The sequence below is a fragment of the Paenibacillus sp. p3-SID867 genome (assembly GCF_025142895.1).
GTDB lineage: Bacteria > Bacillota > Bacilli > Paenibacillales > Paenibacillaceae > Paenibacillus_AQ.
This window is the reverse complement of record NZ_JAMBDM010000012.1, coordinates 1-57,671: the sequence shown is the minus strand read 5'-3', so window position 1 is coordinate 57,671 and position 57,671 is coordinate 1. Positions and strand designations below refer to the sequence as shown.

Genomic DNA, 57,671 nt, shown 5'->3' with positions numbered 1-57,671 from the left:
CTGTAAACTTCGGGCTTCCGCCTGATATACCGACAGCTCTTCTGGACCAAAGAAGTCTTCCAGAAATAAATATCCGTTGCGCTCATAGAAGTCGGATTGCTCCTGCGTTAACGCAGCATCCGGCGTCCATTCCGAATGTACGACAGGATCCTGTCTCTTTAGGATCCTGGGTTCCGAATGCACTCTTGAAGGATAAACGTCCAGTTCTTTTTCCTGAAGGGCCGACACATGATTATTACTCATCGCATATCATCTCCTTAGTCTGAAATTGGGGCAAACAGCGGGTAGGTTCCTTCCTTATCGTGAACTTCCGCGCCGGTAAGCGGCGGATTGAATACGCAGACCATCCGCATCTGCGAACGAGCTCTCAAATAATGCTTCTCGTGACCGTCCAGCGCATACATCATGCCTGGGGAAATAGGGTACGTTTCCCCCCCGACAATCTCGATTTCCCCCTCGCCTTCGATGCAGTACACGGCTTCGACGTGGTTTTTGTACCAGATCAGCGTCTCCGTTCCCGCCTTGATGAGGGTATCATTGAGAGAGAAGCCCATGCCGTCTTTTGTAAGCAGAAGCCTTCTCGAGTTCCATGTCGTTGTATCAATGTCATCCTTGGTATCCACGATCTCTTCCAAATGTTTAACAATCATGACAACCTCTCCTCTGCTGCTAATTGTTTGATACTGCTCTCAAGTATCCCCAATCCCTCTGCCAATGTGTTCATTTCAATCGTAAGCGGCGGCATTAGCTTTGCCACTTCGCTGTACGGACCGGACGTTTCCATAATCAGTCCATGCTCGAAGGCCAACTCGGACAGCCTGCCTGCGAGCTCCGGCTTATCAAAAGCAACCCCCTGAATCATGCCTCTGCCGCGGATTTCGCCGCCGAGCTGAGGATAATCCTTCACAACGCCTTCCAATGATTGGCGAATCCGATTTTCCCTGATGCCGATATCAAGCTGAAAATCTTTCGTTTTCCAATAATTCAGCGCTTCGGCTGCTGCAACGAATCCGAGATTATTGCCCCGGAAGGTACCGTTATGCTCCCCCGGCTCCCATATATCAATCTCCGGTTTGATCAGCGTAATCGCCATCGGCAAGCCAAAGCCGCCAATCGATTTCGAGAGGCATATGATATCCGGTTCAATACCGGCATCATCAAAACTAAAGAACGGACCGGTTCGGCCGCAGCCCATCTGGATATCATCCAAAATCAGCAGCATTCCCTTATCCTTGCAGATGCGCGCAAGCTTCTGCAGCCATTCCCGGCTGGCGGCGTTCAATCCGCCTTCCCCCTGCACCGCCTCGACGATCACTGCGGCCGGCAGCGGAATTCCGCTTCCCGGATCATCCAGAAGTTTCTCCATATATGCCATCGTATCCACGTCGTCACCAAAGTAACCGTCATACGGCATAAACACGGAGTGACTTAGATCCACGCCGGCACCCTGGCGCTTGAAGGAGTTGCCGGTTACCGCCAGCGATCCGAGCGACATGCCATGAAAGGCATTCGTGAAGCACAGAACGGTGCTGCGCCCTGTCACTTTACGGGCGATTTTGAGCGCGGCCTCTACGGCATTCGTTCCGGTCGGACCGGGAAACATCACTTTGTGATCCCACCCGCGCGGCTTCAGGATGACCTCCTGAAATCGGGTCAGAAACGTTTCCTTCGCACCCGTAGCCATATCCAGGCTATGCGTGACGCCATCCTTCAGGATGTAGTCGACTACCTTCTCGCGAATCTTCTCATTGTTATGTCCGTAATTCAAAGCCCCGGCTCCCGCAAAAAAATCAATGTATTCATTCCCCTGCGTATCCCACAGCTTCGCATTTCGGGCCTTGTCAAAAACCGTCTGAAAGCTCCGGCAATAACTTCTTACTTCCGATTCCAGCTTGTTAAACACAGTAAGCTTCGGTTTCTCCATGACTTGGTTGTCCATAGTTCCCTCCATTTGTTTAAATGTCATTGAAAAAGGGGCCAATCACGAATAACGGCTCATCTTCATGGGACGTTCCATCGGGGAACATCTCTGCTCCATAACCTACGGTTACGGTGCTGGGAATGGATTTCTCCTCGGCATAACCGAGAAACAAACGACGGGACGCCATGTTACTCGGCGATACCGTAGCTTCAATGTAACGGACGCCATGGCATGCCTTCTGATTCATCAGATTTGTCAGCATTGCCTTTGCAACGCCTTGCCTCCGATGCGAATTAGCAACGGCCACTTGCCATACGAACAGCGTCTCCGGATTGCGAGGAGAACGGAAGGCGGAAATAAAACCGATGATATCTCCTTCATGCTCGGCAATCATGCAGGTATCATGGAAGTAATCTCCAAGCAGCATGTAGCAATAGGGGGAGTTCAGATCAAGCGATCCGGTGTCGCGTATAAGCTCCCACACCCGGGTACCATCCCGGGCTTTCGGTCTTCGGTAAACAATTTCGGTATCGGTATCAACAGCCATTCTATACAATCACCTCTCTCCAGAACTAATTTCCGTTGGAACGGAATCGCTGCAGGAAGCTCTGCAGCCGCTCGCTCTGGGGATTATCGAATATCTCCTCCGGCGTGCCCTGCTCAACGATCCTTCCCTCGGCTCCGAAGATGACGCGGTCCGCGATTTCCTTCGCAAAATCCATCTCATGCGTAATCAGCATCATGGCCATTTCGCCTTCCTCCGCGATTTCCCGGATGACCTCCAGCACTTCGCCGACCAGCTCGGGATCCAGCGCCGAGGTCACCTCGTCAAACACCATAACCTTTGGCCGCATGACCAGCGCTCTGGCGATGGCAACCCGCTGCTTCTGGCCCCCGGACAGATTGGACGGGTACATCTTCAATTTGTCGGCCAAACCGACCTTACTGAGCATGGAGACGGCCCGCTCCTCCGCCTCCTCCTTGGATAAACCCAGCACTTTGCGTGGGGCCTCCGTCACATTGCGAAGCACGTTCATGTGCGGGAACAGATTGAAATGCTGGAAGACCATGCCGACATTGCAGCGCATCCGGTGCAAATGCTTTTCATTGGCCCGAACCAGCTTGCCCTTCTCTTCCATATGCCAGAGCAGCTCACCATCAACCTCGATGGTTCCCTCGGTCGGTTCTTCCAGCGTCATCAGCATCCGGCCCATCGTTGTTTTGCCTGATCCGCTCGGACCGATCACAGCCACCTTTTCTCCAGGCTGCATCTCCAGATCAATGCCTTTAAGCACCTGTAGATCACCAAACGACTTGGTCACGCCGGTATATTTCACAATCGGCTTTGTACCCGTAGCGATATCGGGATTTCCCTCCTGCTGCGGCACCTTCGACGCTTCCGCTTGCTCATCGATCACAACGGCATTCAATTGATTCCCTCCTTTTATTTTCCACGCTGCAGATTCATGCGTTTTTCCAGCCTTTGCACAAGCAATGAGGCGATATAACTGATGATCAGGAACAGAATCCCGACCATCGTATACGGTTCAAATGCACGAAACGACTGCGACACGATATTTTTGGCCGTCAGCATCATCTCCACAAGCGTTATGGCGCATAGAATCGGCGTCTCTTTAAACATAACAATCAAATAATTACCCAGTACCGGAATGATCGGCGGCACCGCTTGCGGCAGGATAATACTTCGCCAGGTTTGGGCTTTCGTGTAATTCAGTGCTGTGGCAGCCTCCCATTGTCCCTTCGGCACTCCCTCGATTCCGGATCGGTACACCTCGGACAGATATGTGCTGTAATGCAGCCCGAGACCGATCACCCCGGCATAGAAGGCCGGAATGGAAATTCCGGTAAGAAGCGGCAGACTGTAATACAGGAAGAAGACCTGCACCAGCAGCGGTGTATTGCGAATAAATTCGATCATTCCCTTGGTTATTAATGACAGCACCTTAAATCGGCTCCGCGCTGCAAAAGCAAGGAGCAAGCCGATGACCAATGCCACCGCGAAAGCGCAGATCGTCACCCATACTGTCATTTTTAATGCACTCAAGAGCTGGGGCAGGATATCCCATACATAGTTCCAATCCCACATGACTATAACCTCCCCGCTGTCCATTTACGCTCCAGCAGTCGAACTGCCAGCGAAACAAGCGTAGCAATGACAAAATACATGAGGAGCAGCAGCACCAGAATCTCGGTCGTCCAGGAGATGTAATTATTGCGGAGCACCATCGCCTGATACGTTAAATCCGCCATCGTGATGAAATAAACCAGTGAGGTGGATTTGATGAGCTCCACAAGCTGATTCCCGAAGGGGGGAAGCATTCGCAGGGACGCTTGAGGCAATATGACATTCCACAGTCTTTGCCAAGGCTTCAGATTAAGCGCTACAGCGGCTTCCCATTGTCCTTTCGGAACGGCCAACACGGCGCTGCGAACGATTTCCGAGCCGTATGCGCCGAAGTTCAGCCCGATCGCGAGGATCGCAGCCAGCATTTTCGGAAGCTCGACGCCGATGAACGGAAGGGCGAAATACAACCAGAACAGCTGCACCAGCAAGGAGGTCCCCCGAAAGACTTCCACGTACACGGCTGTCAACGTGCGAATGATCCACAGCTTCGACAGTCGGCATAACCCGGCTGCAAAGGACATCACGACCGCAAGAATGGCTGAAAAGAAAGCAACTACAATCGTGATCTCCGCCCCTTTCAGCAGCGTAGGGAGAAAATCAATCCACGAATTCGGCATGCTACTCCCCGCAAAGGGCAGCGGCCGTCATCTCGCCCGGGAGCTCTTCTTCTGTGAACCCGAACTTCTGCAAAATTTCCAGCAGCTCGCCCGACTCCTTCATTTTTTGAAGCTCCGCATTATAAGCCTCCTGGAACTCGGTATCCGCTTGGCGGAAAGCCGTAGCTCCATAACCGCGAACGCTTTCGCCGTCGATGACCGGCTGCTCGAAATCAGCCACGCGTTCGATGCTGTCGTCGCTGGCCGAATCCAGCATCGCCTGCAGGGACGGCCCCGTCATGGTAATTGCATGCACCCGGTCTGCCTGAAGAGCGCTAATGGCCGAGGCCTGATCGGGAACCTGCACAATCCGGTCCGCAGGAATGCCGGACTTTTCCATATAGCCGATTTCGACCGCACCGGTCATAACGGCGACCTTAGCTTGGTCATGATTGGCAATATCCTCATAACTTCCGAGTCCCAGCGGATTCCCTTGCTTCACCGCAATGGCTTCCCCGATGCTGTACTCCGGATTAGCAAATAATACGGCAGAACAGCGATCCGGATTAATGAACATGCCTGCGGTAATTAGATCAAACCGCTCGGCCTGCAGTCCGGCAACCAGCGATCCGAATTCCGTAAGCTCTCCCCTCATTTCCTTGATGCCAAGCCGCTCCAGAATAACCCTCGCAATTTCAACCGCTTCTCCTGTCAGCTCCCCGTTGGCCTCTTTATAGGCATAAGGCTTCTCATTCGCAAATCCCACGGTGATATACCCCTGCTCAATGGCTTGCTCCAATGTACTCCCTTTGTCACCGCAAGCCGCAAGCGACACCCCCATAATCAATGACAACATCAGTACAACCACTCTTTTCAAAACTTTCCACAACCTTTCATTATGACTTTGGTATGCTTAAAAATGGCATGTTGAAATTACCCATGTTAACACATATGTTAACTAGGATTTAACCTATTCAGATACCTTGCATGGGCCGGACCTTCAGGGAAGATGATTCATCCATCTCCTTCCACGCTTAAACCCAATGCCATCTGATCGATTTAATTGCTTTTGGTTAAACATTTGCAGGCCTTGCCCCTCCTCTTTAGCAGAATACAAAAAGACCACCAAACAGGGGATTTAGACATAGCTCCGCCAGCAGGGGGTCAAAAAATAGAGAAAAGGCCCCTAAAGAGAATTAAGGGCCTTTGTTATGAACATCCATTATGTATGCAAGACCCATCCACTGCTGACGAGGTTAGCTGACGGACTCGGGTAAGATGGTACCCTACACTCGTGATTCCAAGTGACTCGCCCCTGGTGAAACTGGTTCCCCCGCTTTCCGGAAAATGTATGCCGGAAACTAAGCGTGTGTCCATGATAAAGGGAACTTCAGGAAAAGTCAAACCCCTTTAACCGCTTTTTCTGGAAATTCAGAGGCGGAAATGCCGTTCTTCCAGGGCCTATGACAAGCATGAAAAATGCCTCATTCAAGCCTCTTCCCCAACGATACAGGAATTTTATCCCAGCCTCATTTTTCGCTATATAGCAGGCATTTGACATGCCTCCCTTACTCATTCATATGGTGGATCGTTTATGCCATGAATTACATTCGGATTGTGAAAGCTTTCCCCACACATTTACGGCGCAAATTTTTTTTTGAAACGCTGCGTTACAGAGCCTATGAATATCGTAGGGAGATCCGAAATTCATCCTATAGTTTTGCTATTCGTCAATAGATGAATGCCTCCGGGGCTAGCGTACATTCTGGAAATTATAGGTGTTTATCTATCATTTATGCGCTATTAACCCATGCCGTACCGAGAGTATTTGCGTAGTATAGAACAAATCTAAAGGAGGTGCTTCATTTGGAACGTTCTTCTAGAAAGAGAAAATTGTGTGCTCTTAAAAAAATAGAGAAAAAAGTCATTCATGCGAAGAAAAAGCATTGCCCGTCTCATGGTCATGGTGATCATAAAGGCCATGGCGGTGGCATGAAAAAGCGTCGATGCCCAAGAGCTATCCGTGGACCTGTAGGTCCTCAGGGTCCGATCGGACCGGTTGGACCGGTCGGACCTATCGGGCCTGTGGGACCTGCCGGACCGACAACCGGTATTGCAGGACCTGCTGGACCTGCTGGACCAGTCGGGCCTGTCGGACCTGTTGGACCTGTCGGACCTGCGGGACCTACTGGAGCTACTGGAGCTACTGGGGCAACAGGGGCTACAGGAGCAGCCGCAGGAGGAGCCATCATCCCATTCGCATCCGGCATACCGCTTGCTCTGACCACCGTTTTAGGCGGATTAGTTGGATCCGTTGGTCTCGTAGGATTTGGTAACTCGGCCAATACGTTTACGCTGGCTGGCGGTACGATTGACCTCACTGGAGCTGCTGGAACTCTGCTTAACATGGCGTTTAACACGCCACGAGCCGGTACCATCACTGGCATCTCCGCTACCTTTAGCACTACTGTGGCGCTTTCCCTGCTGGGAACTACGGTTACAATTACAGCACAACTGTACAGTGCGCCGGCTACAAGCAACATTTTCGCACCGATACCAGGCGCTCTTGTTACGCTGGCTCCGCCTCTTACGGGCGTTCTCGCTCTCGGTACGGTAAGCAATGGCTTCGTAGAAGGCCTGGCTATTCCGGTGCCGGCCAATACACGCCTGTTAATGGTATTCTCGGCAACCGCAGCTGGCGCAACACTTGTCACTGCAGTGGCAGGTTACGGCAGCGCTGGTGTCAGCATTATATAAGTTTCGTTTTCCACCTGCAAAAAAAGCCCCGATTTTCATATCGGGGCTTTGCTTCATTTACACGGCTGTATATCCGCCATCCACCAGCAAGCTCGTGCCTGTAATGAAGGACGCATCTTCACTGGCGAGGAACAACACGGCTTTAGCGACTTCTTCCGGCTGTCCCAAGCGGCCCATCGGATGAAGGCCAACCAGGTGCTGGGTGATCGCTTCCGTTCTTCCCTGAATAAGAGGAGTATCGATATATCCCGGACATACGGCATTAACCCGGATCCCTTTAGGAGCATAATCTGCGCTCATCGACTGGGTTAACAGCTTAACGCCTCCCTTAGCGGAAGCATAGGCGGTAACGCCCGCTTTTCCGACATGGCTATGGATTGAGCCGCAGTTTACGATCGCCCCTCCGGTTCCTTGGGATAACATTTGCTGGATTACATATTTATCGCACAGGAACACTCCTGTCAGATTAATATCAATCGTTCTTTGCCAGTTGTCCATCGACAACTGATCGGCAGGAGCATCATGAGCAATGCCTGCATTGGCGAACAATACATCGACACGGCCAAAATGCTCAACCGTCTGCTTCACCATATTTGCAACTTCCTGTTCTTGGGTTACATCCGTTTTAACGAACAGCGTTTCAAAGCCTGCCCCTCTTAATTCATCGGAAACTGCTTGTCCCCGGTCCGAATAATCCGCGATAACAACCTTGGCTCCCTCTTCCACAAAAAGCCTTACCGCTGCTTCGCCGATCCCGCTGGCGCCTCCCGTCACAATGACAACCTTGGATTCAAACTTCATTTCTCGACCACTCCTATTTTGTGAATTCATCATATCAGCTCCTCATTCATGTAGAGTTTGCATACTTCAGGCATGATATTCCACAAGCCCCTTTTCTTTCTTAAACCTACGTAGTATCGAATGACGGCATATGAATTCATAACTTGATATTCGCTGCGTCCTAACCTTTTTATCCGCCCGTCCGTTGTTATACCGGCCGCTCGATCGTAAACATCTCTCCCAGTGCAGAATAGATGTTTCCCGCCATACGGCTCACAGGCTTCAACTTGGCAGCGTCAATCCGGCCTTGCTCGTATAGCTCCTCCGAAACATGAAAGCGGACTACGCGGGCAATCAGCAGATCGGCAGCAGGCAGCTGATCCGCGCCATTCAACGTAACCACCTGCTCCAGTACGCATTCCATACGAATCTTGGATTCCAGAACGCCGGGAACCTTAACAACCTCGCTTACGACAGGGGTTAAGTTGGTTCGGTCAAGCTCACTCTCGTCCGGAGGCAGGTTCGCCGCCGTTTCATTCACGGCCTCAACGTTGTCTTCGTCCACGATGTGGATGACAAGCTCGCCGCTTTGCATGGCATTTCTCGCTGTATCCTTCGCCGTGCCGTTCTTCCGCTGAACGGAAACGGACAGCATGGGCGGATTGCTCGTCAGAATGGAGAAATAACTGAACGGCGCGGCATTCAGCACACCGTCCTCCGATAATGTCGTAACGAAAGCGATCGGCCGCGGAACAACGCTCCCGATCAGCAGCTTGTAGATGTCCCGTTCGCTTTGAGTATTCGGGTCTATGGATATCACTTGAGTTGCCCCTCTCCTGTATTTTTGACTTGTATAGGCTCCAGTCCTTCCTCAATACGGGCTCGCTCCGGTTCAAACCAGACAGGAAGTTTCAATTGCTCCCCCAGCGAGTCCAGATCTTCATCCACCGTAAACCCGGGCGGATCGGTTGCGATCTCAAACAAGATCCCCCCTCGTTCCCTGAAATATAACGATCTGAAATAGTTGCGGTTCTTAATCTCTGTTGGCAAAAAGCCATGTTGTTTCACCCACTCTTGCCATGTAACATGCTCACCATCATCTTGGGCCCGCCATGCGATATGATGGGTCGTTCCAGCGCCTCCGGTTCCCAAAGGGATATCCCGCATCGGCAAATCGATCACGTTGCCGAAAAGGCCCGCAGCTTGAAACCGGGCATAATTAACGTCCTCTCCGATGTAGGTCAGTCCCATGACCTGCTCCAGCGCCTTCTTCGTTTCCTCCCATTTGCTGCTGAACAGAACCGCACCGCCGAATCCCTTTATCGCTGTATCCGGAGTTATATCGTCCACGGACCAGCCGTTATTCGGTCCGCCCTCCCGCTCCACAAGCTCAAGAGAAAGTCCATCGCGATCAGAGAACTGAAGATAATGTTCGTTAAACCGAAATGCTTTCATGACAGGAACGCCGAATCTCCGTAAACGCCCTTCCCAATAAGGCAGGGCACCCGCAGGGACGACAAATGTTGTATACCCAACCTGCCCACCTCCACGTATCCCTCTTCGTGAAGCAGAAGACGGAAAGAAGGTGATAATGGTCCCCGGGTGTCCCGCCTCATCCCCGAAATACAAATGGTAAACCTCAGGCGCATCATAATTGACCGTCTTCTTCACCAGTCTTAGCCCCAGCACAGCTGTATAAAAATCAACATTTCTCTGCGGATCCTGCGCATAAGCGGTAATATGATGAATGCCTGCCGTTTGTAATGCCATCTCCATCGACTCCTCATCGTTTCGTGTCCATACCGATGTTTCCCTACATGATTTTCGGTTCGTATGATGAAATATAATCTTTAAATTTAATATCTTTAATTCAAGATTATATTTTTTTCATACCAATGTCAAGCGGCCCTTCATATCTCAGGCAGACAAAAAGCCGCCAAGAACGATTCCACGCTCTTAGGCGGCTCCAGCATGCAGCTGCGGCCACATGTCTATCCCGCGTCTATGCTTTTTGCCATTTTTCCTTAAAGAACAGCTGATACACTCTGGTTACGATAATCTTAATGATCATGTAAATCGGTACCACCAGCAGAATCCCTATAATTCCGCCAAGATCCTGTCCCACCAAAACCAGAATAATGATCGTAATGGGGTGGATTGCCAGCTGTTTGCCGAAGATATACGGACCAATCAGGTTATCCTGAATCTGCTGGGCGGCCAGAATGACAACAAGCGACCAGATCGCCGTCCCCGGGGACTGGATGAACCCGATGATCACGATCGGGATCGAGGAAAGAATAGCTCCGATAAACGGTATGAAATTCGCAATGACCGCGACAACCGTCAACAGCAGCGCATAAGGCAGGCCAATGATCAGGAAGCCGAGATACATCAAGACGCCCAGCGCCAGATTGATGAGGACCCGGCCCACGATAAACCCTTTGAGCGCGTTATTGATTTCATCCAGCACCGAGCCTCCTACTTCCTTGAATCGGTCAGGCAAAAAGCTGACAATCATCTCCCCGAACTTTCCGCCTTCCTTCAGCATGTAGTACAGCATGATCGGGAACGTAAATAAAACGATGGCAAAACTCGAAACAAACGAAAACAGGTTCATAATATAATTCGTGAGGAACGTGAAGCCTTGGTTCAAATAATCAGTTAGCTGTGTAAGCGGATTTGCGTTCTCCGGGAATATATCCTTGAAGAAGCCGTTATTCTCCCATTCCTGTAGCTGCTCGCCAAGCTTTGCAAACAAAGCGGGGGCATTCTGTACAAGGGCCACGATCTGATCCCGCAGGGATGGCCATACCCCAATAATAAAACCTGTAAGTATGCCTGCAAACACGACATATAGGAGCAGAATGGCCAGCGAGCGATTTAGCTTGCGCTTTTCGAGAAAATCAACCAGCGGCCTAAGCAGGTAATAGAAGAACCCGGACAGCATCAGCGGCACGAGGATGATCGAGAAGAACGAAAGTACCGGTCTGAATATAAAATCCACCAGCGACCCCAAATAAATAATAATGAGGACCAGGATCACGGCAAGACATAATTTGAAAAACTTGTTCATTTTTAGCAAAAAGCATGCCCCTTCTCCTATTTTTTTCACCATCGTATCATGACCATGTATCCATATACAAATCGCTCCCATCTGCACTTTTGAGAGGGTCGGATCTAAGGTGCTATCGCTTTTATAACCATTCCGTTCACTTCATCCTGGAGATATATACTTCTCCTAACGCCTCACGTATAATATGTAGGATTGCAAGGGTAAGGCTATAGTGTAGGAGGATAATATAAAACATGCATGTTACATCCATCATTCTTGGTCTGATCATCGTACTGAATATCGTGTTCTCCATGTTCGTCGTGTTCAGGGAACGGCGGGATGCCGGATCCACCTGGGCATGGCTGCTGGTGCTGTCCTTTATCCCGATTCTGGGCTTTGCGCTGTACCTGTTGTTCGCCCAAAATTTAAGAAGAATCCGTCTCTTTCATTGGGATGATCTGCAGAAAACCGGAATCGAGAAGGTATTGCTGTCTCAAATGGAAGGGATGAATAACGGAGAATACCCGTTCAGCAATCAAGCGGCTGCGGATAGCAGCGATTTGATCCATATGCATATCAACGAGAATCAAGCGATCCTTACGGACGACAACCACGTTGAAATTTTCACGGATGGACGCAAGAAATTTGAACGGTTGTTTCAGGATATTGAGGAAGCCAAAGTCTACATACATATTCAATATTACATCATCCGTCGCGACGAGCTGGGCAAGAAGCTGATATCCCTGTTGACCAAAAAAGCAAAAGAAGGCGTGAAGGTCCGGGTTCTCTACGACGAGCTGGGCTCGCGTCAGTTAACCAAGGGCTTCTTCAAAGCATTTCGCGAAGCCGGCGGAGAAGCCGAGGCCTTCTTCCCGTCCAAGCTGCGCTTCATCAATCTGCGTTTGAATTACCGGAATCACCGAAAGCTGGCTATCATTGATGGCGATATCGGGTATGTCGGCGGCTTTAACGTCGGGGATGAATACCTGGGTCTCAACTCCAGGTTCGGATATTGGCGGGACACCCATCTGCGCATTCAAGGTGAAGCGGTTTATGCGATGCAGGTTCGCTTCATTCTCGATTGGAATCAGGCTTCGCACCATCACGATATTTATTATGAATCGAATCTGTTTCCCAAGATCGATTCGCCTGGCAATGTCGGGATTCAGATTGTGACCAGCGGTCCCGATTCCAGGTATGAGCACATCAAGAATGGGTATATCAAAATGATTTCGTCCGCCAAGAAATCCATTCATATTCAGACGCCGTATTTTATCCCTGATGCCAGCCTTCTGGATGCGCTCCGCATTGCGGCGCTGTCCGGCGTCAAGGTTCACCTGATGATTCCCGATAAACCGGATCATCCCTTTGTCTACTGGGCGACCTTATCCTATATCGGGGAAATGCTGAGAACCGGGGCTAACGTGTATCTCTACAATAATGGCTTCATTCATGCCAAGACGATTATCATTGACGAGAAGATTTCTTCCGTCGGCACGGCAAATATCGATGTTCGAAGCTTCAAGCTGAATTTTGAAGTGAATGCGTTCCTGTACGATGAGCATTTATCACAACAGTTGACTCACATCTTCCATCAGGATCTGCGCGTATCCAGCCAGCTTACGATGAAGCAGTATCTGGAGCGATCAAGGTGGATCAAGTTCAAGGAATCCATCTCACGCTTGCTGTCCCCTATTTTGTAAAAACAAACCTTTAGCACTGCCTCAACATTTAGCAATTCAGAAGAAATACGGGAAACGCAGACCGTTTATAATAAAGCCAAGGAAAACAAATCCATCATTTTAAAACTGGGAAGGATGTTGAACGTGGCTAAACTGACACCGTATATTTTCTCTGAGGATGCAAAAGCGCAGGCTGAGTTTTATACCCAAGCACTAGGCGGGGAGATCCTGTCCGTACAAACGCATGGCGAGATTCCCGGAACCAAGGAAGAGCTTAAAGACAAGGTCATGCATCTTAGTCTGGTAGCCGGAGGCATTCCAATCTTTATGTCGGACTCCATATTCCAAACCCTGGAGCGCGGGAACGGGATTCACCTGAGCCTGTCGTTTGAGAGCGATGCTGAAGCGCATGAAGCTTTTGACCGCTTGGCACAGGGCGGTAAGGTGCTTGATCCGCTGAAGACTCAATTCTGGGGAGCGCTGTTCGGGTTGCTGGAAGACAAGTTCGGCGTATTGTGGCAGGTAACGACCGAAGTCCAAGTCAATTAATGTTAGAAGGCCCTTCAAGTTTCACTTGGAGGGCCTTTTCGCGTTATTTATACGGAACTCCAACGATCCACGACTTCCGCTGCGGCCAATTGGCTTGTGTGCAAAATATTTTTAACATCCCGCGTGGCGCGACCTTGTGCACGAATGATCTCATAATCCGTAATACCGAGGAAATCGAACATGGATTTCAAGTACTTGTGCGAATATTCAATCTCACGGTACCCATCATTCTCTGTATATATGCCGTCGCTGCCCTGTATGACCACAACGCTTCTTCCGTCGGTAAGGAGTCCTTCGGACCCGCTTTCCGTATATCTGAACGTTTCCTTCGGAATGATGATATTGTCCATATAATCTTTCAGCTTGGAAGGGATGTTAAAATTGTGAAGCGGCATGGCGATTACATACTTGGATGCCCCCTTGAACTGCTGCAGGATCTCAGCCATCCGCCCCATCATTTTCCCTTCATCCTCGGATAACGGCTCCCCGCTCTCAAGCTTTTCCCACCCGTTCAGCAGATTCGTGTCAATGGCGGGAATGAATTCCCGATATAGGTCGATCTGTTCAATTAGGCTGGCCGGATTCTGCGCTGCATACTTGCTTACGAAAAACTCAAGCACCTGCAAGCTCAAGGACTTCTCGCTTCTTATTCTCGGATGTGCATTAATAACGAGTAGGCGTTCCATATAGACAACACTCCTTTTATTTTGTGGTCAACCAAAATCACCAGCTAGCTTGCAGTCTGACTCACCTCCCGATTAGAATGAACGCTTAACACGCATCATCTCAAGTGATCTTCCTATATTAATTTGTTTGTACATACAATTATAATTCCGCGAAGATAAAGACCTCAGTCCTTATTCTCCAATTGATCACTCACCTCGTATAGATGCAATGATAATTCATCACCTTCGGCATGACCTAAAATAGCGCCATAACGACTGCGCAAATTCATCCAGCACTCGTGAATCACTTTCTCCAAAGCCTTTCCTTTATCGGTTGTATAGATCAACGACATCCTTCCTTCCACCCGATTATAAACCAGCCCTTTAACGACCAGTTTCTCAACCAGACGGGTTACGGTAGAAGGCTGAAGGAGAAGAATTTCGCCTAATTCCTTCTGCGAGATCCCTTCCTTCTCATATACAGCCATAAGCAAATAAGCATATGTGGGTGACAATCCGCTTGCTGCAAACTCGTCTTCGGCCATCTTGGTAATGACCCGGCTAAGACGATTGGCTGTGAAGTAAAGGCATTCCTTGATATACGTATTTAACATAACGGTTACCTCTTTCGCTGAGTTCATCCTGTTGAATCATCTTTGATTGTTTGCACATACAAATATAACGGATTTCCAAATAAAAGTAAAGAGGCAGATTTCCCCCATAACCTCGGAGACCTCTGCCGCTTCATTTTACGAGAAATATGCTGCTTCATGTTGAAGATACATCTGCTTGCTGCAATGCTTCTATTCGACCTGGCTCTGATCCATATACATGACTTCCCACAGGTGGCCGTCCGGATCCTGGAAGCTCCATCCGTACATAAAGCCATGATCCACCGGATCATTGGAAGGCGACCCTCCTGCGGAAAGTGCGGCATTGACGATTTCGTCCACCTGCTCCCGGCTTTCGGCGGATAGTGCCAGAATTACTTCCGTTGTGTTCGCGGCATTCGACAGATCTTTCTTGGTGAACGTCTTGAAATAATCCTCGGTGAGCAGCATGGCAAAGATGTTATCGCCGATGACCAGGCAAGCCGCGTTTTTGTCCGTAAATTGCGCGTTAAATTCAAAACCGATTTTTGAGAAAAAGTCCTTCGTTTTCTCCAAGTCCTTCACTGGTAGGTTCACAAAAATATTATCGCTTTTCAAAGCCATTTCGAATCACCTCGTCGATTTGATAGATTCATCATAGCATGAGCAGCAGCACGGCATTTCTCTTCAATTGCTATGTTCAATCAAACACAGCAGCGATTCAGACGGCTATAACTCCATATCAAAAAAAGAGGATGCCTCCAGGCAGTGTTAAAACTCGCCTGCGAGACATCCCATTGTATTACGAATCCATGTTAGTTAGATAAACCCACTGCCCGCAGCAATCTCATGACGGTTACCACCGTCTGAGCTTTGGTTACATGGGATTGCGGATCCAGCTTGGAGGCCGATACGCCTTGCATAATCTTCTGCTCCACAACGAAGGTGACGGACGACTTCGCATAGGATGAAACCTTGGCGTTGTCTTTAAATTTGTTTAACAATCCTTGGTTCGCTTCGTTCTTCTTGCCGGCATAATCCAGCACATTACTTAGCATAACGGCCAATTCCTCACGCGTAATCAAGCTGTTTGGATCAAAGATATCGCCTGAGCGTCCTTTCACTAACCCTGCCGCTTTCGCAGCTGCAATCTCTCTGGCATATCCGGATTTCGGATCTACATCCTTAAAGTTGGAGTAACTGTCATCAGGCAGAATCCCCAGCGCCTTCACCACAATGGATATAATTTCGGCACGGGTAATGGGTTGATTACCGTCAAAAGATCCGTTACTTGCACCAGATACGATCAGCTTGGCAGCAGCCTGCGCAACGTCTTCTCGTGCCCATGAAGGGATCGCGTCACTAAACCGGATATCTTGCTGAAGCAAGGCATAAATACCGCTGCCGGTTTTCTTGATTTCAATCGTTACCGTACCATCCGCGTTAACTTTAAACAAGGCCGGAACGGATCGAAGCTCATGGGTACGTGGTATATAAACCACTCCGGTGGCACGTTTTACATTTAGCTTTTTCGCGTCTAACGTCACAAATTCGCTGACATGGGTTTTGCCGAAATGTTTCAGTTCGGTCGTTGTCTTATCCGCGTTGATTTGCTCAAGCTTGAACAACAGCGGAGTAGCTAGCACTTCTCTTCCATTCATCAGTTTCTCCACGCCCGCTGCATCGGCAGCCTTTGGAGAAACAATCGAGACTTTCACAGGGCCGGGAACCGTAATCAGCGAAGCCGGAATCCGGTATTCTGTCCCGTTCACGATAATGGAGAGACTGGCCTTGGCTCCTTTTTTTGCAACGGCAGCGATGACTTCTTGCGGAATCTCAACCTCAACCTGCTTCGCACCTGCACCCGCATGAATCTGGAAGTTGGAGGAATCCGAAAGGTTAATGCTGTTAACAGCTGCAGCTGTAGGTAGGGTCACGACAGCCTTATCGCCAAGAAGCGTGACTTTTGCCTCTAGCTGATCGTTGGCTTTAGGCGGTTGTGGCTTCGAAGGCGTTGGTGAACCAGATCCTCCAGCGCCTCCTGATCCGCCGGAACCGTCAGATCCACCGGAACCGCTGCTTGAAGTTGTTACGCTAAGCAGATTCGAAGCGCTGGAGACGCGGTTAATCTCATCCCCCGTTCGATCTACCGCTAGCACATGAATCTTGTAGTTTGTCAGAGAACTAAGGCCATTCACGGTGTAACTATTCTCTATAACCGAGCCTGACAAAGCATGATTCACATATACTTCGTATCCCGTTGCATCTGCCACAGCATCCCATTTCACCTGAATGGAGCTTGCGCCGACACTTACCTTTGAGAGATTCGCCGGAGCCGGAAGTGCTGAAGCATTGACTTTGCCGTCGATCGGCAAGTCGTTAATGAGTTGAGTCGTCAGCGTCTTATTGCGGTCGCCACTGATATCCCAGCTCATGACGCCGGCAATATCCAGCGACTTCACGATAGAAGCGGTGTACTTCATGGTGTTCTTATCGTTGTAGGTGATGAACACTTTATTTTGATCGTTGTACAGGTAAGGTACCTTGGCGGATTCGTTCCAATATCTTTTATAGCCGTTCTTGTCGATGTAGTTATTCTCGAGATCGCTGAAGTCAAAAACTCCCGCTTCCCAAGTTTTTAATGAGGAGCCACCCTTACAAGTTTGATATTGACCCGTTGGTGGACAATCATCCCATCCCTTACCGTAGTAGGGAACACCGGCGATCAGCTTGTGCGTCGGCACCCCACCGTTCAGATGTCCTAACAAACCGCCAAGCACATGATTTCTTGGAGCGGATGATGCTGCTTTTGGATGCTCTTTGTCATAGAACAGCGGTGCATTATGATGACCCAGCGTCTCCCAGCTTCCGCTGAAGTCGTAAGTCATGATATTGATGAAATCAAGATATTGCACGGAATTTGCAAGATCGGCATTTTTAACAAAATTGTCTCCCTGCCCTGAAGCAATCGTCAGCAGATAATATTTCCCGTCCTCGGAACCAGCTGCATCCAATGCCTCACGTACGGTTTTCATTAATAATGTGAAGTTTTCCGTATCTTCCGGTCCTCTGGAGTTATCATCTTCCCCGCCTTCAACCGGGTATTCCCAGTCGATATCCAAACCATCGAATTTGTATTCGCGAAGGAAATCAACCGCAGAGTTCGCAAAGGCTCGGCGAGTTTCTTCGGTCTTCGCCATATTAGAGAAGTTGTTGGACCAAGACCAGCCGCCTACCGAAATCATGAGCTTCAAGTGGGGGTTGGATGCCTTGATGCCATCAAACGCTTGGAAGTTCTTGAAATCGTTCTCTGGATCTCCAATAATCATCTCACCATCATAAACGTATCTATTTTGTAAAGGGACATTCGGGTCTTCGCATGCTCTCACTGTACTTCCGAATTTCTTCCAACACAAATCTGCAAACGCATAATTAATATGGGTTACCTGAGAAACATCAATGTCAGATGGATAGAAATTCCGCTCGGATGGAAGTGCTGACCATGATGTGTAGTAAGTAATATTGTTGTAATTGCTTCCGGGTACAACCGTAACTTCTTCACTTATAGGTGATGTCCACAGTCTGTTGAAGGCTTTAATCTGGTATGAATAAGACTTGCCTTCTTGTAGTTTAGCAGCCAAATACCGACTCTCATTGCTCGTTTGTATCTTCGTGCCATCTTGATAAATATGATAGCCTGTAGCCCCTGGAACTGGCGCCCACCCCAATGCTGCCGTAGATCTCGTGGATGAAACAACCTGCAGCCCCTCAGGTTTAGCAAGCTCTCCCCATTTCAGTTTGACGGCATTACTCTTCGCAGAGGTTTCCGAAGTCTGTCCTTGGATTGCTTTAACGGCAGTAACCTCAAAGGTATAATTACGATTTGCTGTTGGATCCAGGGAGTATGTGACCGACGTCACCGTGCCCAATGTCTCGACTTTGTTGTCGTCTATATACAATTCATATCCAGTGGCATCCGAGCTTTCTCCCCAATGGAGAGTTACTGTTCCCTCAGAAATATCTGTAACTTTCAAATAACTTGGCGGTGCTATCGGCGCTTGTTCATATACGGTTTGATCCGCAGTGGTCGTGAATTCAAGAATATTACTTTTCATGTCTTTGGATGGCCTATGATCATACCAGGTAATATATATGCGATAGGTTGTTTCAGGACTTAGCCCTGTAACGGCGTGGGTGGTTAAATTTCCCCATGTGATATAAGCACCCGTGTCTGCATTCCAGACATCGATATCATTCTTGTCCCCCTTAAGGAAATCCCACTCAAAGATTGCCTGGTTATGCGTGACCTCAACTAATCGGAGATTCTGAGGAGCAGACGTTTTCGGAGGTTTGACCTCACCGTCCAAAGTAGTGAATTCTATTACATTACTCTTATGTCTTTGTGCCGGTCCTTGAGAAGGTCTCTCATACCAGGTAATGTAAAGTTTATAAGTTGTATTGGGTTTTAAGTTATCAAGAGTCCGGCTTCCGCCGTTACCCCATGTATACCATGCATCGTCAACGGCATTCCACACATCAATTTCAAACGTGTGTTGAGGATTATTCTTGTCATAATCCCATTGAATCATTGCTTCAGTGGCAGTGATTGTGTCTTGAACTACGCGCAGATTCTGAGGTGCCAGCGGATCTTGAGCTCCATAGGTCGAGCTCGTTACCGTTGCCGGGTCGATTTCGGAGCTAATGGCGGGAATCTCTGAGGAAGGAGCGCCCTCTGCCGCATAGGAAGCAGGCGCATTAAGCAGTGGCGTAAAAATGAGAATAAGGGCCAAGAAACATATCACCCATTTTGGGTGCTTTTTCGTTAGAAAGGGTGTCACCGTTTTCACCTCTGTTGATTGAATTTCGATTGCAAATGATACAGCATTTCGATGGATGTCTGTCCCTCGGTGTCATCGGGTGGTTCTTTGATGACTTGCCTAATTTCGCAGATCGCACAAATCAAACTTCTATTGAAAGCGGTTACTAATTTTTCCAGCTCAACTATGTAGAGTTCAGTTCCCCCCTTTCTACTCATGATGGAATCACTGTCCGAGCGCTCTACTACAGCCTCCTTTCATGAATTCATTCGAGTTCAATAAATATTCATATATTTGTATCATGGAACCTACACTATCGATTGAGAAGGGATACATTTCCATAAATACGGGATAAATTCTTGTAATTTTATATTCTGTTAATAAATTCAACCTGGATTGGATCTGTCAGGGCCTGCAATCTTTACAAATGGAAAAAGAGCCCTCCAAGGACTCTTTTTCTTTTATTTATGCAATGATATCCAACCGATTCATCGAATCGAACTCAAATGCTCGTGCTTTAATTTCCATATACCATCGGCATGGCGAACGAACACATTCGTTGCTCTCCCGCTTCCGGACGTAAATGTTCCCTGATGATAACCCTCGAAGTGGTAGGTATAGACGCATACCGCCGTATGAGCATCGCTCGCGATCCACTCTACATCCTCCGCCCGGTACACCTCATCCTGAATAACATGCCAAGCATGTTCGAAATAGGCCCGAATCTCATCCAACGTATGACAGCTCCTGTCCGAAAACCAATAGACCGCTTCTCCGTCGAGCAGCCGGGCTACATTGTCAAAATCATGCGTATTCGTGGCCGCTATGTATGCCTCAAGTGCCTTTTGATATTGTTCCACACCTCCCATCTCTCAACTAGGCATATAAGTTATAAAATAATAATTTCCTTAACACTTGGTTTGAAAATTTGCCTTTCCTTCCAAAACGGCATTCAAGAACTTCTTCGATTTTTTCAATCGCTTCTGGATCTCTTCAATTTCTTTGATTTTTTGTTCAATCATTGCCGTCTTTGCCTCGTATGACAAGTTAAGTTGTTGATTTACCAACAAACTTAATTCTTCTATCGAAAAGTCTACGGATAAAAGTGTCTTCACATCATATAGAAACTCTACAATGTCTTCAGAATAAACACGATAATTATTTGCATCTCTTTTAACAAAGCTGTCCGGAATCAGGTTCTTACGTTCATAGAATCTCAATGTTGATATGGGCAGACCCGTTAATTTTGATACATCGTTTATTTTCATAATAGGACCTCTTTTATTTCTTGCTATAAACCTAGGTTCATAGTTCATAATACGAAATATGATAACGAACGACATACACATTGTCAAAAAAATCTATGTTATCAAAAGGAGAGGTTCTATGTTTAACCATATTCAAAACAACGATTTCGCCAATATCGTTATGGGCCGACGTTCTGTTCGAAATTATGACGAGAACATTAAAATATCGAAAGAAGAGATAAGCGACATGATTTCGGAAGCCAGCTTGGCTCCATCCTCTGCAAATATGCAGCCTTGGCGTGTAATTGTGATCGATACTCCAGAAGGAAAAGAAAAGCTAAGACCTCTTGTGAGGTTCAATACGTTACAGAATGATACTTCATCAGCCATGTTATTACTTTTTGGCGATACCCAAAGCTATTTATATGCTGAAGAAATTTACAATACAGCTGTGGAACAAGGAAAAATGCCAGCTGAAGTACGAGATCGTCAACTCGAAACCATTCTATCCCTGTTTCCGACACTATCAAAAGAAATGAAAGTTGAAATTGCAAAAGTCGATAGCAGCCTCTTTGCCATGCAATTCATGTTAGTAGCTCGTGCACACGGGTATGATACGAATCCAATGGCAGGCTTTGAAGCTGATCAGCTAGCAAAAGCATTCGATTTAGATGAAGAACGCTATGCTCCTGTCATGATCATCTCATTAGGAAAAGCCAAAGAAAATGGGCATGAGTCCGTTCGATTAAGCTCTGACAAGATTACATTTTGGAGGTAACCATTATCCGTAATCGATTCACCATCAATCAATAAGAAAAAGGCAGCCGATCATTGTGATCGGCTGCTTTGGCTTCGTATAACTAATATTTCATTCCATGAATTATATTTTGTTTGTATAAATGATTTTGTCCACATCGTGTCTAACGGTTTTATGACCTTGTTTAATTCCTTTCCCAATGGCTATAAGCATCACATCTTCATACCTGTCAGAAATCTGTAAGGCCGACTTTAACTGTTCGGAATCATACCCGGACATGGTAATCGTATGAAGACCCGCCTCGTTCGCCAGTAAGACTAACGACATGGACGCCAGGCTTGCGTCTCTTACTAATTCGAGCTTTAAATCTTCTTTTGATTTATTTAAATAATATTGGATAGCCGCGTTGGCTAAATAGTCTCTTAATGTTGCGTCAAAATAACCCTTTTGGAATCCATCTTCATGGATATTTATAATGTTTTCTTTTTCAAATGCTTGATAATCGCCCAGTACAACGATTAGTACGGATGCTTCTACTACCTGTTGCTGATGAAAGGCAATGGGGAGTAACAAGTTTTTTAACTTCGGGTCGTCTATAACCAGGTACCGTGTCGCTTGAATATTGTTTCCGTTCGGCGATTGGCTGGCTCCTTCAATCAAAGCAGCTAACGTTTCCGATTCCACTTTATAATGGGGATCATAATATCTGACAGAACGTCTTTGTTCCAATATCTCTCTCACACTCATTGTGCTCACTCACTCCAAATGTTTTATTTGCTTCACATTCCGATTATAATGGACCGTAAAGTGGCAGAAAATAACGCACAATAAAGTGGGTTAGCCACCTTTATGTGCCTATTTAGGAGGAATCCATAATGAATGGTCTCAATACGGGAATCAATATTTTTATGAATACGGTAGGAGGAAAGTGGAAATGTTTAATCCTCTTTTTTCTGAGTCAAAAACCAAGGAGAACCAAGGATTTCTTTCTGCTCATGCCAACCATAACGCAGAAAGTTTTAACCGAGCAATTAAAGCAGCTGGAAAGAGATGAGCTTGTCCGAAGAGAAGTATTTAAAGAAGTGCCGCCTAAGGTAGAATACAGTTTAACTGAGCTGGGCCAATCCTTCGTGCCTGTATTAAATACAATGTGTGAATGGGGCAACACCTACGCAACCGTACAAAACCTCGAAACAGAAGAACAAATCTGCTGCCAGCATAAATAGGCGGTCGTGCATATAAAGAGGCTTCGAAAAAAAAACGAGCAGACGAATGATCGTCTGCTCGTTTTCTATATTAAACTCCTTCATCCGTCTCATTCTCCGGAGTCTGCTCTTCCGAAAGCGCGCTTTCGTCGGACAGCTCATACGAGACGCCATCCACAACAACCTTTTCGACTAGGGACACGTCAAGCGGCTTATCCAGCTTCACGGTGACCTGACTTGAGTAAGTCTGGTTTTCCTGAGCGTCACCAACGCTCTCCGATGACTGCACAGCTTCACCTTCAGCAGGATCAGACGAGTCTTCCCCTTCTGTAGTCCCAGTATTCGGGTCCGTTTGATTTTCTGTTGATTCAATCTCTGTTCCTGATGGATCGGCTTCCGCTTCGCCTGTAGTTTCATCCGCGCATACCCGCGTTAATTCAGGGCTGGCAGCTTCAAACAACGTGCTTGCATCCTTGCCTACAATCTGTAGCTCGTCCACATTGAAATCCCGGCAAGCTGCCGGCTGTTTAAAATGGAAACTCAGCTCGGTCCTGCCCTCCTGCTCACCTTCCTCCACCACCGTCGCCGTCAGTAATGGCTTTTCAGGGACGGTATCAGAAGAAGCCGGAGGTGCGGTAACCGGAGGGGTAGTGACCGGATTCGGATCGGCACTGCCATCCGCAGGTCCCTTGCCGTTTTGGATCATCATGAAGACAGCGCCAGCAATAACGATCACCGCAAGCAAAGATGACGTGATTTTTACGAACCGCGAATGCTGTCGAATCCATCGCACCAACGGCGAAGCTAATTCGGCCCTAACCTTCGTATACACCGGTTTAAGGATTGGAGCGGGAGAATTGAAATACGTTTTCGCATATTCCTTATTCTTGAAGGCTTCACGATCATAGGTTTTGAAATAATCAACGATGGCGGTGGCATAAGCCGGAACAAGTCCCCGCGGTCTAACGAATACAGGTTGCTCGGCAGACCACTTCATATACTGGTATACCACTTCCGGACTGTTAACGTATCTGTGCAAATAATCAAGCAGGCCCCGATAGTCTACGGCACTGGAACGAATCTCCGTGCAAAAGGCTAGGGTAATGCTATCAAATCGGGGTGGCACCACATGGTTCTGCAGCCATTTCCGCATGATTTGCTGGGTTCGTTCCCGCTCCTCGGCTGACAGATCCTCCAGCACCTCCACTCTTGCTTCTTGTCGGCTGGACCATTGGTGAAGGGCCAGCATGACCGCGGCTTTGGACCGAATCCGGGAATCAAACCGCTCTACCCAGCCCTTGAACTCCTTCGGCATTTGCAGAAAGCCGATATCCAGCAGCTGTTTCTGGCTTAATTGCTCGGGCTCCAACTCACGCAAGAGGAAAAGGTTTGCCGCATATATCAACCGGTCTGCAAATGCAGTCCCACCTTGGTAACGACCGATTCCCTTCTGAGGATGGTGCTCCAGCGAATCCAATTGGTCCAGTACGGCGTTGACCGCTCTCACCGGATCCAAATCCTGCTTAAGCTTATCGACAAGTTGGGCTTCGGCTAACCTGATGTAATTCTCCTGTTCCAGCAGGAGCGGGTGGTTCCGAACCCACAAGCCGATCAGATCTACCAAGTCTGTAGGCGACGCCGCTTGCTGCATGCGCTTTTTCATGTACGGATCGAACATCAATGCCGGCAGTCCCGGATTGGTCAGCACCCTGGCGTAGAAAGCTCGGCTTAAGGCCGGGCTGCCCTCCAGCAAGTCATAAATCGCCTCGGTCACATCCTGACGCCGCTTCGATAAGGCGTTATTTAATGAGCGGATAAAATATTCCACAATCAGATCATGATGCTGCCGGGGATTGATGCCGTGATAATCCCTAACGAAACCGGCAATCGCTGCATCCGGAACATGTCCGCCTTTGACAAGCTCGAATTCCTGGGCAAACAGGGCGTGGAACAGCTGATCCAGCCGTCCCTTAGAAGCAAGAGCGCCTGCCGGCTTCAAATAAAGCAGCATTGCGCGCAGCACGGCATGTTTATGCTCATGGTACAAGCCCTCTTGGCCTTCTTCAATCTGGAACAGCACACATAAATCATCGTAGCTGTCCAGCAAGATCCCCAGACCCGGCTCCATATCGGCTAGCATCTGCTCGGCGAAGGCAAAAAAGCGCTCGGAGCGATCCGGGTCCAAAAGCGTTTCCCATGCAAAATCAAGATAAGGCTGCTCGGACCATTTCAGATCGGCATTGATGACCCTGCCGGCAGCGAGCTCAAACAAATAATCCTTCTCGATGCTGCGGTCGCTTAGACGCAGGCTGCCCTTCTCCACGAACATAAGGTGAAGTCCCTTCTTGCTCTGCGGCTCCTTGGCATAGGTTACGAATCCAAGCACCTGGCGCAGCGCATAGGGCAATCGGCCAAACAACACAAAGAGCAGCTGCTCCGCCTTCGCGGACAACTGTTCCACCGGGACATCCAGAACGATATATACCTTTTTCTTCCCGGCAGCCGCGGATATGCATGCATAGAGCAGCTGCTTGAATACCTTCTCGTCGATCCCAAGCTCCTGCAATAAAGCTGGCGCCTTCTTATATGAAATCGCGGCTGGAGAATCCCCTTGAACCGGAATGGCAGGAAGCTGCGGCAGATCAACGCCTTCTTCAATATCGTAGTGATCGGCAAAGGAGGCCTGCAGCCAGGTCTGATAAGCGGAATGCTCATCTTCAAGAAAACCGTCGGGAATGACATAGTGATGCGTAAAAAAGGCACTGCGAAGTCCCGTAAAGTCCGCAGGCTGAAACACGCTGCGCCCCAGCACCGTTTCTCCTGTTTCCGTATGGAACAGATGAAGGGCGGCCGGATAAGCTGCCGCTTCCCTCTCGCTGCGTGCCGTCAGCTCGGCAGGAGCTTCGTATTGGCAAAAGGGATGCAGCACCTTTTTGATAAAGGAGGCCTCCAATCCGGACGAACGAGCCACTGTATCAAAGCCTTCGGCTGAACGGAATATGCCCCGGCGCTCCCGCGTGTACATTTGCTGTTGTATGGTTCGGGATGGGAAATCCGGCACTAGTCTTCCCTCCCCTGAATATACTTCAGCTTGTACAAAAGCCAGATGAACGGTTCATCCACCCGAATCGGGCTGACCACGCTCTGCAGCTTCTGGTCGACAGGGTTGCTGCCGAGAGCCGACACGGCAAAATATGCAGTATTCGAAAAGTATACATCCATCGTCCCCTTGAACGGACGGTCCACCTTCTCGATAAAACGGCGGATCTCGCCGTCAATATTTTCAAACTCGGTCAAATTCATATGCTTGCGGTGCACCACATTGTTAAAAATGTTGCTGTTCAGCTTCACATATTCGCCATCCTCGTCCTTAAGCGCGTGAAGCATGTCGCTCTTGGTCAGCACGACGGCCGTTGGAATATCCGTCTTGCCCTTGTCCTCATAAGCGATGAAATCGCCGAACATCGTCAGCACGACATCCCGCGGCTCATCATACTGGGACACCCATTCACCGGGCTGGTCACCGAATTTCAGACGGATTTTCTCCCGGATGGAGCGGATTTGAAGCGGATCCACCATAAACAGAATACCCGCGGAATTCTTGATATGCTGTCCGTGAAGGCCCAAATAATCCTCGTCCACCATGCCCTCGCCCGCCACGTCAAAAAATACGAGCGTTAACGGCGGCTTGGACTCGTCCTTGAACACGAATTGGAAAATGAAGGGCTCCTGCATCTTCTCCTTCTGCGTAGACGCCAGCAAATCTCCCCGCTCAAATAACGGCTCCTCATAGCCGGTACGGAACTTGCGGCTGATCTCGGCATTCAGCGGCATGCAGGCCGCATCGAAATGATCTGCCGTCGTATGCTGCAGCGTATGAATGAGCGAAGTCATATAGACCGACTTGCCCACTTGCGAAGCACCGATGATCGAGATAATGTTGCTTGGCACCTTTCCGGCGGTTACCGGAAGCTCATTGTGGCATTTCGGGCACAACCGTCTGCGCGTGACGACGCCGTAACGGTCATTCAATCCAACCAGCACGTGATCCGAATAAATATGCTGCTCCTCCGGTATGTCGCTCGGACGGATAATCGCTTCGATATCATACACCGAATCCAGCCCAAAGCGTTCACGGTACCGATTCAGCTCATCATCTTCCCCAAGCGCATAGTCCTCGTCATCCTCTCGGTCGTGGGCAGCCCGGAAGACAACCTCTTTCGGAGCAAACTTACTGAAACAGTAAGGGCACACAATGTCATAGAACAGCGGCCTTGGCTCCGGCTCCGGTTTTTTCTTGAATATATCAAAAATGCCCATCTTTCGTACCTCCCTCTGAACCCTATGAATTACACACTGACGCGTTCATCGTGGTTGCTGTGTGTTCGATTTCTCTATCTATAAACGAGCTCATACCGTTGTCCATACTTCTTGCCATCCGTAAAAAACAAGCGAATATAATCGTTCTTGCCCACCTCGATCGCAGGCAATTCGTTGCGCCCCGCTGCAAAATCCGTAACGAAAGGGTACAAGATGCCGTCTTCCTTGTTAACCGGATAAGCCCCCTGCTTCTTTACGTAACATAAAACGTCCTTGGGTACCGGCACTTCCGCCGTCACCTGAATTTCAATCGTCTTATAGGGCTGCAGCCAGCGGCTCTTTTCGCGGATGGAGTATGCCAGCATGGCTTTGCCGGTGCTGAACTGAATGCTGTTCGCTTCATCCGGCTGCCTGATTAAGGCCATCTCTCCGTCTTCGGAAGACATGGCATACACCGTGTACATAATCTGACCTATTCCGTCCACCCGATCCCGATACCCATTGTTCGCCTTGTACTCGTCTCGGGTATACAGACGCAGGCTGCCAGGCTCCAAAGCTCCAGCGGGCGGACCAAATCCATCATCCATCTCGCGGTGAATGTATACCGCCTGAAGACCTGGCGGCCAGCTCCAGCGGAGCGTACAGAAACCATCTTCCAACTGATAGCTTAATCCCTGAATGACCCATTCTCCGGGCTCCGCATTTTTAAAACGCATATCGAACGCCCCCTGCTTTAAAATCCTCGGCTTGTTGAATCATTCGGCCGTTGTCCTCGTCCCGTTCGGCCCGGCCGCTGCTCATTGCGAATGATCCTGCTGTTCTCCTTAACCGGGATCACCAACGTAAACAAGGCGATGACTCCTGCTAGGATGAAGCAGGCCAGCATACGAATGGAGGCATCCCCCACTTCTACCCCGGATAGGCCATATTCCAGAACAACGCCTGCGAGCACGCCGGATACCGCTCCGCCGATGCTGAAGCTAAGCGCGAGATGGCGGTTATCAAACACAATGCCGAGGGCAAGGCCCATGGCAGCGCCAATGAGCAGCATCACAGCGATTCTTACAATCTGATAATAAACGCTATCTTCCATAACGCCCGTACGTTTGGTCAACAGGGAACGCTCCCCGACTTCGTCATAGATTTTCTGGAAAACAAAAGACAAATCTGCCGCGTTCTGCACATCGTAATATTGCCCGCCCGTTTCGGCGGCAATCGTCTGAAGCAGTTGGGCACCGTCCGGGTTCACAAGGCTGAGGCCAATCGTATTCACCGCGATTTGCTGCTCCTTGTATTCCGCAAGCACACGCGCATGATCCGTTTCGCTAAAGCCGTCCGACAGCATAATGACCATGGCGCTTCGAGCGGCATCATGGCTCTCTTGGATATGCGTCATGGTATCCTCCAGCGCGAGACTGATGTCCGTGCCACCGTCGGTCGTTGCCAAACCGTCGATTTCCGCGATGATCTCATCCCTGGTTTCTTGGTTCTTCACACGCGTAAACGGCTGCAGTAACGTTGTTGCATGATCAAACACCATCACCGATACACGGTTATCCTCGTCCATGCGGTTGATCAGATTTTTGGCCGCCGTATATCGGTCCTGATTCGGGTCCGTATCTTTCATGCTGCCTGAATTATCAATGATCAGCACGATGTCCTTCACGGGCTTGGCGCTGCCCGGGTTCAACTGATACACCCACTCAAACAGCATACCTAACAGGAACAGGGCCACCAAAGTGGATGGAATCAGCAGCTTCCATGATGTGCCTGTATATCGCTGTCTCCATGAGCTCCCATTCAAACGAGGGGAAATCAGTTCTGCGATGAAGCAGGCCAATCCGATGCACAAGGCCAAAATTCCGAAATAGATTCCTGTAACCACGATGACGGGAAGCCCTGTACCCCACTGGCGGAGCAAAAATTCCCCAATGGCAAATCCGATTCCCCCACCGACTAGACTAAACAGCAGCAGGAGAGGGTTTATTTTTCGTTGCACAATACACGCCTACTCTCTGTATCAGAATCTAAGAACGCTAGCGCAGCTCGGGAAGTTGCACCGGTTCCATTCCATGAAATTCATAACCGTTTGCCGTATAGGTCTCGTAGTAGGTTTTGCCAGTCCGGTAGTACATCAGATCCTCCAAGTGGAAACCTCCCATCAGGTTCAGCTTCTCAACCCCGCTTGAGCGCTTCTCATGCACGATGCCAAGCTTGTACACCCTTAAAGCTTCATCGGCGTGGATCGCGTAACGGACGAATTCGCTGTCGGCATCGCCGAAGAAGTATTTCTCCTCGTATCGATGCTCCTGCGTATAGTCAAGCAGTCTAACCAGCGTAACGGAGTTCTCCTCCAGCATCCGGTAAAGCACCTTAAACAGATCTTCCTTGGCAAGCACCTGTTTGTTATTGTAGTCGATGGTTACGTTCGCCCGCCGCAGCAGTTCTTCCTCGAAAGTCTGCACGAACGGCTCCGCCGTCAATAGATCCCTCAAACAGACCCGGATCATGCTCGACAGGATCGGTTCGATCCCTTCAGGCGTAACGATGGAGAGATTGCCGACATACCGTTCCTCGAAGAATACACCCTGACCGCGCTTGCTCTCCAATTCCAGCATCAGCTCTTCCGTGACCAGGCCATAATACTCCATCAGGTTCTGGCCGATATAATCATCTGCGGTACGGATGCTCGACTTGGCTGCTTCCAGCAATTCCGCTTCGAGCTGGTCCAGCATGTTCGCCTGCTGCTTGTACTGACGGTGAATCCGTTCGAGCTCCGTCTCATACAACCTGTAAAGCTCAAGCTCCGTTTCCAGCTGCAAAAGCTCATATTTGCGTCTATAAACCTCGCCCACGAAATATCGAATGAAATGGCGCACATTCTGCTTATCCCGAAAAGGAAGCTTCTTGAACGGCTGACTTTCCACGCTTTCCTCATAATAGCGGTTGAGTCCGTCCTGCTCGCTCTTCAGTTGGCTGCCGAGATCCCGGATTCGGGAACGAACCGCTTCAAGCAGTATCCCCTCTCCCGCCTTGTCGCTCGTCCACTTCACGATTTGATAACAACCGATTTGCGGATGATCCGCCAAGGTTCGACGAAGCGCACGTTGAAGCTCCTCAGAAGTACTCATATCTCTAAGCCTCTTTTGGACCTCCAGCTCGTAATTGCTGTGAAAAAATTGCCGGCAGCCATCCCCGAACAATGCCTCTTCTGCTTCACGAATGTTCATCCGCTTCAGCCCGGCATAACTGACGGGGTGTGACATCATACCCTTTAGCCCGTCCAGATGCTCCGGGTTGGGCAGCATTAAATCCGCTCTTGCCGATACGGCCTCCGGATTTAGACCAAAGTAGGTCAGGCATTCATGAACCTCCGGTTCGGGCCCGCCCTTCATGCGAAGAAGAAGTCCGCGGCACAGATGATAGAGCACCGTTAGCGCAATCGGCTCGTTGGGTCTCTTCACCCGGGCAAAGCCGGCGGAGACAAAACCTTGGCGGCCGGATTCGGTCATGATATTGCTTTTGAACGACGTATTGTTATAAATACCTCTGATGCCGTCATAGGTTTCATCCTTCTGCTTCCGGTTCTTAAGCAAACCCAGATGGCAGATGATATCATAGATATCCTGCATGCCTGCGTATCCGGTTATGCCGCGTTCATTCTTATCGGACAGCACATAGACCAGATCAAACAGCGGCGAGGCCGGGTGAACGACCGGAATGGTCAGCCCATCCTCCGTGACCTGCAGCGGCGCGGAGAAGCTGTATTCCCGGCTCTGCATCAGCTCCAACTCCCGCAGGAAGGCAACGCCCACAGAGCTCGCATAACCATAGGAATCAATCTGCTCCCTTTCATTAATGAGCGCATACATATCCATTTGCACCGACTTGAATGACTGCTGGAAGATGGATGCGGCCAGTAATGAAATTTCCGGTATAAACACATTGAACGGGTCGTCGACCCGTGTAATGACAGACAGATGAATCCGGTCAAAGGATGAATAGCTGCGTCCATAGTCTGAAATGTGGTGGCTCAGCTTCCGAATCGCTTTATTCAACCCGGCCAGGTGGCGCTGGTCCCGATGGAAGCCCTGATACAGCTCCTTGCGTGCGGACTTGGATGAGCCGTCTGACGCTGGCAATTGCAGATGATACCGATGAAGGCGACCGAAGGAGTCGGAGCCTTTCGGCTCCCGATTTCCGCTCCGGTCCGTTCCCACATGAAAATAAACGACGCTTGCGCTGTTATCCCATTTGCGGTCATGAATTTCCATGATCGGTTCGATGGCGGACGCTGTCTTGTCGCCAATGAACAAGTATACCTCCGGGTAGTGGATGCTGCTCTGATCATCCTCCTTCAAGGTAAGCTGCTCTTCCGATTTGGCATAACCGGCAGCATACTGGCGAAGAATTTCCCTCATCGTCTATTTCAACCTTCTTCGGATGTCGTTTAATTTCGAAGATACCTGTCTGTAGAACTGGTATCGCTCTTCACCGTCCGCAAGCTCCACCTTCTCGTATTCGAGCCGGTCGCGCGTTTCCAGGAACCGCTCGGCCAATTCTTCCAGCTTCGTGAGCAGCGGCGTAATGTCCTCGGAAGCGGTCAGCTCCTGATCGCGGCGGGAGGATTTGCGAAGCAGCGTGCTGCGGCTTTTCTCGTCCAGCTGACGGAAGTGCTTGTAAACTTCATACTCCACGTCGTTCACGCTTTTCAGCAGGTTGGCAAACGGCTCCCAGGAATCCTCCTCCGGATCGCGATCATAAACGAAGAGCGCACCCTTCTTGGTGATCGTCCCGGTGTACAACGCCTCGATGAATTGATCAAGCCATTTCTCTTCATTCTGATTGTCGCTGATCAAGAGCTCAAATTCCGTGATTTTGGCCGCGATGGCAGCATATTTCTTCAGCTCTTCCCGCACGATGCGGATCATTTCCGGCGAACGGATCAGATTCTCCTTGGCCATATCCTCGTTGATGCTGTTGAAAATATCCTTAGAGCCAACCCGTTCCAGCCCCTCGTTCAAGAGCCGCTTCAGCTCGGTCCATGCCCGCTTCACTTCCCCAAGATTAGGCTTGGGACTATCCAACTGCAAATCATAAGCGCGAAGCAGCTCGTTCAGATCAAATGGCTTCGTAAACACGACCGCATAGCGGCTGCTCGTATTCTGGTCAACGTCCTTCTGGATGATGACTTTAAACTCAAGCGCCTGGTTAAATTCAGCGCGTACCCGGGCGTTATAATCCTGAACCCGCGGGTTGACGTAGGTATCCCCCCAGGATTTCTCGGGAATCGGTGATGGCAGGTACGTCCAATTGTTGCGGTCCGTCTGAACCAAGTGACGCCCGACGCCTTCCTTGTCCATGATCGTGCGTTCGTAGCTTTCCTCATAAACCTTAAGCGGCGTATAGACGAACAGCGGCACGCCGTTCTTCGTATTCAACCAGAAAATCCGGTTCTTCACTTCGCTCTCCTTCACGGTGAAGTGAGACTTCCCGACCGAATTGTTCTGATAATTGCGAATCCCCTTCAGAATGCTTGGTGCCTGTACCGGCACGGACACGAAGCCCCAGGAAGGGAAGTACAGATTGCCTGCGCTGTTGCTCAGATGGAAGACCGGCACGGCTTCGTCATCCAGCTTGCTGGCGATGTTGCGCTCGACGAATTTTTCGATGGAATCCTCCTGCCCGAATTTCATGACGAGGAAATCCTCCATCGAGCGGGTGATCAGATCGCCGAATTTATCGGTAAGAAACTCCGAAATGGATCTGACGATATCGATCTCCTGCTCCCGCGTCCAACGATTGGCATGGCTCAGCAGCTCCTGCGCGAAATCGCGGATGAGATCGTCCACATCCTTCTGATCCATGATTTTGTTGATCACGTCGGAAATGTCGGGCACGCTGACCAGGTTCCAGTAATACGTTCTATTCCCTTTATGGTCCTGCTGCTCTTCCCCGTTGACGAGAATGTCACCGTTCTTGGCGAAAATCGAATTCAATGCATTCAGAATTTCCGTATACACGCTGTAAATCCGGTTATTCTCCTGATTCAGCAGATCGTATAAATCCTCATAGAATTCAATCATCTGCTCGGTGCGTTCCACATCGGCTTCCAGCCAATATTCGTTGATTTTGGCTTCAATATAGATATTCTTCTTCTTATCCTTGGAGACAAAAGCGCTCTTCGCATCGCCCAGGCGTTCGATGGCCTGTTCCCTGGCCGACTCGATGTCACGGGGAATGCGGGTCAGATTCTCGCGCAGCGCCTCGATGTAGGACAGCAGCATCTTCAGCAGGCTGAAGCCCTTCTCCGTATAGATCAACCGGGACACATAGAACGGTCCTTGCTGCGGATGCAGGAACATGCGGCGGATTTGATCACTGAACTGAGCCACGATCTCGCCCGGCAGCTGCTTCTTCGCTTTGATATACTCCTCGCGGGCTCTCGCCAGGAAATTCTGCTCCAGCTCCGTGTCCATATTGATGACCTGGTTCTTCACAACGTTCGCGTAGCTGAGCCGTTCGCTATTCTGATACCCGGGGAGCGGCTCCGGCACGCGGGACTCGAAGTTCTTCGTCATCGAGTCCAGGTCGATGCCCAGCTTGCTTGCGAATTTCTCGACGTCCTCCTGGCTTGGCGCCTTCTCGAACATGGTTTGCATTTTGCCGAAAACGCGGTACGCGAGATAAGTGGTCATCTCTTCAATCGGTAGAACAGCTGAAGATGCGCCGATAATGTTGTAGTCGTAATTGGCAGGGTACGCCTTGTTCATCTGCGCGATATTGGTGCGGATGTTGCTGATATAGTCATGGATCGCAAACTCTTCGCCGGACTGTTTTTCCTCGCTGGCCATGAAGTTTGTGATGTTCTCAGCGGTAACGTTCATGCAGTAATCATAGGCGTTCTCCAGCAGCTTGCCTTCCGTATTCGTAGCGGAAATCAGATGACACAGATTAAACGGAGGCAGCGGGGAGTTCACGTTCAGGATGTTGCCGTACTGCTGCTTGAACCGCTCGCCTCTGGCATCCACGTTCATCCAGTAATCGAGCTCTTTGAGAGCGGCGTAACCGTTCTTCTTGATGTATTCGCGCGTATGCTCGCTCAAGCTTTTGTTCGCCAGATTAATATCCGGCGTAAACAGATAGCCAAGGGTGTTCACGCGGTCGATGCCGGCAGAGCCGTGGTCGCGTTCGATAATGCCGCGGACGATATAGGCGATGTCCAAGAAGCAGCCGCTGCCTGTACCGCCGGACAATCCCGTCAGCAGGAAAACCATCAGCTTTTTGTTCGTGCCGACCGACAGCGTCTTGATCTTCTTGTCAATCGCCTGCACCACTTGCGTAATCTTCGTGAACAGGAGCAAACGGCCCGCTTGGCGTACGCCTGCTGCCCCGTTCATGCCATCGGTAATGCTCAGCTCTGGCGACAGCCAATCTGTAATATACGGCTCCAGGATGCTGCGGTTCTGGAGGAGGCCACCAATCTCGGCATTGGAGAGAAGCACGAATTCATTGATCGGATCAAGCCCGATGCCTTTATAGCGTTTATTCTTATCCTGTTCGTTGGTCTCAAAAGCCAGAAATTCCACATTATCCGGCTTGTCCATTCTCTTCTTGGACAACGGATCCTCCGGCAGCTTGAAACGGCGGTTAATCTGATATTTCAAGCGCAGCAGCGCATCGATCCCCGTCCCTCCAAGTCCGATGATAAGGATCGGATTGTCGATGGTATCCACCCGTATTTTCTCGCTGACAATCCCGCCTCCAAGTGAAACGTCAAGCTGTTGTATATGTTCTCTTACTACCGGTTTCATAACTTCCCCTCCTGATAGGTCATGGCTTTAAGAGGTTGTTCAAAAAGTCCGCTTTTGATAAGAAGTGAGTCAGGAAGCAGCCCTTTTTGAACACGCACTTTAAGCCAAATATTCAAATAATATCGTTTTGTCCGCCTGCTGCAGGGAAACTCTCAGCCGGTCTCCGTTCTTAAGCTCCGTGCCATTCGATGCATCCAGCGCGCGGCCGGATTTCTCAATCACGGCTGAAGAATTGTTCTTAAGTATGATGCGGTCGTTCTTGCCCGGCATGAACAGGATTTTCTCCGTTTCCTTCAGCTCCGGAGCAAGCTGCAGAAGCTGATGCAGATTGAACTTCCCTTTGAACGAAGTCAGCTTCTTGTATTGCGGGAATGTCTTCTCGCCGGTGTTCTCGTCCCTGATCTCGATCACGATCTGGCCGACAAAGCCTTTGTTCGCTTTCTTAATCGCGCCGAGTATGAAATATGCAGCCGCCCCAACCATGAGCAGCGCCGCGATGCCAATGATTACGGGCCATAATGGAAAAGGTTTCGCATCCTCGCCCGCAGTCATCTCCTTCCCGCCGCTTCCGGAGCCCGCGGCTGCTGCCTTTGCGCTTATCTTCACAGGCGCGCTTTCGCGGTAGAAGCTCTGCTCCTCCGCCCGTACTCTCAGCTCGTAGTCGTGCTTCTGCGGAATCTTGTAATCCCCTTCAAAGCTGCCGCCTTTATTCTCAAGCTCCACCTCTGACTCGTCCCCGGTGTCCAGATCCTTAACCAACAGCTTGGCCATCATATTGCCATACTGTTCCTGATCCTGCAGCTTCTGTCCATTGCTGACGAGATGGGCCTTAATATCGATCGTGTCTCCTGCCTTTACCTTTGAAGGTGGCGGAGGGTCCATGATCAGCTCCAGGTCGTAGCTGAACACGAGGTTAATGTCGATTTTATCTTTAGATACGCCCTTCACCTGCAGCTTCCAGTCACCTTGCTGCGGCTTTAGCAGCTTCAGCAGCGAATAGGAATTGGAGGTGGATCGCAGTACATTGGCTGAAGGAATAGTCTGCTCAGCGCCGGCAGGATCAACCAGCTTCACGTCCACGGGGCTTGAAGACATAATGGAGATGTTCGCCTCCAGCACGTTCGCATTCGGTACATTGACCGTGACTTCCTGATAGCTTCCATTGCCGGTAATCGACTGTACCGGAACGATCTTGAGCTGCTGGTGGCTGGCAAAAATCTCGCTTAATATTTGCGGAAGGTCATCCGCCGAACTGGTAGTGAAGGATTTGCCCCCCGTTTGGTTTGCCAATTCAGCCAACGTTTCTTTATTCAGCTTCCCGTCGGCATTCAGCCCGATCGTATATATCGGGATGCCGCTTCCCTTGGCCTCCTTGACAGCTTGATCTAACTGGTCTGACGCTTCTTGGCTCGTCTTGCCTGTGTTTGGATCCAGGTCATTGTTACCGTCGGCCAAAACAACGATCATTGGCGCATGCGCCGGGTTCATTCCCTGCTTCAGCACTTTCACCGCTTCATCGAGACCTACTGATATATCGGTGTACGGGCCGCGATCAAGCTGATCGATAAACTCCTTCAGGTCCGTTTTATCCGCCTCCGACTGAATTTCAAGCAGGGCTTTCTCCCGCTGAATCCGATCGGTATAGGAAACGACGCCGACCTTGTCGCCGGTGGTGGCCAGCATGTCGATAAACATCTTCATTGCTTCGCTGCTGATCCGCTCCGGATCACTGTTTTTCATGGAGTTGCTGGCATCCATCACCAGTACGGCATCAATCTTGGAGCCTTGCGAAGCAGCCATTGCCTGGGGCATGGTTCCTCCGCTCCAGGTCAGGGTCAGCAGCACCGCTGCCATCAAAGAGAGCAGCCATTTATTTTTACGTAACATTGAATTACTCCTTCATCCATTTAGTCTAGCATCAGGTGGATGCCTCGGTTCGTTTGTCAGACCATGAGTCTAACTGTAGGCAATAAGCCTTAAAATTACATGAAAGAAAGCTTAAAAACAATAACGGGAACATCCATTTCTCTGGTGTATTTATATAGAAAATACCATGCTAATCACTAAAATATACCAGCACTATGTCCATATGATATAATTATACCTGCCAAAGTTCAACATAATCAGTCGTACCACCCGGACTTAGGACACAAGCCTCACCCGCCATTTTCGAACAAATATGATGCCGAAAGGAATAGATATATGATTACATACGGATGTCTCGGGATTTTGTTTCTTTTTGTCATCATCAAGATCACGGCCTACTTCAAGCGTAAGAAGAACGCCCCGACACCGGAGCAGCTGCATCAGACTCTGCTTGAAGTTGCAAACTCACAGAGGGAACAGCATGGATAAGAAAAAACCCGTACAACTTCGCCCCTATAAAAAAACGAGATATGTCTACCAAAAGTTAAGGGTTTGCAAACATTGCCACCATTTCACGATTCTTTGGGAAGACAGCTGCGCTCACTGTAAACGCAACGCCCTTGTTCCCGTTATGGAACTTGCAGAGAAAATGGCCAAGCGTTCCATGCAGAGTGACCGACTTCTCTTCTATATAATAGGGCTCTCTGCCGTGCTTCTTAGTCAGACCTTCTTGCAGATCGTGATCTCCTTTGCTTGTATGGTGGCCCTGCTTGTATGGTTATGGCTGATCCAGCGGCGAGTGCTGCATTCCGAGAACTTGCACGCTCTGGACAAGGTTATAAGAAGTCAGCGAAAACAGATTCTTGAAGGCCTTGACCTGAACAAAGCGACGGCTTCTGCCGCCATCAAGGAAGATGCCCAGCTAGGGTATGAAATCGTCAGGGAAATTGCCTTTTTGGTCCGAAATGACCGCATCCGTCTTCAGCAGATCGTTCTCCTTCAAAGCTTCAGCTTGCGCAAGGATATGGAGCTTGAACTCGAACCGTTATTGCTGGATGAGTTTGATCCGGACTTAGCCGCCTATATTGGTGAAATCGCCAAAATTAAACGCGAGTTGATTAACAGCAAAGCCATCCAATACCTGCTCGACCATGAATCCAACATTTTGCGGATGGAGCAAGGCAGGCAGATTATGATCGACGCCGCCGGGGCAGCGGTACGGAAGAAAAAATACATCGATACCTTCCCTGATTTCATTAGCCGCTATGCGGATGGATTGCCGAGATATCGCTTCCTCCGCTTGTATCAGATCGTACGCCGCAATCCCGGCTTGTCGTGGAACGGCCTGCGGGACCGGGTGTCGGCCATTTATAATGAACACTACCGCTCGGACCCTGATTTTCAAAAATGGGATTAGAGGGGCTATACCGTTATGACGATGAAAAACACGCTAACCCTGCGCAATTTGTATCTTTTTTTATGTATAGTCCTTCTGCTGCTGATCGGATATAAGGGAATTCATATCTATCAGAAAATCGAATCGATGGCACAAGCAGAGCTATTATATGCTCAGAAGAAGCTCGTTCAGGCAGAAGAATGGTATCAGAAGGCGCGAAACAATCGCTCCCTTCTATATAAAGAGGAGCTGCTTGCCTCAAGACTGCAAGAGCTTGAACCCATTACTTCCATGAAGCAGAGCCTTTCCTCGCTTGATCATCGATTGAGCCGGGTCGGGGAGGCAGGTGATTTCTCCGGCTTCATGAACGTGTATGCTGAATTGCTTGATACAGAGCAGAAGCTAACGGGGCAGCAAGGAGCTTATGCTTCCTACTACGATGAAATTGCTGCGTTTTACGGAATCCCCGACGATGTGAAACGGATATTCCTGCAGTTCATTGGTTTGTTTAACCGTCAGGCCGACGAACTGCTTGAAGAGCAGCAGTATGACGACAACAGCTTCAAATGGAATTTGCTCCGTATTCCCGATTCATTCTACGGCGGAGAGAAGCAGAAGAATGACAAGCTGCTCCGTTTGTTCCAGCGTTATGACGAAATGGTTCTAACTCGTCTGGCAGGAGCCGGACAGTATACCGACCTGCTAAGTTGGTCGCAATCCATGGGTTCCGAATATGCCAACCGGACAATATCGGCTGCCTGGTTGAATAGCAAGACCGATGAACTCGTGTATACCATGCTGCAAAAGGATGTCCAGCGAGAGCGGCCCTCCGATTTTGCTTCGCACGCCATGGGGTATCATGACTACCTGGAACGGAACGAGCGGAAGAACGCGGAAATCATGGCGTATATTCAGAATCAGATCAATCGGTGGATCGCAGCGGCTGATGGGATGGTACAAAGTCAGAACTACGAGGAAGCGGTAGCACTCTATGATGCGCTGTCGGGATACCAGGATATGAGCGGTAAACTGCAAGCTGCCGAATTGGCCTGGACGATCCACGATCCGATTCGTTTGTTTCAAGCGGCGGGGCTCAAAGGCAGCTTCAGCTACGTAAGCGGAGGCGGGAATCGCTTTGGAGGATTGGTCTATGCCATTGGAGTCGATGAGGGGAATATCATCTATTTAGCGGTCTTGAATGCCGATGAAACGGTGCAATTATTCCAAAACCATGATTACCCGTCCGACATCGCCATCCAACAGGTTTCAATCGAGGAATCGCTTAGCACCGCGAATCATCCGGCTATCCTAGTGGAGGGCGACGCAGGGACCGGACTGGTATTGTATTCAGGGTATGAAGCCAGAGATGCCAATCTGACGCCGCTGTTCCAGTTCACGGCCGAAGGCTACCAGGTCCAGCCGGATAAGTCTTTGCTGGTCACCAATCTGGAAGGAGCAAGCCCAGACGAGATCGCCATCTTCGAGCGTCAGGGAGACCAATACGGATTCACAGGATATCAGGTTCATTATACCGACATCGATATCGTTAATATCGAGAAGTATCCGAATGAGAAGGTTCGCTTCACTGTTAATATCCTGGAGGATGGCTATGGCGAAGTCGTTGCAGAACGCGATGGATACCATGTCATTTTAAGAGGAGCCCTGGATTTCACAGCGGGAAACGTGACCCTCATCGGGTCATTCAGCAGCGAGTATCAGCAGCTGGAGATCCCGGGAAGCCAGAGTTCCACTACTTCAAATCCCGTTGCACCGGAGACCGAACAGGTTGACGGACACAAGGCAGACACTATAGATGAAACCGAGAATCCAAGCGACGCCGTCACTACCGAGGATATCAATCCGGATGATGTCCAGCAAGACCATAACGGAAGTAGTGACAGCACCGTATCCGGTCAGATTACGCAGGTGCCTGTCATTCAGGTGGAATCGATCGAGTAAGTATAACAAAAAGGCTGCGTCCCTTATCTTCAGGGGCACAGCCTTTCTGTTATAATTATAGATATCAATCGTTATAGGATAATCCCTCCTTAAATTTTGAATGAATCCAAATGCGAGAAACCCTGTGCCTTTGAGCAAGTACAGGGTTTCTGATTATCGGACGGCGTAACTCTATAGTTCAATTTTAATTACATACATGTTACTCAGGTCTCGTGTCTGTCAGTAGTTCTGCCCATTCAAGAAGCTGATCCACCTTATTTTGGGTACTTTGTTGCGCAGCCATCAGGCTGTATCTCAGGCCCTCCTCATCCCAACTGATGACTTCGATTTCTTTTATATATTCCCCTTTGTGACCTCTGACGATCACCGGTTCTCCAAACTCTTCTTCCTGATCCTCGTTCTCGGGAGATTTGAACACGGACAGACTTAAAGGTGTCTTCCCTTCCTCCAGATAATTTATCATCACTTCGGTTCGCTCCAACTCTCCGCTACCTTCAAACATTTCCACAGATATTTGATTGAAACGTTCGGCAGGGAGCTGCAAGAACGAGTGGCCTAGAGCCGCCTCTGCCTCTTCAACCGTCACGGCTTTCGGACCGAAGTCCTCCATTGAGATCATTTCAACATTCTCCGGAAGCTCCAGTTTAAATGTATCAGTAGTAAATTCCGGAGATTCATCCAACAGCTTATATGCGAACTCAGATGTGATATCTCCTGTTGTGACTTTGGATTTAACGACCATCCAGTTTTTGGCATTTACCCAGTACTCCTGAGAACCAATCAACGTGCTTTTACCCTCTTCAAGCGGAGTCGCCTTGATATGATATACGTCATTCCCAAGCCACTTCTCTTTCGCCACTGGTTCAATGGAGTGGGTACTCCGCATGCGTTCAAGCTGGCTCAGCATTTTCTCTTTTGGAGAACTTTTAAGGGGCCCAACCACCTCGGCATCCATAATATAAGCTGTATTTCTGGCTTTCTCATAGACAATGATCTGATTACCATCATTCACGGACACACTTTGATCGTTTCCCTGTGTAGCGATCTCGTTACGCATATTGCCGTTCTCTGCGTTATACCATTCTTTAATCGACATAGATTCCGTTCTCTTATCTCCTTCGATAAGGTTCATCTCAGCTTCGGCATAGTAAGAGAAGGGCTTCTTATTCTCTTCAATGGCTTTTTCCACCATTTCTTCACCCGTATAAGCCAATGCTTCTCCTGTCTGACAGCCTGTCATCAGTGCACCTGACAGTAGAGATGTCCCTAGAAGGAAAATCAACTGTTTTCTTTTTAATATGTTTCTAACCCTTTTCTTTGTCTGTATCATATTCTCAACTCTCCTTATCTGAAATAGGCAATCCGCATATGACGAGCGTTCCGTGCGGCGCCTCTGATAAAAGCATAATCGTTCCTTGGTGTTGTTCAATCGCCATTTTAGCAATGGTTAACCCAAGCCCGAAGCTGCCTGAACCCGCTTGATTTCTGGAAGTTTCCCCTTGATAGAAAGGTTCGTACAGCATCGCCTGAATTTCCATGGGGATGTGCTCTCCATCGTTCTGAATCAACAACAGAATTTTCGCTTTTTCTTGATTGAAGTGCTGATGCACAACAGATTTAAACGGTGGGAATACCCACTCCGGAATCTCAAAACAAGTGGATACTGCGCCAAGGTAAAGCTTTCCTCCCTCTGGCGTATACCGGATAGCATTGGAGATCAGGTTATCCATCATCCGCATCATCAGTTGAGGATTTAATTCTAATTCACCGCTAACTGTAAGAGTTGATTCCAAATGTATGTTTTTAACCGATGCGAGAGGTTCATACCCCTCCAGCAGCATTTCCATGAATTCCGCACTGTCCACCTTAACGTGCATTTCCTTTGTTATTTTGGATTCCAAGGAAGCATATAAATTCAAATCATCCAACATATGCCTCATCCTGTCGGCCTGTCCGATCATGAGCGCAAGGTATTCCTGACTTTCCTCTCTTGTTAACTTTAAATTACCGAGCTCTTCAGCATAGGCCCGAATGGAAGTGAGCGGTGTTTTTAAATCATGGGACAGAGCAGCTGTCATGAAAGCTTTCTCTTCCTGCTGCTTTGAAAGCTTTTCACGCGAAGCTTCGATTGTCTTTCTCATTTCCACAAAGTGATTCATAAGCTCTTCCATCTCACCACCGCCTCGGTATACAGACTCAGGCACCGGTTCCCCTAAGGCAAAAGCTCTCATTTGTTTTGTCAGCATACGCATCGGTAAGATCAACTTACGCCGGGTGAACAACAGAACGATGATAAACAAAGCCGTTATAAACAGGCACAGTAAGCCAGCTACCCATAGACTCCGATGTCTTACTCCTTCTTTCCACTCATTCCTGGCCAGCGTGATCCGGTATATTCCTGCGATCTCACCATCAACGAACACGGGTTTTTTCATCACATAACTTCGCGGATTGATTTGCGTCTGGTACAATTTTGCGTACAGACTCTCAGTGGTTTGAACAAATTCCGTATACTGACTGTCAATCATCGATGAGTAAATAAGCACGCCGTTTGGGCTAAATAATTCAATCTTTAAAGCATCACTCGTCAATGCGTTCAATTCGCGCTCGTCCCGGGTAGAATTGAAATGATAGAGTTCAGGTTTTTGCAAATATGTCTCTGCTGCAGATATCTCCTTCGAAGCTGACATATAATCGGCGAACGAGCGTTGCTCATCCAGTTTCCCAATAAGCTGGTACAGCATGATTCCGGCTGCGAGGGGGAGCAGCATGAGCACTAGAAAAGCAATAAGCAACCATGTCCTAAGCTTCATTATAAGAACTCACCGATAAAACGATAACCGCTGCCCCACACCGTTTGAATATATCGGGGTGTTCGTATATTTTCTTTAAGCTTCGCCCTCAGGCTCTTAATATGCACAGTGACCGTATTCCCGCCGTCCACCACTTTTTGCTGCCAAACATGTTCATATAGCTCGCTTTTACTAAAATGACGCCCCGGATGGGTGGAAAGCAACAGTAGCAGTGACCACTCCTTACTTGTAAGTGCCAGCAATTCATTTCCATACATAGCCTGTTTCAAAACCGGATCAACGGTAAGTCCACCCCGATAGCATAACAGGTGAGATTTCCCTTCCTCGCTCCCTTGGTATTTCCGGAATTTCTTCAGGTGGGCCTCCACCCTTAAAGTAAGCTCAGTCAAGCTAAAGGGCTTGGTGATATAATCATCCGCTCCGAGTCCAAATGCTTGGATTTTGCTCTCGTCTTCACTCCTCGCACTCATGATCAGCAAGGGAACTTCGCTTTTCAACCGAATGTTTTTGCTCAGTGTAAAGCCGTCCATTTCCGGCAGCATCAGATCTACCAAGACGAGATCATATTCTCCATTGCAGAAATCCTCCCAGCATTCCAGCCCTGTTGTTGCCCACGGACCGCATAATTCTCACGGCGCAAATGATCTCTCACGACCCTACCAATTCCGGAATCATCCTCAACGATTAACAGATTGCCCTTATGTTCTTGATATTCATGGCTGTTCTTCTGCTCCATGCTTTATCCTCCCCTTGCTATCCATTCTAGTTCGATTTACTGGTGGGTTTGAAAAGTTAATAAATTCTTTATAAATCGAACAATTGATTCATAAATATCTTGATCAAATCAAAAAACCGCTTTTTTCGCGGCTTTGGAAGACAGTATTGTTATTTAAGTATACTGGGCCAACCTGCAGTTTCGCCAGCGAAGCTGCAGGTTGGGGTTAGAAAGGAACAAAATCTACTATACATCCTTGATATTATTATATTCGTATCGGATGGCCCATTTTGTAGGGATTTCAACGAATACATAGATTTACAAGCAATGTTTTTCCGGTATTTTTTCCCTTCTCCATTTTGGTTTCCATAAGACGGCCTATAGCGAGCCGTCCGGTAAATCCCTAAAAACGACTAATGGCTTCGCTCTCTAAAATAAAGGGCGAAGCCATTAGTTATTAATGTTTTGATGTAATTCTAGGTGATCCTAATTTCATTTTAAAACAGAGTAGCCGTTTGACATTTATATCTTCTGATACCAACTCTATTGTAATAATGCTAACTTTATTGTCACCAGAAAAGAGTGTTCGTTTGGAATAAAGGTTGATCATTTCCTAATCGTGTTGCTACATAATCCGAATTATGCATTGACTTCTATTTTATTTTTCACAAGTGTTATTCTGCATAATTCAGTTCAAATTCTTCTCTTGTCATCCCATAACAAATACCATCATAATAGGCACCTTAAGTGAAAATGATATTCCTTAGTCCGTTGTATTTAATTTTTGATAAGAAAGTTCCAAAAAGAAGAAGCGAAGACCCATCAAAATCATTTCTGTGGCATATCCTTTGCCTCTATATGATTCAAATAACAACATCTTCAGATCGAATCGCTCGTAATATAAGATTTGGTCCTGTCCAATAAGTAACTGCCATTTTAACTTTTCCCCCGTTATTTGTATTTCAATAATTGAAAACCTCTACATTTTAAAATAAAAATCCCATTTCATAGGTGACGCAGTTACACGGTAACGGATTCCGTATACGTCTCATTTCCATGCCATGGATAGCTTATCCGGGTTAGCTGACAATCGATATGGAGATCAAGAGGACAGAGGATCCGTAATTTAGATGGAATCGGCCCATTATGGAGTTCACGCGGACACAGGATCTGCTATTGGACCATAATCACGGGTTAATCCACCAAATAACTCGTAATAGCGGATCTCTTGTCCGCATGTTGCTGCGAAATGGTAAGAACAAGGAAATATAGCGGAACCAGTGTCCTCAAATATCTTATCTCGATAGACAATAACAATGCCGGGGCGATATCAAACTTAGGGATTCTGTACACTCCCCCTCTATAAGAAAAGCCGAGCAAATGTCAGGAAATAACCTGCATCTGCTCGACTCTGATATGACTTTCCATTGCTCAATACAACTTTAATTTGCTATAACTTTATTTGCATTCTACAAGGGTCGTCGTGTGTCGTCCGGCTCCCGCCTTTACTCCACCGTCACGCTCTTCGCCAGGTTCCGCGGCTTATCCACGTCGTTGCCACGGGCAAGCGATGCGTAGTAGGCAAGCAGCTGCAACGGTACGACAGACAAGGCTGCCGTCAAGATCGGCAAGGTCTTCGGAATGGCGAAGGCTTGATCCACGGATTTCAGCAGGCCTGCCACATGCTCTTCATGCGTAATCGCCATCACTTCTGCACCGCGTGCCTTCACTTCCTTGATATTACTCACCGTTTTCTCCATAACCGCTTCCTGGGTTGCCAAGGCAATAACCGGAATGCCCTCTTCAATCAGGGCCAGCGTACCATGCTTCAATTCACCAGCAGCATAGGCCTCGGAGTGAATGTAAGAGATCTCCTTGAGCTTCAGGGACCCTTCTTGTGCTACGGCGTAGTCCTGACCACGGCCGATGAAGAACAGGTTCTCATGCTCCGCAATTTGCTCGGCATATCCCTTGATTGACTCTGCGTTGGTCAGCATGGACTCTACCTGTTCAGGCAGTGCTTCCATCGCTGCAATCACTTCAGCCACAGCGTCTTCGGTCATCGTACCGCGTACTTGAGCCAGGTACAGACCCAACAGATAGAACGCAATTAACTGAGAAGTATAGGCTTTCGTAGATGCTACGGCGATCTCCGGTCCAGCCAGGGTGCCAAGCACATCGTTCGCTTCACGGGCAATCGAGCTGCCTACTACGTTCGTGATGGCCAGGACATGAGCGCCATGGCTCTGTGCTTCACGAAGCGCTGCCAAGGTATCTGCCGTTTCACCGGATTGGCTTACAACGATAACCAGGGTCTCTGGCGTAACGATTGGCGAACGGTAACGATACTCGGACGCCACGTCATTCTCAACCGGAATGCGTACCATCTCTTCAATCACGCTGCGTCCCAGAAGTCCGGCATGGTAAGCCGTACCGCAGGCGACGATCTGAACATTGCGAATGTTCTTAATCTGTTCCTGTGTCAGCTTCAGCTCCGGCAGAACGACTTTACGTCCGCTCTCATCCACACGGCCCAGCATGGTATCCCGGTATGCTTTTGGCTGCTCGTGGATCTCCTTCAGCATGAAGTGATCGAATCCGCCTTTTTCCGCTGTAACGGCATCCCAATCGACACGAATCATTTCCCGAGAAATAAAGTTCCCCTCAATGGTCATTAATTCGACAGCATCTGCGGTCAGCAGAGCCATCTCTCCATCGTTGAGAATATATACGTTTCGGGTATATTTCAAAATAGCCGGAATATCAGAACCGATGAAGTTCTCCCCTTCTCCAAGACCAATAATGAGCGGGCTTGCTTGACGCACAGCCACCAATCGATCCGGCTCATACTCGGTCAATACGCCAAGGGCAAATGCGCCTCTCATGTAAGAGATCGCCTTCTGCACGGCCTTAACGATATCCCCGTCATATTCACGGGCAATGAGATGGGAGATAACTTCGGTATCGGTCTCCGAAACAAAGTGGTGTCCTTGGCTGATCAGCTCTTCCTTCAGCTCCAGATAGTTCTCAACAATCCCGTTATGAACAACGGAGAACTTCTGGCTTTCATCTGTATGCGGATGCGAATTCACGTCCGACGGCCGGCCATGCGTAGCCCAGCGGGTATGACCGATACCTGCAGTTCCCACGAGTGGGGCAGACTCCAGTCTCTCCTCCAGATTGGCAAGACGTCCTTGCGCTTTGGCCACACGCAGCCCTTCATTCGTAAACACGGCAATCCCTGCTGAATCGTATCCGCGATACTCCAGCTTTCTCAATCCCTCGATCAACACCGCTTGCGTTTTCTGATTTCCAATATATCCGACAATACCACACATAGTATGATTCCTCCGTTCGATTTCCCTATAATAGTAGGCGGAAATAGAACACGGCAGCATCTGTGCGGTATCAGGAAAGAAGAATGATTTATTCAATTATCAACGTTCAAAGATCCAGCATGATTTCGGCTGCTAAGTTGAACAGACATGAATGCACTCTTCTTCCACCGCGCTGCCCTGTTCTAAATCGCACATTCATGTTTTGTATAATTCCTAATAAGAAGCACCTGCGAATCCGTTGTAAGAACGGTCGCCCATTCCTTTTCCGTGATTCGCTTACGGTTGGTGCATAACCGAGAGGTCCCCGCCGAATAATCCGAACACCTCTACCTCGTCAACTTGCGTTCTGCCGTTTGGTTATCCCTATCGTAGCAATAACCAATCCCCGCGCAGGTACAAGCTCTGGCGCTTATGAAGCTTGAAGTAACCTCACAATCCTCGCTTTCTATTCTTGAATGACATCCTTTATTATATTCATGCTATATCACTTTGGCAACTCGGCTGTTTCCTAGGTGCTCCAAGCCCTGCGTATAATTAACCCCATGAATGGCATCGAATGGCCTACCCTCTCAAGCAATGCCGTAATTCACACTCTTTGCTGACAGGACAGGGGGTGTTGCGCTTTCATTGACTGGCTTCATTGAAAAGCAGAAGGCCAGTGAACCGGATCCGCATAGTTCACTGGCCCTGACAAAAATTAGTCTGCTTTCCTTGAAAAATACACCCTTAGTCTTACGCCAATTCCCGCTTCACCACGTCTGCAATCTGCGTTACGTAACGGTCGAGCTCTTCTTTGTCCGGGCCTTCGGCCATGACGCGAATGAGGGATTCCGTTCCCGATGGGCGAACCAGGACACGTCCATTATCCCCCAGAATGCCTTCAACTTCAGCAATCGCAGACTCAATAACGGTATTGCCTTGGTACTTGCTCTTATCGCCAACACGAACATTAACCAGCACTTGCGGGTACTTGCGCATGCTGCTCTTCAGCTCATGCAGAGGCTTGCCGGAGGCTACCAACGTATCCACCAATTGAATTCCCGTCAGAATGCCATCCCCTGTTGTATTGTGATCCAGGAAAATCACGTGTCCTGACTGCTCTCCACCCAGGTTATATCCGCCACGGCGCATTTCTTCCATCACGTAGCGGTCACCGACTGCAGTTTTAGCGGTTTTCAGCTTCAAGCTGTCACATGCCTTATAGAAACCGATGTTACTCATAACGGTCGAAACGATGGTGCCTGCCTTCAGCTTGCCGGCACGGTTCATGGCATCACCGCAAATGCACAGAATGAAATCGCCGTCTACTTCCTCGCCTTTTGCGTCAATGGCAATCAGGCGATCCGCATCTCCGTCAAAAGCCAGACCGAGGTCAGCGCCATGCTCGAGTACAGCCTCGACGAGTTTCTCCGGGTGAGTCGATCCACAGTGATCATTGATATTCAGGCCATTCGGCTCAGCACCGATGGTAATCACATCCGCACCCAGTTCACGGAAAAGCTTTGGAGCCAGCTCATAAGCTGCGCCATTAGCACAGTCCAGTACGATTTTCAGGCCGTCAAACCGGTTATTCACCGTCGTTTTCAAATATTCCAGGTATTTATACTTCGATTCGTTATCAACCAGCAATTCACCTAAATCAGCCCCGATTGGCCGCGGCAGATTATCCGTTTCCGCATCCATCAGCTCTTCAATCTTAAGCTCTGTCTCATCCGACAGCTTGAAGCCGTCTCCACCGAAGAACTTGATGCCGTTATCTTGTACAGGGTTATGTGAAGCCGAGATCATAACACCCGCATCAGCTTTCAAAAGTCTTGTGATATACGCCACCGCTGGTGTACTTACGACACCCAGACGAATGACATGTGCACCGATTGACAGCAGGCCTGCAATCAAAGCCGACTCCAGCATAGCCCCCGATACGCGAGTATCCATGCCGATGATGACAGTTGGCTTCTCTTTATCGCCAGTGAGCACATAACCGCCGCAGCGACCGATGCTGTAAGCCATTTCCGCTGTCAGCTCTTGATTCGCAACTCCTCTTACTCCATCTGTACCAAAATATTTCCCCATGTTTTATATACTCCTTTATCTACTCTTCGTTATTATCCATCAATGGACGTTTCTGACCCCGTTGTCCCATCATTCGATCCGTCTCCCGGCGGATGTGATGGGGTTTCTCCTGATCCGGAGTTATCCGTGTCTTCATGAGTAGGAGGCGTCTCCGGATCCTCCTCCTGATCATTGCCTGTTCCTGTTCCTGATCCCGTTCCTGGTGGAACAGGCGGCTTGTCTTCCATTCCCTCATTCTTCGAGGTGTCCGGCTCCGTTGTCACGGGCTTGGAGTTATCCTTGAGCTCTACCTTAACAACAGGACGTTCCGAATCCGTACGGTTAATAAAGTTAGGAAGCGTGATCTGCAGCGGAATTTCGTGAACGCCGGCTTTCAAACCGGTTGCATTCGCTTCAGCTCCGATATCCGTCGGCTCCAGGCTATTGAGCAAGTCCGGCGCTCCGGTGAGCGTTAAAGATATGGTCTTCGTCTTTGGATCCGTAATGACAGCATCCAAGCCGGTGGCAACCCCTTTTAACGTTATCGGAATCCCCGTAATCACCCGTTCACCATGCGATACCGCCGTAACATCCACCGTTACAGAGCTCGGCTCGATTTTCTCAAAACCTTCAGGCGGCGTCAAGTCGGCCGTAAGCACTGTTGTTCCCGAATTTCTAACTTCTCCCAGATTGATCGTAGCTTCGATATAGGTCTCAGCTCCTGCCAGCGCCTCTTTACTGCCAAACAGCTTCACTTCTTTTACCTTCTGTTCCACCTTGGATAGGACAAACCCTTCCGGCAGCCGTCCGGTATATTGAAGCTCCAGCGGCAGGGTGACAAAAGCAGGCTCGATCGGCACTTCAGCTGCTACTGTAGCAGGCTCAATGACCGCATCTTCCATTGCGTTGCCTTCTTTATCATATGCTGTAAGCTTGACTCGTTTCTCCGTAATCTTCTCTTTGGCACCATCAAGCTCCACATTACCTTTGACCTGCCCCAGATTCGCCATTGACGATTCAGGCAGGGTAACCGTGACTTGCCTTGGGTCAATCAGCACGGGTGTTCCGGCCCGGTAATCTTTAGCAGGCTCGCCTTTGGTTCCAATACTTACCGTCACGGATTTCGACACTCTCGCCTCTACCGTCACTGTAACAACCGAAGGCTCCATCGATACCATCTCCACGCCACTCGGGATGGAGGGCGTTAGCGGAAGTGTGTGCGTACCCGGTTCTTTGACGTTGCTCAAATCAAGCTTCACCTTATAATCGTCGGTCAAAAGCGAAATATTGGATTTCTTTCCCCGAACTTCGAGATTTACACGGTCTTTATCAATCCCTGTTAACGCATATTCGCTGTCATCAAATCCATAAGTCTGTATCTCAACGCCTTCAATGACTTTGGTATCATAAAAAGTCGTTGGCGGTGCAGGCGTTCCGCTGTCCATATGAACCATCGCCCACAATAAAATACTGACAGCGAGTGCAATGAGCTTGCTTGCCGTATTGTTCTTGATCCATTTATCCATTGCTGCCGTCCCCCTTCCGTTTCCAGAAGAACGTGCGTTTCTCCTTAATGGACGCGGCAGGCCTGAGCTCCTCATACAATTTGGAGATGAGGGACTCTTCCTTAATATCTCGAACCACCTGTCCATTCAAGGCCAGCGATACTTGCCCAGTCTCCTCGGATACGACAACCGAAATCGCATCACCCACCTCACTGATTCCGATAGCGGCACGGTGTCTTGTTCCCAGTTCCTTACTGATAAAAGGATTCTCTGATAGCGGTAAATAACAGCCAGCCGCCGCAATTTGACCGTTCTGAATAATGACAGCTCCGTCATGGAGCGGCGTGTTCGGTATAAAAATATTAATAAACAATTCCGAGCTGATCACCGATCTCATCGGAATTCCTGATTCTACATATTCATTCAGGCCCGTCGTCCGCTCGAAGACGATCAGAGCCCCTATTTTGCGCCGAGACAAATAATTAACCGCCTTAATGGTTTCGCTGATTAACTTATTGGTCTCCTCGTCAATATCCGCCGTCCGCCCAAACAGCTTGCCTCGTCCGAGCTGCTCCAGACCACGTCTGAGCTCCGGCTGGAAGATGATAAAGATCGCCAGCACCCCAAATGTAAAGATCTGATTCATCAGCCACTTCAGCGTATACAGATCAAACCAGGTGCTGAGAGCCCAGATGACCACCAGCACCAAAATCCCTTTGAGCAGCTGGACCGCCCGCGTCCCGCGGACGAGCAGTATCATCTGGTATATTATATAAGTAACGATAAGGATATCGATGATATCTTTAATGGTTTCACCCCAGGTCATATCTGTGAAATACTCCATACAGCAACCCCCGTCATTTCCTTTAAGTGCGGGCCCAAAAAATCCGGTTCCTCGAAAATGAATGCTAAGATTCGATTTCACCGAACCAGCTCTCCATTTTCCTTCGGATCACACGGGGACTTTTTGAACTTCCTTTTTAATAACGCATGAGACTTATATATGTAGTATGTACTCTACACTCTCTAGGTTATAACGTTAATCTTTCCGATGCAAGCGGACGCCCTCTGCTTTCCATGAAAAAGATCATAAAATCAACAAAAGAAGCGCCGTCTTTTCACAGAAAAGAGGCGCTTTTATTCAGTAGGCTTCAGGTTTCACCTAGCGGTAAGCGGCATCTGTAAACAGAGTGGAGATCTTGTACCAGATCCAGTCCATCGCCCGATCTATGTCCTTCACTTGACCTGCTATATGTGAGGTGGAAGCCTGAAATAATTCTCCGTCAATGACGGTCACATTGCCATTCACTTGACCGTAGACCTTCGTCTTTCCGTTCTCGACCGTAATATCTCCCGTGATGATTTGATCCGGAGGAATAATGACGGTATCTCCTTCAATCACCAGCTTTTCGAATTCGTCACTCTTTACAACCAGCTGAGTATCCTGACTCCAAAAACTGATTGTGCTGAAGAGCATGACAACCAAAAACAAAGCTGCAGCCGTGAGCGCAGGATGATTCCTAACCCATTTGACCCAAGCTTTTTGTCTCTTGGGCTGCGGCAGCATGCCCATTATACGTTCCGTTAAATCATCGGATGGCTTGGTCGCATGATGAGTTAAGGAATAAAGAAGCATATCGGTATGCTCCAGCTTCTCGAAGTAATTCCGACAGTCAGCACAATCCCGCAAATGTTGCTGCAATTCCAGCTGCTGTGGGTCGGACAAGTCATTATCCAGATAATCATGCATCAAAGAGACGGCTAATTTGCAATCCATTTGTGAGCCAATCCTTTCATTCAATCTCTTTGCTGGGTCCCTTCCCCATAGGGGCATAAGACTTGCTTATTGTTCATACGTGCCGGAATCAGGGATGTTTCAATTTTTTTAAAAGATAGTCAGAAAAAAATTTGCAGAGACTAACTTTCTGGCTCCGCAAGAAAAAAGCGCCCTTAAACGCGATCTCTCTTCCTCAAAGAACGGCGATAGGCGTTTTCCCCTCACAATTTGTACTCTAATTTTTTGCGTAAAAATTCGCGTCCACGATGTACACGCGTTTTGATCGTTGTTACAGGCAAGTCCAAAATCTCGCTGATCTCCTGCAGAGATAAATCCTGAATGTACCTTAGAATCATGATTGTCTTGTACTTGGCAGGAAGTCCGTCAATCGCCGTATGAATAATACGCTGTGTCTCGGATAGCAGCATTTCACTCTCCGGTGTACGATTATCGCTCGGGATCAAGGAGTAGCCATCCATGCCTTCGCTTTCATTCAGTTCGGCGTCCAGCGAGAAAGACGGCTTGCGCTTGCGCAGCCGATCAATGCTAAGATTTGTACCAATTCGGTATATCCAAGTTGAGAACTTCTGATTCTCGTCGTATCGATCAAGGTTTTTATATACTCGCAAAAAAGTCTCTTGTACGACATCCTCAGCCTCATGGCGGTTACTCAGCATCCGGTAAGCCAAATGAAAAATCTTGTCTTTATAAAGCTCTACGATTTCGGCAAAAGCTCTCTGGTCCCCTTTTCGGGCCAGCTTCGCCAGTCTTACATCCAAATTGTCCACCACAATTCCCCCAGAATGGTCTGATGGGTAACGTCTAAAAAGCATCATTCAAATCGTAATTCAACTGTTTCTAAAAATCAACAATAATTCAAAAAGAATCCCTATTCTCTATCAAAGACATTCATGCTGCAGCCGATACTTTAATCATCAGGGATTATGCTGCTATAGATGAAAAAACGAGGTTCCTTTAGGGAACCTCGCCTTATACTATCCCTTTTAAACAACGTTGTCATTCTGTACGGATCAACCTGTATTACGAAGCCCCGCCGCAATGCCGTTGATGGTCAGCAATACTTCCCGAAGCAGATCCGGATTGTCCTGCTCCTGCTCTCTCAGCTCGCGCAGCTCGTTAAGCAATTGAACCTGCAAATAGCTAAGCGGATCCACGTAAGGGTTACGGAGTCGAATCGATTCCTGCAAGACCGGCTGGTTATCCAGAATATCCTGTTGTCCCGTAATCTTAAGAACAAGCTCTTTCGTCAAGTTGAACTCATCCAGAATCAGACCGAAGATACGCTCGCGGGCTTGATCATCCTTCGTCATCAAAGAATACTCCTTGGCGATGATCAGATCAGCCTTGGCAAGAGCCATCTGAAGGGTATCGATCAGTGATGTAAAGAACGGATAGCTCGTGTACATCTTCTGAAGCACCTTCATATTCTCTTCCTTGCCCTGGTAGAAGCTCTGTAAGCCCGTACCAGCCGCGTACCATGCCGGAAGCAGGTAACGACTCTGGGTCCAAGCAAACACCCAAGGAATGGCTCTGAGGTCCTCAAAACGGTCACTGTTCTTACGCTTGGATGGTCGTGAACCGATATTCAGCTCTCCCACTTCAGGAAGCGGCGTGGATTCCTTGAAGAAGCTCAGGAAATCCGGATCACGGAAGATCAGATCCTGATATTTCTTCTGTGAAGCGGCCGATATGCTCGAGGAAATCTCTTCCCACTCTTTTTCGGTCGATTCTTTTTCAGGGTAACGGGCATTAAGAGAAGCCGTTATAAGTGCTGAAGTCGCCTGGTCCAAACTGCGGTAGGCAATTCCCTTCAAAGAGTAACGGGAAGAAATAACCTCGCCTTGCTCCGTGATTTTGATGCCACCCGCAATCGTTGATGCCGGTTGAGCCAAAATGCTTCGGTTCAGCGGCATACCGCCGCGTCCAAGCGATCCGCCGCGTCCATGGAAGTATTTCACCTTGATGCCATACTCATTGGCTACAGCCGTAATATCTTTGAGTGCTACCTGGAGCTCCCAGTTCGCGGTAATGGCACCGCCGTCCTTGTTGCTGTCGGAGTAACCCAGCATGATTTCCTGAAGCTCATTCATGGCGCTAACCGCTTCCCGATAGATCGGCAGGTTAAAGAGCTTACGCATAATATCAGGTGCGGCATGAAGGTCTTCAATCGTCTCAAACAATGGTGCAACCTGTAAAGTAGCTATTACAGAACCATCATTGTCCTTGCGGAAAAGTCCGACTTCTTTGGCAAATACCATCACTTCCAGAATGTCGCTTGCGCCCTCGGACATACTGATCAAATAACTTGAAATACATTTCACGCCGAACTCCTGCTGCGCACGGAATACGGTACGATATACTTCAAGGCATTCTTCGGTACTGTCGCTATACTCTTGATAAGGCGTAGTCAATGGACGAGGATCATTAAGCAGGTTATTAAGCAGCTCGATCTTCTCATCTTCACTTAACTGGGCATAATCCTGAGTCACATTCATTTTACGAAGAATCTCGGCCATGGCATTTTCATGCTCTTGGCTATGCTGTCTGATGTCCAGCGTTGCTGTATGGAAGCCAAATAACTCCGCCTGACGAATCAGTTTTTGAATATACGTGTCTGCAACATAGTCAGCAAAATGGAAACGCAAGCTTCGATCAATGATATTCAAGTCCTCGATAAATTCCTCAGGGGACTGATAACGCTCGCTGCCCGTCATGTTCTCATCAAGAATATGACTCATTTTAGCCAGCATATATACCAGTTTTACACGATAAGGCTCTTTCTCATTGTGCCAAATTTCCATCTTCTTCAGTGTTACATGCTCGCGGTCTTTTTCAATGGATTGAAGCAATTCATCCGAAACGCTCACGATGGATGAGCTGAAGCTGAGGTATTTCATGAAATCACGCAAAATCCGTTGGTATTCACGAATCGCTAGCTTCCGCTGCATTTCAAGCGTTTTCCATGTTACGTCCGCCGTCACTGAAGGATTTCCGTCCCGATCGCCACCGATCCACGAACCGAAACGCAAATAGGTTGGAACGTGCCAATGGTGACCCGGATAATATTTACTTAGGCAGCGCTCCAGTTCTTGATAAACCTCTGGCAGAATGTGAAACAGAGTCTCGTGAAAATAATACATACCGTTTCTGACCTCATCAAGAACCGTCGGCTTACGGTCACGAAGCTCGTCGGTTTGCCATAGCGTAATCACTTCATTCAGTAGTTTTTCCCGAAGCTGCTCTCGTTCGCGGAATGTCAGTGTCGGGTTGTCGAGTTGCATCACATCGTCCGCTATCCGTTTATGAATATCCAGAATAGCCCGACGCATCGCTTCTGTTGGATGAGCTGTCATTACCAGCTCAAGGGATAGACTTTCGAGAATTTCTTGAACTTCTTCAAACGTAATATTGCGCTCTTTCAAATCCTGGACCGCACTTTCAATGGAACCCGGTTGAACACTCTCCCCGGCGGAACGCTCGTAATCGCGTTTGCGGCGAATGCGATGATTCTGCTCTGCGATATTAACCAATTGAAAATAAATGGCAAACGCGCGAATCACCTGATGGCGAATGTCGGGCTCCAATGTGCTGATGATCCTTTTGAAATCTGCAAACAATTCTGGCAAGAATACGGATCGCAACGATTTACTCGTTTCACGAATTTTCTCAACTATATCTAAAAGCTCATTGCCACCTTGGTGGACAAGAACTTCTCCAAGAATATTGCCAAGGAACCGTACATCTCGCCGCAGCAGATTGTTGGAATTGCTCTTTGCGGTTACTGTAAGTTCAGTCATGCTACTCCTCCCATCTCAACCCGTTTCAGCAGTTTGTCTATAGGACGTAACGCCTTCCTAACATCATACAATAAAAGCGCATGAAAATCTGCATTTTCCAGGCGAAAAAATTAGCCAAATCGACAAAACTCATGATATTGATATACCCATATACCATGGACATTAGTCCTATAAACCTTGACCTGCCTATATTCTTTAGCACATTAACACTTCGCAGGATAGTCGTATGAATATGTAAAAAAACATCACACACGGTGATGTCCTGCTTATGTATGGAGCGGGTGATGGGAATCGAACCCACGCTACCAGCTTGGAAGGCTGGAGTTCTACCATTGAACTACACCCGCATATCAACCCACAAAAGAGATGCTACATCTCGGAGTATAATCCGATTACTTTTGCGGGGCTTAACTCTTAAACAAATCGGGATGACACGATTTGAACATGCGACCCCCTGGTCCCAAACCAGGTGCTCTACCAAGCTGAGCTACATCCCGATATTAATCTTTTTTGAAAAATGGCACGCCCTGAGAGATTCGAACTCCCGACCTTTTGATTCGTAGTCAAACGCTCTATCCAGCTGAGCTAAGGGCGCAAATGGAGCGGACGACGGGAATCGAACCCGCGACCCTCGCCTTGGCAAGGCGATGCTCTACCGCTGAGCCACGTCCGCATAAATGGTGCGCGTGGAGGGACTTGAACCCCCACGTCAAAGACGCTAGATCCTAAGTCTAGTGCGTCTGCCAATTCCGCCACACGCGCACAAGATGAAACAATGGTGAGCCATGAAGGACTCGAACCTTCGACACCCTGATTAAAAGTCAGGTGCTCTACCAACTGAGCTAATGGCTCGCATTTCAGGGCCCCCGAAAAGTATTCGGAATCACCTTCAAAGCGTAACTACACTTTTTGGGGTAAAGTGGCTGGGGATATAGGATTCGAACCTATGCATGACGGAGTCAAAGTCCGTTGCCTTACCGCTTGGCTAATCCCCAAAATCGATGAGATACTTCTATTGAGCTGATTCTCGTTAGAATCATGCACGAAATGGTGGAGGCTGAGGGGATCGAACCCCCGACCCTCTGCTTGTAAGGCAGATGCTCTCCCAGCTGAGCTAAGCCTCCATACAATATGGAATAAAAAGTAGTGGTGACCCGTAGGGGATACTCTCACTTCGTTCGGGACTGCGAAGCCTCTGCTTACGAAGGACATCCTCCGACGAACCGACGGGATTCTCATCCCCTGATGCAATTAAATTAGTGGTGACCCGTAGGGGATTCGAACCCCTGTTACCTCCGTGAAAGGGAGGTGTCTTAACCCCTTGACCAACGGGCCGCAATTTCATAATGCATGTCCAATTCAAAAACGAATCTGGAGCTTCCAACCGGGATCGAACCGGTGACCTCATCCTTACCATGGATGCACTCTACCTACTGAGCTATGGAAGCAAGTGGCTCCCCGAACAGGACTCGAACCTGTGACAACTCGATTAACAGTCGAGTGCTCTACCAACTGAGCTATCAGGGAATATATC

Annotated in this window: 45 protein-coding genes, 11 tRNA genes, 1 pseudogene and 1 riboswitch (1 of these 58 running past the window's edge); of the genes and pseudogenes, 8 read left to right on the top strand and 49 right to left on the bottom strand. The window is 48.7% G+C overall.

Going from position 1 to position 57,671, the window contains the following annotated elements; genetic code table 11:
* The 8 genes in view from thpD to ehuB are tightly spaced (at most 25 nt apart) and all read right to left on the bottom strand, a layout consistent with a single transcriptional unit that may run on beyond the window.
* Positions 1-243 carry the beginning of an ectoine hydroxylase gene (thpD, locus tag M4D81_RS23300; protein WP_260068194.1) on the bottom strand. The gene continues 666 nt to the left of window position 1, outside the view, so only the first 243 of its 909 coding nucleotides appear in the window; it begins with the start codon at positions 241-243; its stop codon lies off the left edge, out of view.
* Positions 244-257: 14 nt separating this feature from the next.
* Positions 258-650 (bottom strand): ectoine synthase, encoded by a 393-nt coding sequence (locus M4D81_RS23295; protein ID WP_260068193.1) that lies wholly within the window; start codon positions 648-650, stop codon positions 258-260.
* Positions 647-1,939 (bottom strand): diaminobutyrate--2-oxoglutarate transaminase, encoded by a 1,293-nt coding sequence (ectB, locus tag M4D81_RS23290; protein ID WP_260068192.1) that lies wholly within the window; start codon positions 1,937-1,939, stop codon positions 647-649. The genes M4D81_RS23295 and ectB overlap by 4 nt, the downstream gene beginning before the upstream one ends.
* A gap of 16 nt (positions 1,940-1,955) precedes the next feature.
* Positions 1,956-2,468: a diaminobutyrate acetyltransferase gene (gene ectA, locus M4D81_RS23285; RefSeq protein ID WP_071219716.1), complete on the bottom strand. Its 513-nt coding sequence runs from the start codon at positions 2,466-2,468 to the stop codon at positions 1,956-1,958.
* A gap of 25 nt (positions 2,469-2,493) precedes the next feature.
* Positions 2,494-3,351 (bottom strand): ectoine/hydroxyectoine ABC transporter ATP-binding protein EhuA, encoded by an 858-nt coding sequence (gene ehuA, locus M4D81_RS23280; protein ID WP_083397572.1) that lies wholly within the window; start codon positions 3,349-3,351, stop codon positions 2,494-2,496.
* Positions 3,352-3,365: 14 nt separating this feature from the next.
* Positions 3,366-4,028, bottom strand: a complete 663-nt coding sequence (ehuD, locus tag M4D81_RS23275) for an ectoine/hydroxyectoine ABC transporter permease subunit EhuD (RefSeq protein ID WP_071219717.1) — start codon at positions 4,026-4,028, stop codon at positions 3,366-3,368.
* Between the two features lie 2 nt (positions 4,029-4,030).
* Entirely contained in the window at positions 4,031-4,684 is a 654-nt protein-coding gene (gene ehuC / locus M4D81_RS23270; protein ID WP_113059538.1) for an ectoine/hydroxyectoine ABC transporter permease subunit EhuC, read from the bottom strand.
* Position 4,685: 1 nt separating this feature from the next.
* Positions 4,686-5,519, bottom strand: a complete 834-nt coding sequence (gene ehuB / locus M4D81_RS23265; protein WP_071219719.1) for an ectoine/hydroxyectoine ABC transporter substrate-binding protein EhuB — start codon at positions 5,517-5,519, stop codon at positions 4,686-4,688.
* Positions 5,520-5,895: 376 nt separating this feature from the next.
* A riboswitch (cyclic di-AMP (ydaO/yuaA leader) is annotated at positions 5,896-6,041 on the bottom strand.
* A gap of 488 nt (positions 6,042-6,529) precedes the next feature.
* On the opposite strand from ehuB, the gene M4D81_RS34720 reads away from it, so the two are divergent.
* Complete coding sequence (locus M4D81_RS34720; RefSeq protein WP_311200696.1) at positions 6,530-7,420, top strand: exosporium glycoprotein BclB-related protein; 891 nt, start codon at positions 6,530-6,532, stop codon at positions 7,418-7,420.
* A gap of 57 nt (positions 7,421-7,477) precedes the next feature.
* On the opposite strand, the gene M4D81_RS23255 is transcribed toward M4D81_RS34720, so the two are convergent.
* The 4 genes from M4D81_RS23255 to M4D81_RS23240 all read right to left on the bottom strand — a co-directional run bounded on the left by M4D81_RS23255 (position 7,478) and on the right by M4D81_RS23240 (position 11,282).
* Entirely contained in the window at positions 7,478-8,221 is a 744-nt protein-coding gene (locus tag M4D81_RS23255; RefSeq protein WP_127593874.1) for an SDR family NAD(P)-dependent oxidoreductase, read from the bottom strand.
* Positions 8,222-8,408: 187 nt separating this feature from the next.
* Entirely contained in the window at positions 8,409-9,020 is a 612-nt protein-coding gene (locus tag M4D81_RS23250) for a flavin reductase family protein (RefSeq protein WP_260068191.1), read from the bottom strand.
* Entirely contained in the window at positions 9,017-9,970 is a 954-nt protein-coding gene (locus M4D81_RS23245; protein ID WP_260068190.1) for a ring-cleaving dioxygenase, read from the bottom strand. Before M4D81_RS23245 ends, M4D81_RS23250 begins: the two co-directional genes overlap by 4 nt.
* Before the next feature lie 232 nt (positions 9,971-10,202).
* Positions 10,203-11,282, bottom strand: a complete 1,080-nt coding sequence (locus M4D81_RS23240; RefSeq protein WP_260068189.1) for an AI-2E family transporter — start codon at positions 11,280-11,282, stop codon at positions 10,203-10,205.
* Positions 11,283-11,506: 224 nt separating this feature from the next.
* On the opposite strand from M4D81_RS23240, the gene cls reads away from it, so the two are divergent.
* Positions 11,507-12,955, top strand: a complete 1,449-nt coding sequence (cls, locus tag M4D81_RS23235; protein WP_260068188.1) for a cardiolipin synthase — start codon at positions 11,507-11,509, stop codon at positions 12,953-12,955.
* Between the two features lie 123 nt (positions 12,956-13,078).
* A complete protein-coding gene (locus M4D81_RS23230) occupies positions 13,079-13,483 on the top strand; it encodes a VOC family protein (protein ID WP_071220905.1) in 405 nt (134 codons plus the stop codon).
* A 47-nt stretch (positions 13,484-13,530) separates the two neighbouring features.
* Here the strand turns inward: M4D81_RS23230 and M4D81_RS23225 are convergent, their stop codons facing one another.
* The 6 genes from M4D81_RS23225 to M4D81_RS23200 form a co-directional block, all read right to left on the bottom strand.
* Complete coding sequence (locus tag M4D81_RS23225; protein WP_260068187.1) at positions 13,531-14,169, bottom strand: FMN-dependent NADH-azoreductase; 639 nt, start codon at positions 14,167-14,169, stop codon at positions 13,531-13,533.
* Positions 14,170-14,333: 164 nt separating this feature from the next.
* Positions 14,334-14,762: a MarR family winged helix-turn-helix transcriptional regulator gene (locus M4D81_RS23220; RefSeq protein WP_260068186.1), complete on the bottom strand. Its 429-nt coding sequence runs from the start codon at positions 14,760-14,762 to the stop codon at positions 14,334-14,336.
* Between the two features lie 189 nt (positions 14,763-14,951).
* The gene (locus tag M4D81_RS23215; protein WP_071220907.1) at positions 14,952-15,362 is read right to left on the bottom strand and encodes a VOC family protein; all 411 of its coding nucleotides are present in this window, start codon (positions 15,360-15,362) and stop codon (positions 14,952-14,954) included.
* Positions 15,363-15,553: 191 nt separating this feature from the next.
* Complete coding sequence (locus tag M4D81_RS23210; protein WP_260068185.1) at positions 15,554-19,528, bottom strand: glycosyl hydrolase family 18 protein; 3,975 nt, start codon at positions 19,526-19,528, stop codon at positions 15,554-15,556.
* 515 nt (positions 19,529-20,043) lie between these two features.
* Positions 20,044-20,415, bottom strand: coding sequence for a YybH family protein (locus M4D81_RS23205; RefSeq protein ID WP_397376772.1), 372 nt, complete (start codon positions 20,413-20,415; stop codon positions 20,044-20,046).
* A 48-nt stretch (positions 20,416-20,463) separates the two neighbouring features.
* Positions 20,464-20,823 carry a MerR family transcriptional regulator gene (locus M4D81_RS23200; protein ID WP_260068183.1) on the bottom strand — a complete coding sequence of 120 codons (360 nt, stop codon included), beginning with the start codon at positions 20,821-20,823 and terminating at the stop codon, positions 20,464-20,466.
* Between the two features lie 118 nt (positions 20,824-20,941).
* Here M4D81_RS23200 and M4D81_RS23195 point away from each other — a divergent pair, with 118 nt between their 5' ends.
* Positions 20,942-21,580, top strand: coding sequence for a nitroreductase family protein (locus M4D81_RS23195; RefSeq protein WP_260068182.1), 639 nt, complete (start codon positions 20,942-20,944; stop codon positions 21,578-21,580).
* A 102-nt stretch (positions 21,581-21,682) separates the two neighbouring features.
* Here the strand turns inward: M4D81_RS23195 and M4D81_RS23190 are convergent, their stop codons facing one another.
* Positions 21,683-22,306 (bottom strand): nitroreductase family protein, encoded by a 624-nt coding sequence (locus M4D81_RS23190; RefSeq protein WP_260068181.1) that lies wholly within the window; start codon positions 22,304-22,306, stop codon positions 21,683-21,685.
* A 128-nt stretch (positions 22,307-22,434) separates the two neighbouring features.
* Between M4D81_RS23190 and M4D81_RS23185 the strand changes: the two genes are divergently transcribed.
* Complete coding sequence (locus M4D81_RS23185; protein WP_260068180.1) at positions 22,435-22,785, top strand: winged helix-turn-helix transcriptional regulator; 351 nt, start codon at positions 22,435-22,437, stop codon at positions 22,783-22,785.
* A 70-nt stretch (positions 22,786-22,855) separates the two neighbouring features.
* On the opposite strand, the gene M4D81_RS23180 is transcribed toward M4D81_RS23185, so the two are convergent.
* The 7 genes from M4D81_RS23180 to M4D81_RS23150 all read right to left on the bottom strand — a co-directional run bounded on the left by M4D81_RS23180 (position 22,856) and on the right by M4D81_RS23150 (position 36,785).
* On the bottom strand, positions 22,856-25,825 hold the full coding sequence (locus M4D81_RS23180) for a GAP1-N2 domain-containing protein (RefSeq protein ID WP_260068179.1): 2,970 nt from the start codon (positions 25,823-25,825) through the stop codon (positions 22,856-22,858).
* Entirely contained in the window at positions 25,825-27,084 is a 1,260-nt protein-coding gene (locus M4D81_RS23175; protein WP_071220917.1) for a hypothetical protein, read from the bottom strand. Before M4D81_RS23175 ends, M4D81_RS23180 begins: the two co-directional genes overlap by 1 nt.
* 74 nt (positions 27,085-27,158) lie before the next feature.
* Entirely contained in the window at positions 27,159-27,800 is a 642-nt protein-coding gene (locus M4D81_RS23170; RefSeq protein WP_260068178.1) for a beta-mannanase, read from the bottom strand.
* A gap of 17 nt (positions 27,801-27,817) precedes the next feature.
* Positions 27,818-29,083 (bottom strand): vWA domain-containing protein, encoded by a 1,266-nt coding sequence (locus M4D81_RS23165; RefSeq protein ID WP_260068177.1) that lies wholly within the window; start codon positions 29,081-29,083, stop codon positions 27,818-27,820.
* Between the two features lie 37 nt (positions 29,084-29,120).
* Positions 29,121-31,505, bottom strand: a complete 2,385-nt coding sequence (locus tag M4D81_RS23160; RefSeq protein ID WP_260068176.1) for a transcription initiation factor TFIID — start codon at positions 31,503-31,505, stop codon at positions 29,121-29,123.
* Positions 31,506-31,508: 3 nt separating this feature from the next.
* Positions 31,509-34,898, bottom strand: coding sequence for a tubulin-like doman-containing protein (locus M4D81_RS23155; RefSeq protein ID WP_260068175.1), 3,390 nt, complete (start codon positions 34,896-34,898; stop codon positions 31,509-31,511).
* A gap of 99 nt (positions 34,899-34,997) precedes the next feature.
* Positions 34,998-36,785 (bottom strand): vWA domain-containing protein, encoded by a 1,788-nt coding sequence (locus M4D81_RS23150; RefSeq protein ID WP_260068174.1) that lies wholly within the window; start codon positions 36,783-36,785, stop codon positions 34,998-35,000.
* A gap of 315 nt (positions 36,786-37,100) precedes the next feature.
* Here M4D81_RS23150 and M4D81_RS23145 point away from each other — a divergent pair, with 315 nt between their 5' ends.
* The 3 genes from M4D81_RS23145 to M4D81_RS23135 are packed head-to-tail and all read left to right on the top strand — an operon-like array spanning position 37,101 to position 40,119.
* Positions 37,101-37,253: a hypothetical protein gene (locus M4D81_RS23145; protein ID WP_164817485.1), complete on the top strand. Its 153-nt coding sequence runs from the start codon at positions 37,101-37,103 to the stop codon at positions 37,251-37,253.
* Positions 37,246-38,181 carry a hypothetical protein gene (locus M4D81_RS23140; protein WP_260068173.1) on the top strand — a complete coding sequence of 312 codons (936 nt, stop codon included), beginning with the start codon at positions 37,246-37,248 and terminating at the stop codon, positions 38,179-38,181. Before M4D81_RS23145 ends, M4D81_RS23140 begins: the two co-directional genes overlap by 8 nt.
* A gap of 15 nt (positions 38,182-38,196) precedes the next feature.
* On the top strand, positions 38,197-40,119 hold the full coding sequence (locus M4D81_RS23135; RefSeq protein WP_260068172.1) for a hypothetical protein: 1,923 nt from the start codon (positions 38,197-38,199) through the stop codon (positions 40,117-40,119).
* A 199-nt stretch (positions 40,120-40,318) separates the two neighbouring features.
* On the opposite strand, the gene M4D81_RS23130 is transcribed toward M4D81_RS23135, so the two are convergent.
* The 23 genes and pseudogenes from M4D81_RS23130 to M4D81_RS23025 form a co-directional block, all read right to left on the bottom strand.
* A complete protein-coding gene (locus tag M4D81_RS23130; protein WP_260068171.1) occupies positions 40,319-41,449 on the bottom strand; it encodes a LolA family protein in 1,131 nt (376 codons plus the stop codon).
* A gap of 4 nt (positions 41,450-41,453) precedes the next feature.
* Positions 41,454-42,932 carry a HAMP domain-containing sensor histidine kinase gene (locus M4D81_RS23125; protein WP_260068170.1) on the bottom strand — a complete coding sequence of 493 codons (1,479 nt, stop codon included), beginning with the start codon at positions 42,930-42,932 and terminating at the stop codon, positions 41,454-41,456.
* Positions 42,932-43,486, bottom strand: coding sequence for a response regulator transcription factor (locus tag M4D81_RS23120; protein ID WP_311200695.1), 555 nt, complete (start codon positions 43,484-43,486; stop codon positions 42,932-42,934). Before M4D81_RS23120 ends, M4D81_RS23125 begins: the two co-directional genes overlap by 1 nt.
* A complete protein-coding gene (locus M4D81_RS34715) occupies positions 43,480-43,668 on the bottom strand; it encodes a response regulator (protein ID WP_311200694.1) in 189 nt (62 codons plus the stop codon). Before M4D81_RS34715 ends, M4D81_RS23120 begins: the two co-directional genes overlap by 7 nt.
* Positions 43,669-44,321: 653 nt before the next feature.
* A pseudogene (locus M4D81_RS23115) lies at positions 44,322-44,536 on the bottom strand (GNAT family N-acetyltransferase); the annotation flags it as partial.
* 616 nt (positions 44,537-45,152) lie between these two features.
* Positions 45,153-46,985: a glutamine--fructose-6-phosphate transaminase (isomerizing) gene (glmS, locus tag M4D81_RS23110; protein WP_260068169.1), complete on the bottom strand. Its 1,833-nt coding sequence runs from the start codon at positions 46,983-46,985 to the stop codon at positions 45,153-45,155.
* 732 nt (positions 46,986-47,717) lie between these two features.
* On the bottom strand, positions 47,718-49,058 hold the full coding sequence (glmM, locus tag M4D81_RS23105) for a phosphoglucosamine mutase (protein WP_071221883.1): 1,341 nt from the start codon (positions 49,056-49,058) through the stop codon (positions 47,718-47,720).
* Between the two features lie 32 nt (positions 49,059-49,090).
* Positions 49,091-50,563 carry a CdaR family protein gene (locus tag M4D81_RS23100; protein WP_260068168.1) on the bottom strand — a complete coding sequence of 491 codons (1,473 nt, stop codon included), beginning with the start codon at positions 50,561-50,563 and terminating at the stop codon, positions 49,091-49,093.
* On the bottom strand, positions 50,556-51,386 hold the full coding sequence (gene cdaA, locus M4D81_RS23095; protein WP_071221881.1) for a diadenylate cyclase CdaA: 831 nt from the start codon (positions 51,384-51,386) through the stop codon (positions 50,556-50,558). The genes M4D81_RS23100 and cdaA overlap by 8 nt, the downstream gene beginning before the upstream one ends.
* Positions 51,387-51,704: 318 nt before the next feature.
* Positions 51,705-52,319 carry a zf-HC2 domain-containing protein gene (locus M4D81_RS23090; RefSeq protein WP_071221880.1) on the bottom strand — a complete coding sequence of 205 codons (615 nt, stop codon included), beginning with the start codon at positions 52,317-52,319 and terminating at the stop codon, positions 51,705-51,707.
* A gap of 221 nt (positions 52,320-52,540) precedes the next feature.
* Positions 52,541-53,107, bottom strand: a complete 567-nt coding sequence (gene sigW / locus M4D81_RS23085) for an RNA polymerase sigma factor SigW (RefSeq protein ID WP_071221879.1) — start codon at positions 53,105-53,107, stop codon at positions 52,541-52,543.
* A 243-nt stretch (positions 53,108-53,350) separates the two neighbouring features.
* Positions 53,351-56,137, bottom strand: a complete 2,787-nt coding sequence (ppc, locus tag M4D81_RS23080; protein ID WP_071221878.1) for a phosphoenolpyruvate carboxylase — start codon at positions 56,135-56,137, stop codon at positions 53,351-53,353.
* 273 nt (positions 56,138-56,410) lie between these two features.
* Positions 56,411-56,484 (bottom strand) — tRNA-Gly (locus M4D81_RS23075).
* A 76-nt stretch (positions 56,485-56,560) separates the two neighbouring features.
* Positions 56,561-56,634 (bottom strand) — tRNA-Pro (locus M4D81_RS23070).
* Between the two features lie 21 nt (positions 56,635-56,655).
* A tRNA-Arg gene (locus M4D81_RS23065) sits at positions 56,656-56,732 on the bottom strand.
* Positions 56,733-56,735: 3 nt separating this feature from the next.
* Positions 56,736-56,810: transfer RNA gene (locus tag M4D81_RS23060), tRNA-Gly, on the bottom strand.
* Between the two features lie 5 nt (positions 56,811-56,815).
* Positions 56,816-56,899, bottom strand: a tRNA-Leu gene (locus M4D81_RS23055).
* Between the two features lie 14 nt (positions 56,900-56,913).
* A tRNA-Lys gene (locus M4D81_RS23050) sits at positions 56,914-56,989 on the bottom strand.
* 68 nt (positions 56,990-57,057) lie between these two features.
* Positions 57,058-57,132, bottom strand: a tRNA-Gln gene (locus M4D81_RS23045).
* A 53-nt stretch (positions 57,133-57,185) separates the two neighbouring features.
* Positions 57,186-57,261: transfer RNA gene (locus tag M4D81_RS23040), tRNA-Val, on the bottom strand.
* A gap of 136 nt (positions 57,262-57,397) precedes the next feature.
* Positions 57,398-57,472 (bottom strand) — tRNA-Glu (locus M4D81_RS23035).
* A gap of 37 nt (positions 57,473-57,509) precedes the next feature.
* Positions 57,510-57,585, bottom strand: a tRNA-Thr gene (locus M4D81_RS23030).
* A 3-nt stretch (positions 57,586-57,588) separates the two neighbouring features.
* Positions 57,589-57,664, bottom strand: a tRNA-Asn gene (locus tag M4D81_RS23025).
* Positions 57,665-57,671: the final 7 nt, after the last annotated feature.

Excerpts from the sequence above, each read along its gene's own strand:
- M4D81_RS23295 (WP_260068193.1), bottom strand. The coding sequence starts at position 650 with ATGATTGTTAAACATTTGGAAGAGATCGTGGATACCAAGGATGACATT.
- ectB (WP_260068192.1), bottom strand. The coding sequence starts at position 1,939 with ATGGACAACCAAGTCATGGAGAAACCGAAGCTTACTGTGTTTAACAAG.
- ectA (WP_071219716.1), bottom strand. The coding sequence starts at position 2,468 with ATGGCTGTTGATACCGATACCGAAATTGTTTACCGAAGACCGAAAGCC.
- ehuD (WP_071219717.1), bottom strand. The coding sequence starts at position 4,028 with ATGTGGGATTGGAACTATGTATGGGATATCCTGCCCCAGCTCTTGAGT.
- ehuC (WP_113059538.1), bottom strand. The coding sequence starts at position 4,684 with ATGCCGAATTCGTGGATTGATTTTCTCCCTACGCTGCTGAAAGGGGCG.
- ehuB (WP_071219719.1), bottom strand. The coding sequence starts at position 5,519 with ATGTTGTCATTGATTATGGGGGTGTCGCTTGCGGCTTGCGGTGACAAA.
- M4D81_RS23255 (WP_127593874.1), bottom strand. The coding sequence starts at position 8,221 with ATGAAGTTTGAATCCAAGGTTGTCATTGTGACGGGAGGCGCCAGCGGG.
- M4D81_RS23245 (WP_260068190.1), bottom strand. The coding sequence starts at position 9,970 with ATGGCATTACAAACGGCAGGCATTCATCATATTACCGCTTATGCGCAG.
- cls (WP_260068188.1), top strand. The coding sequence starts at position 11,507 with ATGCATGTTACATCCATCATTCTTGGTCTGATCATCGTACTGAATATC.
- M4D81_RS23225 (WP_260068187.1), bottom strand. The coding sequence starts at position 14,169 with ATGGAACGCCTACTCGTTATTAATGCACATCCGAGAATAAGAAGCGAG.
- M4D81_RS23220 (WP_260068186.1), bottom strand. The coding sequence starts at position 14,762 with ATGTTAAATACGTATATCAAGGAATGCCTTTACTTCACAGCCAATCGT.
- M4D81_RS23215 (WP_071220907.1), bottom strand. The coding sequence starts at position 15,362 with ATGGCTTTGAAAAGCGATAATATTTTTGTGAACCTACCAGTGAAGGAC.
- M4D81_RS23200 (WP_260068183.1), bottom strand. The coding sequence starts at position 20,823 with ATGAAAATAAACGATGTATCAAAATTAACGGGTCTGCCCATATCAACA.
- M4D81_RS23195 (WP_260068182.1), top strand. The coding sequence starts at position 20,942 with ATGTTTAACCATATTCAAAACAACGATTTCGCCAATATCGTTATGGGC.
- M4D81_RS23190 (WP_260068181.1), bottom strand. The coding sequence starts at position 22,306 with ATGAGTGTGAGAGAGATATTGGAACAAAGACGTTCTGTCAGATATTAT.
- M4D81_RS23185 (WP_260068180.1), top strand. The coding sequence starts at position 22,435 with ATGAATGGTCTCAATACGGGAATCAATATTTTTATGAATACGGTAGGA.
- M4D81_RS23175 (WP_071220917.1), bottom strand. The coding sequence starts at position 27,084 with ATGGGCATTTTTGATATATTCAAGAAAAAACCGGAGCCGGAGCCAAGG.
- M4D81_RS23170 (WP_260068178.1), bottom strand. The coding sequence starts at position 27,800 with ATGCGTTTTAAAAATGCGGAGCCCGGAGAATGGGTCATTCAGGGATTA.
- M4D81_RS23160 (WP_260068176.1), bottom strand. The coding sequence starts at position 31,505 with ATGAGGGAAATTCTTCGCCAGTATGCTGCCGGTTATGCCAAATCGGAA.
- M4D81_RS23155 (WP_260068175.1), bottom strand. The coding sequence starts at position 34,898 with ATGAAACCGGTAGTAAGAGAACATATACAACAGCTTGACGTTTCACTT.
- M4D81_RS23150 (WP_260068174.1), bottom strand. The coding sequence starts at position 36,785 with ATGTTACGTAAAAATAAATGGCTGCTCTCTTTGATGGCAGCGGTGCTG.
- M4D81_RS23145 (WP_164817485.1), top strand. The coding sequence starts at position 37,101 with ATGATTACATACGGATGTCTCGGGATTTTGTTTCTTTTTGTCATCATC.
- M4D81_RS23140 (WP_260068173.1), top strand. The coding sequence starts at position 37,246 with ATGGATAAGAAAAAACCCGTACAACTTCGCCCCTATAAAAAAACGAGA.
- M4D81_RS23135 (WP_260068172.1), top strand. The coding sequence starts at position 38,197 with ATGACGATGAAAAACACGCTAACCCTGCGCAATTTGTATCTTTTTTTA.
- M4D81_RS23130 (WP_260068171.1), bottom strand. The coding sequence starts at position 41,449 with ATGATACAGACAAAGAAAAGGGTTAGAAACATATTAAAAAGAAAACAG.
- M4D81_RS23125 (WP_260068170.1), bottom strand. The coding sequence starts at position 42,932 with ATGAAGCTTAGGACATGGTTGCTTATTGCTTTTCTAGTGCTCATGCTG.
- M4D81_RS34715 (WP_311200694.1), bottom strand. The coding sequence starts at position 43,668 with ATGGAGCAGAAGAACAGCCATGAATATCAAGAACATAAGGGCAATCTG.
- glmS (WP_260068169.1), bottom strand. The coding sequence starts at position 46,985 with ATGTGTGGTATTGTCGGATATATTGGAAATCAGAAAACGCAAGCGGTG.
- glmM (WP_071221883.1), bottom strand. The coding sequence starts at position 49,058 with ATGGGGAAATATTTTGGTACAGATGGAGTAAGAGGAGTTGCGAATCAA.
- M4D81_RS23100 (WP_260068168.1), bottom strand. The coding sequence starts at position 50,563 with ATGGATAAATGGATCAAGAACAATACGGCAAGCAAGCTCATTGCACTC.
- cdaA (WP_071221881.1), bottom strand. The coding sequence starts at position 51,386 with ATGGAGTATTTCACAGATATGACCTGGGGTGAAACCATTAAAGATATC.
- M4D81_RS23090 (WP_071221880.1), bottom strand. The coding sequence starts at position 52,319 with ATGGATTGCAAATTAGCCGTCTCTTTGATGCATGATTATCTGGATAAT.
- ppc (WP_071221878.1), bottom strand. The coding sequence starts at position 56,137 with ATGACTGAACTTACAGTAACCGCAAAGAGCAATTCCAACAATCTGCTG.